Below are 52,933 nucleotides of genomic sequence, written 5' to 3'. Positions count from 1 at the left end.
GCCGCGGCCGCGCGTTCGTCCAGGGTGGTCATGCGGTCGCCTCCGGCACGGGGGCCCAGGTGGGAGTGGTCCAGTGGCCGGGGACCCGGGCCTCCGGGGGCTGTGCGAAGGGGACCTCGCCGTCGGGGCGGGCGGAGCCCCGGGCGAGCAGGCGCAGGTAGACCTCCTGGAAGGCGGCGACGTTCTGCTCGACGGTGAACAGTTCCAGGGCCCGCGCGCGGGCCGCCGAGCCGAGCCGCTGGGCCCGCTCGGGGTCCCGCAGCAGGGAGAGGCAGGCGTCGGCGAGGGCCCGCGGGTTGCGGGGCGGGACGACGAGGCCGGTGCCGCCGATGACCTCCTGGACCGCGCCGACGTCGGTGGAGACGGTGGCCCGGGCGCAGAACATCGCCTCGGCCAGGGTGATCGGGAAGCCCTCGATCACGGAGGACAGCACGACGACGCGGCCGGAGCCGTACGCCTCGGCCGTCGAGGGGGTGTCGGGGCCGCCGATCTCCTCGAAGGTGACGGGGTTCTCGCCCGCGGTCACGGCGTCGACGGCCTCGTCGGGGAAGAGCTGTGCGGCCAGCGACCGGCAGTCGGCGAGGTACTGGGGGGCCACGGCCGTCGCGAAGATCCGCAGCCGCGCCCGGGGTTCGGCCCGGCGCACCTCGGCGAAGGCGTGCAGCAGGGCGACGAGGTCCTTGGCGGGCTCGATCCGGCCCACCCACACCAGCGTGTCGGGGTCCCCGCAGTCCGCGGTCTCCCCGACGGCGGCGAATCGGTCCGCCTCCATGCCCGGGTAGACCGTCCGCAGCTTGTCGCGCGCCGCCCCGCAGCGCTCCTGCCAGCGCCGGGCGTGCGCGTTCCCCGGGGTGAGCAGGTCGGCCCGGTCGTAGATCTCGGCGGCCAGCCGGACGTGGAAGGCGGCGAGCAGCGCCCGGACGGCGGGCCGGGCGTCGGGGCCCTGGCCGAGGTAGTGGGCCCGCAGCTGCACCCCGTACTCGGTGACCAGCAGCGGGACTCCGAAGAAGCGTTTGGCCAGCAGTCCGGGGAGCGCGGCCACTCCGCCCGCCGCCGCGTGGCTGACGTCGACCTCGCCGAGCCCGGACTCCCCGTACCAGTCGAGGGACAACGGGCGCAGCACGCGCTCCAGTTCGTCCACGAACTCCAGCAGGTCGGGCACCTGGGCGGCCTGCACGGCACGGTGGGCGCCCGTCGCCCGGCAGGCGGACTCCACGGCCCGCACCGCGGACTCGGAGCGCAGGGCCGCGTACAGCCCGCCCTGCTCGCGGGCGAGTTCGGCCAGCCCGTACAGCCCGGACGCGAAGGGTCCGGCCTCCCCGGCGCAGGTTCCGTGGACCAGCTCGCGGAAGGCTCCGGTGAACCGGCGCCGCTCGCGCCGGGAGTACGTCCGGCCGTCGTCCGCCGGGGCCCAGAGGGGGGCCGTGCGGACCCGGGTGACGTGGTCGGGCAGCGGGACCCGGGTGCGCTCCTGCTCGGCGCTGCGGCTCAGCGCGTACAGCTCGAACTCGTGCTGCGGGAGGCCGCGCACGAGCCGGTCGCACCACAGCCTGGCCTCTCCGGTGGCATACGGATAACCACCTTCCGTGAGCAGTCCGATCCGCACGAGTGGCACCCCCGATCTCCCGTTCAGGCGGTCGCCGTCGGTCCGGTGACCCGCCGCGGATGAACTCAAGCGGATATGCCGAAGGCGCGACGGACGGTTGTCCGTCGCGCCACCGGAAGGGGTGAAGAGTCGTAACTTTCCCGTACGGTTCGCGTTCGAGCACGCTAGAAATGAGTGCGCCTACGCGAAGACCTCCCGCCGCACGGTGCGGCGCTCGGCGGCCAGACCCGGGTCCAGCGCCGGTACGGCGGCCAGCAGCCGGCGGGTGTAGGCGTGGGCGGGACGGTCGTAGACCTCGTCCACCGGGCCCTCCTCCACGACCTCGCCGCCGCGCATGACGGCGACCCGGTCGCTGACCTGCCGGACCACCGCCAGGTCGTGCGCGATGAACACCAGGGCGATGCCCGACTCCCGCTGGAGCTCCGCCAGCAGGGCGGTGACCTGCGCCTGCGTGGTCACGTCGAGCGCGGACACCGGCTCGTCGCAGACGATCAGCCGGGGCGCCGGGGCGAGTGCGCGGGCGATGCCCACGCGCTGGCGCTGGCCGCCGCTGAACTCGTGCGGGTAGCGGTCGTAGTGGCCGGGCTCCAGCCCGACGCGGCGCAGCAGCTCCCCGACCCGGGTGCGGATCGCGGCCGTGTCGCGTTCTCCGGCGGCGCGCAGCGGGTCGGCGATGGACTCCCCGACGCAACGGCGCGGGTTGAGGGAGGAGACGGGGTCCTGGAAGACCATCTGCGCGCCCGGAGCGAGCCCCGTCGTCTCCCGGCCGGCGTGCCGGACCTGGCCGGAGCTGGGCTCCAGCAGACCGACGAGCATCCGGCCCAGGGTGCTCTTGCCGCTGCCGCTCTCGCCGACGATCCCCAGGGTCTCCCCGGCGCGCACGGCGAGCGACACTCCCCCGACGGCCGTGACGGCCCGCTTCCCGCGCCCGAACTCCCGCCGCAGGGCGAGGGCCTCGACGACGGGCGGGCCGGCCTTCCCGGGCGCCGGTCGCCGCCCGGCCGCGGCCGGGGTGCCGGCCGGGGTCCGGGGCTCGCGCGGCGCGTCCAGCCGCGGTACCGCCGACAGCAGGGCCCGGGTGTACGGGTCACCGGGGGCGGACAGGACCTCGGACACCGGGCCCCGCTCCACGGCGGCGCCGTCCCGCATCACGAGCAGCTCGTCCACGTTCTCGGCGGCGACCCCCACGTCGTGCGTGACCAGCAGCAGTCCGAGGCCGCGTTCCTCGCGCAGCCCGTGCAGCAGGTCGAGTATCTGCGCCTGGACGGTGACGTCGAGGGCGGTGGTGGGCTCGTCCGCGATCAGCAGCCGCGGCTCGCAGGCGAGCGCCATCGCGATGAGGGCGCGCTGGCGCATGCCGCCGCTGAACTCGTGCGGCCGGGCGCGGGAGCGGCGCGCGGCGTCGGGGATGCCGACCCGGTCCAGCACCTCGACGGCCCGTGCCCGCGCCGCCCGCCGGGAGACGTCCGCGTGGACGCGGTGGACCTCGGCGATCTGGTCGCCGATGGCGTAGTACGGGTCCAGTGAGCTGAGCGGGTCCTGGAAGACCATGGCGGCGGTCCCGCCGCGCAGCCGGCGCAGCTCGGCGGCCGTCGCCGTCGCCACGTCCGTGCCGCCCACCCGCACGGTTCCGGCCAGCCGCGCGCCGGTGCCGCGGTGCAGCCCCAGCAGGGCGGCCGCGACGGTGGACTTGCCGCTTCCCGACTCGCCCACGATGCCCAGGGCGCGTCCCGCGCCGAGGGTGAAGGAGATGCCGTCCACCGCCCGTACGTACCCGCCCGGTCCGCCGACCGGGAAGTCGGCCACGAGGTCGCGCACCTCCACCAACGGCTCGGTCATGCGAGGGCCACCCTCCGGTCGGCTACGGCGTACAGCAGGTCGGCGAGCGCGCCGGCGACGACCACGGCGGTGCCGATGGCCATGACGACGCCGACGACGACGGGCAGGTCCACGACCCGGACGCCCTCGATCAGGGTCTTGCCGAGGCCGGGGATCCCGAACAGCGACTCCGTCAGCACGGCGCCGCCGATCATCGTGCCGAAGTCCACGGCGCTGAGCGCGATCACGGGGGCGACGGCACCGCGCACCGCGTGCCGGGTGACGACGGCCCGCTCCGCGACGCCGTAGGCGCGGAAGGTCCGGATGTGGTCCTCGGCGAGCGTCTCCAGGGTGGAACTGCGGGTGAGCCGGGCGTACTTGGCACTCTCGAAGACGCCGAGCGTGACCCAGGGCAGCAACATGTTCCAGGCCCACTGCTCGGGGTCCTCGCCCAGCGGCACGTAGGTGGGGAAGGGCAGCCACTGGAGGTACGCGCAGACCGCCATGAGCAGCAGCAGGCCCAGGATGAAGACGGGAGTGCCGGTTCCGGCGAGGGTGAGGACGGTCAGGACCCGCTCGGTGAGGCCCCCGCGGCGCAGTGCGGACAGCAGTCCGGTGCCGACGCCGACGACGAGCCAGATCACCAGCGCGCCGGAGGCCAGTGACAGGGTGGCGGGCAGCCGGTCGAGGATCAGCTCGGTGACCTGCCGGTCGTTCTGGTACGAGAAGCCGAGGCAGGGCGCGTCGCAGCGCAGGACCAGCCCGGCGCCGCCGGAGTAGTCGCGGCCCGTCAGCACCCCCTGGAGGAAGTGCAGGTACTGGGTGGGTACCGAGTGGTTCAGCCCGAGCTGTTCGCGCACCTGGGCGATCTGCGCCGGGTTGCAGCGCTCTCCGCAGGCGAGGCGGGCGGGGTCGCCGGGGGCGACGTAGAAGAGGAGGTAGACGATCACGGAGAGGGCGAGGAGCACGAACAGCGCGCCGCCGGTCCGTTTGAGCACGAACCGGGTCACGCCGTGCGCTCCTTCCTGGTGCCGACCCGCAGGCGCGAGCCCTCGCGCGGGTCGAGGGCGGTGCGGACCGCGTCGCCGAGCACGGTGAACGCGAGCACGGTGACGAAGAGCAGCCCGGCGGGGAGCAGGACGTAGGCGGGGTCGGCGCGGAACCAGGTCTGGGCGCTGGACAGCATCTGCCCCCAGGACGGGGTGGGTGGCTTGACACCGACGCCGAGGAAGGAGAGGGATGCCTCGGCGACGATGTTGGCCGGCACCTGGATCGCGGCGTAGGTGATGACGGGCGCTGCCAGGGAGGGCAGCAGTTCGCGGCGGGCGATCCGCAGCGTGCTGTTGCCGGACAGCCGGGCGGCCGAGACGAAGTCCAGGTCGCGCAGGGCGAGCGTCTGGGCCCTTACCATCCGGGCGGTGCCGCCCCAGCCCAGCAGGCCGATGACGAGGATCAGCAGCAGCGGCCGGGGGAAGTCGGGCGGGACGACGGCGGTGAGCGCGATGCCGAGCACGAGCATGGGCAGGGCGATCATCACGTCGGTGAGCCGGCCGATGAGCTGCCCGGCGAAGCGGCTGCCGAGGGCGGCGGCGAGTCCGGCGGCCAGCCCGAAGAGGATCTGCACGGTGGTCGCGCCGAGGGCGACGAGCAGCGAGATCCGCGCCCCGTACAGCAGCCGGGTGAGCAGGTCGCGGCCGGTGCCCGGTTCGACGCCGAGCCAGTGCTCGGAGGAGACGCCGCCGAAGGAGCCGAGCGGGACCCCGCCGCGGGCGGAGTCGACGAGGTCGTCGTGGTACGCGTGGGGGTCCTGGCCGGTGATCGCGGCGACCAGCGGTGCGGCGAGGGCGAGGAGGACGAGCAGCGCCAGGACGGCGGCGGCCGCGAGGGCCGCGGGGCGGCGGCGCAGCCGCCTCCCGGCCTGGCGCGCGGCGCCCGCGCCCGGGGGGACGGCCCCGGGCGCGGTCACCGACTGCGGTGCGGTGAGGGTCACTTGACGGAGACCTGCGAGATGTCGAGGACGCCGGTCCAGTCGCTGATGACGACGTTCTTGACGTCCTTGCCGACGAGCCGCTTGTAGACCGGGTGGAACAGCGGTACGGCCAGGGCCTGTTCGCCGATCTTCTTGTCGAGGGCGCCCCAGCGCCTGCCCGCGGCGGCGAGGTCGGTGAGCTTGGCGATCTCGTCGATCTCGGTGTTCACGGCCGGGTCGTCGAGCTGCGCGTGGTTGTAGTTGGAGCCGTTCGCCACGATCTGCCGGCCGTCGAAGATGGGGGCGAGGAAGGGGCCGCCGGACGGCCAGTCGGCGCCCCAGCGGGAGAGGAAGAAGCCGGGGGTGTTCTTGACGTCCCAGCGCTTCTCGTTGAAGGCGTTGTTCTCCAGCCCCTCCAGCTTGACCGTGATCCCGGCGGCGGCGAGGGCCTGCTGGACGGCGGTCGCGACCTCGGGGCTGGTCTGCCGGTTCTGGGCGGTGGAGTGGGTGAGGGTGACGGTGACGCCGTCGGGGAAGCCCGCCTCCTTCAGCAGCTCCTTCGCCTTGGCCGGGTCGCCCGTCTTGCCGGCGGGGAAGTGGTCGTAGGGCGCGTGGCCGAAAGCCTCGCGCTCGGGCAGGAAGGTGGTGGCCGCCTCGGCCAGGGCGGAGCCGCCCGCCGCGTTGACGACGCTGGTGCGGTTGATCGCGTAGGAGATCGCCTGGCGGACCTTCGGGTTGTCGAAGGGGGCCACCTTCGGGTTGAAGGCGAGGTAGTTGACGTAGCCGAAGTGGCCGGTGCCGACGCGTCCCTCCAGCTCCTTGTCGGTGCCGATCTGCGCGAGTTCGGCCGGGCCCAGGTTGGTGTCGGTGGTGATGGCGGCCGCGTCGGGACCGGAGCTGGTCGTCAGGCGCTGATTGATGACCGCGGCGTCCAGGCCGGAGCGGACGTCGATCTTGTCCGGGTAGGCCCTGCGCTCCTCGTCGGTCTTCTCGTCCCAGTGCTCGTTGCGCTCCAGGGTGAGGCGTTCGCCGTCGTTCTCGTTCTTGACGACCTTGTACGGGCCGGAGGAGACGGGGTGCTCCTCGTACGTGACGCCGTTGTCCTTGGCCTTGGGGACGGGGGCGAACTGCGTCTGGGTGGCGACGAAGGGGAACTCGCCCTCGGGTTTGCGGAGCGTGAAGACGATGGTCTTGGCGTCGGGCACGGCGATCGAGGCGAGGCCCTTGCCGCCGTCCTTGTACGGGCCCTCGTAGGTGTCGCCGCCGACGAGCCAGTCCCGCAGGTAGGGGGCGCCGCCCGACAGCTCGGCGGCGAAGGACCGCTCGATGCCGTACTTGATGTCGGCGCTGGTGATCGGGGAGCCGTCCTCGTACTTCAGCCCGTCCTTGAGGGTGTACGTCCACTCGGTGGCGTCGGCGTTGGGCCGGCCCGTGTCGGTGGCCAGGTCCGGCACGACCTTGGTGCCGGGGGCGCCGTCCTCGCGGTTGCGGGTGGTCAGCGTACGGAAGACCAGCGAGGGGACGTTGCCGCCGCCCGAGGTGTAGAGGCGGGCCGGGTCGAAGTCGCTCTGCGGCTCGGCGTTCAGGACGGTCAGGGTGCCGCCCTTCTGGGGCGCGCCCCCGGCGGCGCCGGGCTTGTCGCCCGCGGCTCCGGCGTTGTCCGCACCGTCCTTGGGGCCGCAGGCCGCGGCGCCCCCGGCCAGTACGAGGCTGACGGCGACCGCGGCCACGCGGCGCGATATGTGGGACTGACGGAACATCGGAAGAGGACCTCTCGGCGTGAAGGAAGGACGGAAGGGCCACGCGAGGGGCAGCGGTCAGCGGTCGGTCGGTACCGGAAGAACCGGAAGAACCGGAAGAAGGGCACCGTGACAGGAGAGGGCCGCGCCTGCGGGCATGAACGCACCCGGGCGCGGCGAAGATCGTGAAAGGGTCGCGGCGCTTACGGGTCGGCGTCAGCGACAGAGGATGTCGGCCACGCTGTGCGCGGCCACACCAAGCAGCGCCAGCTCAATGGCGGCGCTCGCGTTCATGGTGTGGAGGTGCGACATGCGGAGAACCATGACCGATGATCGGACAGGTTGTCAACGCGGCGGGTGCGCCCCCACCGGCACACATCCGCTTCCTACCTCTCAACCCCCGGGAAACACCCAGGGGTTGGGCTTGCACTGGATTCCGTCGATGTCGAGGGACTTCGTCTGCTGCTGCATGATCGGCGCGAGCGATCCCGGCGTGCGGCAGCTCACGTGCCCGTTCCCGAGCCGGTGCCCGACCTCGTGGTTGATGAGCATCTGGCGGTAGGTGAACATCTGGTCCGGCCCGTACGTCGCCGAGCCCTGCGCCCACCGGAACGCGTTGATCATCACGCGGTCGGTGGAGGCGGAGTCGCAGGAGACGTTGTCGACGGTGGTGTCCAGACTGGACTTGGCGCACCAGACGCCGGTGGTCCCGGGGCTGGCGAGGGTGATCACGAAGTCGGCCTCGCCGCCCGGCACCCGCTCGAAGGTCCGGGCGCCGCCGTGGCTCCAGCTGCGCGGGTCGTTGAGGGTGCGGTGGACGGCCTCGGCGAACAGCTGCGGGTCCAGCCCCAGCGCCTGTTCCACGTCGACCCGGTAGCGCACGAGCCTGCCCTTGCCCGGCGCCTTGGCCACGCCGGGCACGGTGTCGAAGGTCCCGGGCCCGGCCAGCTTCGGGTCGATGGGCAGCTGCTGGGCCATCTTCTGCTCGTACGTCAGCTCGGGCGCGGGGGCGGGCGCGGCGGGCGCCTGTGGCGTCACGCGCTCCTCGGAGCGGGATCCGGCGACGTGGCTGTCGGAGCCGCGCGCGGGCGCTCCGCCGGGGGCGGCCACCGGGCCGGGCTTGAGGATGTCCTCCTCGGAGACCACCTGGCCCGCGATCACGACCGCGAGGACGGTGGTGACGGCCACGGCCGCCAGACCGGTGTACGTACGGACCTTCAGGCCGCGGCCGGAGCCCTGGCGTTCGAGGGCCGGCTCGTCCACGCCCACGGCCACGGCCTCGGCGGGTTCGGCGAACGCGGCGGGCTTGCGCGGCCGGGGAACCTGGCCGCGCGGGCCGGTGGAGGTCACGGGGTCGAAGCCGGGCTCCGGCGGGCGCGGGACCGACGGGGTCAGGCTGACCTGCGGGAAGCCCACCGCGGGGGTGCCGAAGGCGGGGGTGTCGGAGTCCAGGACGGCGGAGCGGGCCGGGCCCGGGGCGGCGTGGACCGAGGCCGGCGCCCCGGTGCGGACGGTGGCGCGCGGCACGCCCTGCCAGTCCCCGTAGACGGAGCCGGAGCCGGGTCCGGAACCGTAGCCCCAGGCGCCGCCGGGCTCGTGCTGCTCGGGGTGGCCGCCGGTGCGGGCCCCGGGCGCGGGCCGCTCCCGGGGGGCGAACCCCTGGTGGGCGACGGTGGGTTCGGGCCGCCGCCGGGCGAACGGATCGCCGTACCGGTCCTCGTACGGGTCCTCGAACCGGTCCTCGTACGGATCCGGGTACGGGCCGTCGTACGGGCCCGCGTACGGGCTGGGCTCCGCAGGGGCTGCCGGAGCCGGCGCCACCCTTGCGGGGGCGGGGTCCTTGCGACTATGTCGTCCCACGGTCCTCAGCCTCTGCCGTCTTCGGTCGCTCGGTCGGTGTCGCCCGCACCGCTGTCGGTGTCGCGCAGCAGCTCCCCGAAGGCGGCGGCCACCACCTCGGGGTACTCCATCATCGCCACGTGCCCGGCCTCGGGAAGGCACAGCAGCCGCGATCCCCGGAAGGCCGCGGCGGCCTTGCGCGCCATACGGTACGAGACCAGTTGGTCCCGGCCACCGTAGACCAGCAGCGCCGGTGCGAGAACCCGCTGGGCCTGCCGCCACAGCCCGTGCTGGCCGCCGAGGGTGTAGGCGTCGACGATCCCGCGGGAGGTACGGGTCATCGCGTCCCAGAAGTACGGCAGGGCCATCCGCCGCTCCATCTCCTCCACGGCGGCCCGGAATCCGTCCGCTGTCACCCGGGAGGGGTCCCCGTAACAGAGGTCCGTCACCCCCCGGGTGCGCTGCTCGGCGGTGAACCCGCGAGTGAGGCGGCCGAAGAGCGCGGCCGTCCCCGGTACGGCGAGCAGCGCGGTCGGCACGGCCGATCTCTGCACGCGCAGCTCGGGCAGGGCCGGTGAGACCAGCGTCAGGGTGCGTACGAGGTCGGGCCGGACGGCGGCGACCCGGGTGGAGACGGCGCCGCCGAGGGAGTTACCGAAGAGGTGCACCGGACCGCGTCCCGCGGCGTCGAGGTGGCGGATGACCGCGCGGGCGAGTCCGGTGACGGAGTAGTCCCGGTCGGCCGGCGGCGGGGACCAGCCGAAGCCGGGCAGGTCGACGGCCTCGCCGTCGACGGTGCCGGCCAGCCGCTCCATGAGCGCCGACCAGTTCTGCGAGGAACCGCCGAGTCCGTGCACGAACAGCGCCGGCGGCAGGCCGGTGCGCAGGGGCGGCCGGACCCGGACGGCCAGTTCCAGCCCGGGGAGCGCGGCGGTGCGCATCCGCTCCCCGTCGGCCAGCCGGACCGCTCCCACCAGCGGGGAGGGCTCGGCGGTGGGCCGTACACCCGGCAGCTCGGTCGAAGACATGCGGCAATGTTACGAGACGATCACGCCGCACCTCTTGTGTTCGCGGTCACAGGGGCCGTCCGGGTCTGCCTGGCGGGGCCCGCGCGATCCTCCTAGGCTCGAAGGAGAAGAGGAGAAGGAAGCGAGGGGAGCGCTATGACTGTCGACCCTGCGGAGCCGGAGACCTTCCGCGAGCGGGATCCCGGGACGCTCGACGCGGAGGCGCCCGAGGCGGACGTCGCGGAACAGCTGGCGGACCTGCTGCCCGGCGAGGACGAGCCGGTCACCGGCGTGGACGCGGGCGAGGCCGCGGACGCGGACGCCGCCGAGCAGGCGCGGGTGGTGCCGCTGGACGAGGACGACTACCGCTGACCAGCGCCTCCGGGCGGTCCGTACCGCGAGAAAACTCGGCTTGAACCCTCCAGATTCGGTTACCGAAAAGTACGATGGCCGCGCGGCGCAGAGCGCACTGTGTTCTAACAGAAAGTGGGAGGCGGCGTGACAGCCATCGAGCAGACCGAAGCAGCGCGTCCGCGGGGCACGCGACTGCCGCGCCGAGCCCGACGCAACCAGCTGCTGGGCGCGGCCCAGGAGGTCTTCGTCGCGCAGGGCTACCACGCGGCGGCGATGGACGACATCGCCGAGCGCGCCGGCGTGAGCAAGCCGGTGCTGTACCAGCACTTCCCCGGCAAGCTCGACCTCTACCTGGCGCTGCTGGACCAGCACTGCGAGTCGCTGCTGCTGGCCGTGCGCACCGCGCTCGCGTCGACGACGGACAACAAGCTGCGCGTCGCCGCAACGATGGACGCCTACTTCGCGTACGTGCAGGACGAGGGCGGCGCCTTCCGCCTGGTCTTCGAGTCGGACCTGACGAACGAGCCCGCCGTGCGCGAGCGCGTCGACCGGGTCTCGCTCCAGTGCGCCGAGGCGATCTCGGACGTCATCGCCGAGGACACCGGCCTGTCGAAGGACGAGTCGATGCTGCTGGCCGTGGGCCTCGGCGGGGTCTCGCAGGTGGTGGCCCGCTACTGGCTGTCCAGTGAGAGCCCGGTCGCCCGGGACACGGCGGTGGGCCTGCTGACCTCGCTGGCCTGGCGCGGCATCGCCGGCTTCCCGCTGCACGGCGCCGAGCCGGGCGCCGAGGGCTGACCGGCCCGGCCGGGGCCGCTGTTCGCTGCGAGCGTGTCCGCTCCGCGCGATTCCGCTCCGCTCTCCGGGCTAATGTGGACCGCGTACGGCGCGGCTGATCGCGCGCAACGGACCGTCGGAGGGACAAAGCCGTGGAGGTCAAGATCGGCGTGCAGCACGCACCCCGGGAGATCGTGCTGGAGAGCGGCCTGAGCGCCGAGGAGCTGGAGGGCATCGTCGCCGCCGCACTGTCCGGCACGACGCCGCTGCTCAGCCTCACCGACGTCAAGGGCCGCAAGGTCCTGGTGCCGTCCGACCGCCTGTCCTACGTGGAACTGGGCGAGCCGAGCAGCCGCAAGGTCGGTTTCGGCGCGCTCTGACGCGACGGGTGCCCGGAGGGCGAGAACTGAGGGGAACGGCCCGGTGGTTGATACCACCGGGCCGTTTCCCTTTGTTCCGCTTCGGGTAGGAGGCCAGTGACCGGTTTGCCCCGACGTATGGGAGGGACCCCCATGCCGCTGATGGAAGCGCTCGGCTCTGCTCTGCTGGGACTCCTCTTGTCCGGAGCGGCCGCGCGAGTGCTCGCACGGCGGCTGCCCTCACAGAGAGTGGTGCTGGTCAGCGGGGTGCTGGGCGCGCTCTTCGGGGCGTACCTGACGCACTTCGCGCTGGGCCCCGGGCACATCAGCCTGACCGCGGCCCTGATCGGCGCCGGCCTGGTGTCGGCGGTGGTGCTGTCGCTGCTGCTGCGGCCGGCCCCGGGATCCCGCGGCCGCTCGCACCGGCCTCCGTTTTCGCTCCCCTCGGGGGGCTGAGCGGGACGACTGAACGGGACGCCGGACGACTGAACGGGACACGGAACGTACGCCGGCCTCCGGCGCGGAACCATCCGCGCCGGAGGCCGGCGTGTGGAGCGGGCCGGAAGCAGTGCCCGGCGGTCACGGAGTCAGGCGGCGAGGCCGAGGGCCGCCATCCGCTTGGTGTGGGCCTTGGTGATCCGCGTGAACATCTCGCCGACGGCCGCCAGGTCGAAGCCGGCCGCCATCCCGTCGACGCCGCCGACCAGCATGGTGGACAGCGCGTCGCGCTCGGCGACCACGCGCTGGGCCTGCGAGAGGGCCTCGCCCATCAGCCGCCGCGCCCAGAGGGCGAGCCGGCCGCCGCAGCGCGGGTCGGCCTCGATCGCGGCGCGCACCTTCTCGACGGCGAAGCCGCCGTGGCCGGTGTCGTCGAGCACGCCGACGACGAGGGCGCGGGTGTCGGTGTCCAGGTGGGTGGCGACCTCGCGGTAGAAGTCGCTGGCGATCGAGTCGCCGACGTACGCCTTGACCAGGCCCTCCAGCCAGTCCGACGGCGCGGTCTGGCGGTGGAAGTCGTCGACGCCCTTGGCGAAGGGCTGCATGGCGGAGGTGGGCTCGACGTCGATGGCGGAGAGCCGGTCGCGCAGCCGCTCGAAGTGGTGGAACTCGGCGGAGGCCATGGCCGCGAGCTCGGCCTTGTCGTCGAGGGTGGGCGCGAGCTTCGCGTCCTCGGCGAGACGCTCGAAGGCCGCGAGCTCCCCGTACGCGAGAGCGCCGAGCAGGTCCACGACGGCGGCCCGGTACTGCGGCGAGGCAGAGGCGGTCGCCCAGTCCTGAGCGGCGATGCCCACGGCTTCCGCGGCGGTGCTGTCGTCGGCGGGCGAGGCGTTTTCTACGGTCGGCATGCTCCGCACAATAGCCCGCCCAAAGGCGCCCCAAGGCACCACATCCGCTCACTGCCGACCTGGGTAAACGCGCCTACCCGGTGAATTCGCCCGACACAGCTGCGCGATTCCGGGGTACAGTGGTAATGCGCCTGCCGGAAACTCGGCGGGCCATCCGAATGAGGATGCCCGGTCGGTGGCCCGATCGGCTCCAACCGACCCGCCCTCGGTGTGGTGCGTGCGCGACTGCGCACAGCCTCCGCACGAGGGGCCCCCTCAGCGGCACAAGCGCTTGAGCGAAGGCTTAGTGGTCCCGCGCAGCTTCGTACGTACGTCGCAGTACTGCAAGCCAGGCACGGTACGACCCCCCTCGCCGCCTCGCGCCGCGTCTCACAGAAGAGGCAGCACCCTGACTACGTTCCGAGACCTCGGGATCCTTTCCGAGACCGCCGAAGCCCTTGAAGCCGTCGGCATCGTGTCCCCCTTCCCGATCCAGGAGATGACCCTCCCCGTCGCCCTTTCCGGCACGGACGTCATCGGCCAGGCCAAGACCGGTACCGGCAAGACGCTCGGTTTCGGCCTTCCCCTGCTGGAGCGGGTCACCGTCCCCGCGGACGTCGAGGCGGGCCGGGCCCGTCCCGACCAGCTCACCGACGCCCCGCAGGCCCTCGTCGTGGTTCCGACCCGCGAGCTCTGCACCCAGGTGACCAACGACCTGCTGACCGCGGGCAAGGTCCGCAACGTCCGCGTCCTCGCCATATACGGCGGCCGCGCGTACGAGCCACAGGTCGAGGCGCTCAAGAAGGGCGTCGACATCATCGTCGGCACCCCGGGCCGCCTGCTCGACCTGGCCGGGCAGAAGAAGCTCGACCTGTCGCACGTCCGGGCCCTGGTCCTGGACGAGGCCGACGAGATGCTCGACCTGGGCTTCCTGCCCGACGTCGAGCGGATCATGAGCTACCTGCCGCCGAAGCGTCAGACCATGCTGTTCTCGGCGACCATGCCGGGCGCGGTCATCGGCCTGGCCCGCCGGTACATGACGCAGCCGACGCACATCCGCGCCGTCTCCGAGGACGGTGAGGGCGCGACCGTCGCCAACACCACGCAGCACGTCTTCCGTGCGCACAACATGGACAAGCCGGAGCTCGTCTCCCGCATCCTGCAGGCCGAGGGCCGCGGCCTGGCCATGATCTTCTGCCGCACCAAGCGCACGGCCGCCGACATCGCCGAGCAGCTGGAGAAGCGCGGCTTCGCCTCGGGCGCCGTCCACGGCGACCTGGGCCAGGGCGCCCGCGAGCAGGCGCTGCGCGCGTTCCGCAACGGCAAGGTCGACGTGCTGGTGTGCACCGACGTCGCCGCGCGCGGCATCGACGTCGAGGGTGTGACCCACGTCATCAACTACCAGACGCCGGAGGACGAGAAGACCTTCCTGCACCGTGTGGGCCGCACCGGCCGCGCGGGCAAGAAGGGCATCGCCGTCACCCTGGTCGACTGGGACGACATCCCGCGCTGGCAGCTGATCAACAAGGCGCTGGAGCTGGACTTCCACGACCCGGTCGAGACGTACTCCACGTCTCCGCACCTGTTCGAGGAGATGAACATCCCGGCCGGCACCAAGGGCACCCTGCCGCGCTCCGAGCGCACGCGGGCCGGCCTGAAGGCCGAGAACCTCGAGGACCTGGGCGAGACCGGCGGCCGCGGTGGCCGTGGCGGTCGCGGAGCGGCCCCCGCCGCCGCCCCGGTCGCCGAGGAGCGTCCGGCCCGTACCCGTACGCCGCGCCAGCGCCGTCGGACGCGCGGTGGTTCCGAGTCCGGCGTCGAGGCCGTGGCCGTGGCCGCGCCGGTGACCCCGGTGGCGGACGCCCCCGAGGTCGCGGCCGCCGACGAGCCGCGCAGGCCGCGCCGCCGCCGCACCCGTGGCTCGGTTCCGGCCGCCGCGCCGGCTCCGGCCGTCGAGGTCGCCGTGGCCGCCCCGGTCGCGGTCGCCGCTCCGGTCGCCGTGGTGGAGGCCCCCGTGGCCGTCGCCGCGGTCGTGGCGGAGGAGGCTCCGGTCAAGCCGAAGCGCACCCGGACCCGCAAGGCCGTCGCCGCGGTCGCCGAGGCCGCCGTGGTCGAGGCTCCCGTCGCGGTGGAGGTCGCCGAGGACGCTCCGGTCAAGCCGAAGCGCACCCGGACCCGCAAGGCCGTCGCCCCGGCCGCGGACGCCGTCGTCGCCGAGGCCCCCGAGGCCCCGGCCGATGAGGCCCCCGCGAAGCCGAAGCGCACCCGGACCCGCAAGGTCGCGGCCGTCCCGGTCGCCGAGGCCGCCGCCCCGGCCGAGGCCGCCGAGGAGGCTCCGGTCAAGCCGAAGCGCACCCGGACCCGCAAGGCCGCCGCCGCCCCCGAGGCGTAAGCACCGTCCGACGGCCCGGTTCCCCGCTCAGGGGGGCCGGGCCGTCGGCGTGTCCGCGGGTCGACCGGCCAGTAACGTGAGCCGCATGAGCAAGCCCCCGCGCCTGACCCTGCCGTCCGCCGCCCGTGCGCACCGCCTCGTCACCGACCGCGGTGCCTTCGCCGTGCACGAGGCCGGCGAACCCGTCCGAGGCACCGCCCTGCTGGTCCCGGGCTTCACGGGCAGCAAGGAGGATTTCGTCGCCCTGCTGGAGCCGCTGTCCGCGGCCGGGTACCGGGTGGTCGCCGTCGACGGACGCGGGCAGTACGAGACCCCGGGGCCGCGCGAGGAGGAGGCGTACGCGCTGGAGGAGCTGGCGCGGGACGTCCTGGCGCAGGTACGGGCCCTGGGAGCGGGCCGCGTGCACCTGGTCGGCCACTCGCTCGGCGGGCTCGTCTCACGCGCCGCGGTCCTGCGCGATCCGGCCCCGTTCGCCTCGCTGACCCTGATGAGCAGCGGGCCCGCCGCGATCGACGAGGTCCAGCGGGGCCGGACGAAGCTGCTGGTGGCGGCGCTGGAGGCGCTGCGCGAGGACATGGACGCGGTGTGGGCGGCGATGCGCGCCCAGGACCCGCGGGACGCCGAGGCGGACGCGCCCGAGCTGGCGTCCTTCCTGCGCGAGCGGTGGCTGGCGACCGTGCCGGAGCAGCTGATCGCCACCGGGCGGGCGCTGATCTCCGAGCCCGACCGGGTGGACGAGCTGGCAGGGGTCGCGCTGCCGAAGCTGGTGCTGTCCGGTGTGGTCGACTACGCCTGGCCGGTGCCGCTGATGGATGACATGGCGCGTCGGCTGGGAGCGTCCCGGGTCGTCGTGGAGGGCGCCGAGCACTCCCCCAACGCGGAGAATCCGGCGGTCACAGCCGGTGCGCTGGTCACGTTCTGGGACTCTTGCCCCCACTAATATTTAGCGAGTGAAAAAATTTCCTTAGCGTAGGGAATGTTTGCCACCTACACTTCGTTGGAACCTGTGCAAGGAGAAACACCGACGAAGGGAGAAGCCCCATGCGCTTCGAGATTCTGCGCCTGAACGACGTCGACGGATCCGCCGTGGACAGCACCGTCGTGGACGCGGCCTCCGTCAACCGGATCGTGCAGCACGCCGCCTCTGTCGGCCAGCGCATTCTGATCCGACCGGCAGGCACGGCGTCCTGACGCCTCGCACACCGCACACCGCACACACGTCTGCGCCCCCGCCACCGATACCGGTGCGGGGGCGTTCGCATGCGTACGGGACGCACGGGCGGCCCGGGACGGGCCGGACCCGTCAGGCGCCGCGCACGACCTGGAGCACGCCGTTGATGATCTGCTGGACGGCGATGGCGGAGAGCATCATGCCGGCGAGGCGCGTCACGAGCACGACGCCGCCGTCCTTGATCACCCTGATGATCACCAGCGAGTAGCGCATCGTGATCCACAGCACCACGTGCATGGCCACGATCGCGCACCACACGGAGACCTGCCCGCTGACCCCGTCGGCCTTCTGCACGGCCAGGATGACGGAGACGATCGCGCCGGGCCCCGCCAGCAGCGGCATGCCCAGCGGCACGAGGGCGACGTTGACGTCCTTGGTCTGCTTGGGCTCGTCGGTCTTGCCGGTGAGCAGGTCCAGCGCGATCAGCAGGAGCAGCAGGCCGCCCGCGATCATCAGCGCCGGGACCGATACGTGCAGGTAGTCCAGGATCTGCTGGCCGCAGAGACCGAACACGGCGATGACGCCGAAGGCCACGCAGACGGCCTGCCAGGCCATCCGGCGCTGCACCTTCGCGGGGCGCCCGGAGGTCAGGGCGAGGAAGATCGGCGTGATCCCCGGGGGGTCCATAATCACGAAAAGGGTGAGAAAGAGGGATCCGAAGACGGCGAAATCAAACACAGTGATGCCTTGCAGGAGAGAGGGGTGAATCGAAGAGGAGGAGGCGCGCGACGGCGCGACGGGTGGAGCGGACGGCCGGGGCCGGTCCTACCGGATGCCTCCGCCGGCGCCGGGCACGGGGAAGGCGCCGGTCGCGCGGCGCGTGATCTCGCCGTAGATCTCGGGGTCGGTCGTGTACTCGCCGAGGCGGCAGGTCTTGCGGCTGCCGTGGTAGTCGCTGGACCCGGTGGTGAGCAGGCCCAGCTCCCCCGCCAGGGCGCCCAGGCGGGCGCGCGTGGCGGTGTCGTGGTCCATGTGGTCCACCTCGATGCCGTCCAGCCCCGCGGCCGCCAGCTCCGCGATCACGGCCTCGGGCACGCACCGGCCGCGCTTGACGGCGGCGGGGTGCGCGAAGACGGTGACCCCGCCGGCCGCCTTGACCAGGCGGATCGCGTCGAAGGGGTCGAGCTCGTGCTTCCCGGCGTACGCGCGGCCGCCGTCGGCGAGCCAGTCGGGCGTGAAGGCGTCCGACACGGTCGGTACGACGCCCAGCTCCACGAGCGCGCTCGCCAGGTGCGGCCGTCCCACGGAGCCCTCACCGGCGATCCGCGCGACCTGCTCCCAGGTGATGCCGACGCCGAGCGCCCGGAGCTTTCCGACCATGGCCTGCGCGCGGGGGGTCCGGTCGTCCCGGACGAGCTCGCGCTCGCGGGAGAGCTCGGGCTCCTCGGGGTCGAAGAGGTAGGCCAGCAGGTGCATCCCGACGCCGTCGAGGCGGCAGGACAGCTCGGCCCCGGTCACCAGGGTCAGGCCGGCGGGCAGGGCCGCGAGGGCCTCGGCGTGGCCGCCGACGGTGTCGTGGTCGGTCAGCGCGACCACGTCCAGACCGGCACGGGCGGCATTGCGCACCAGCTCGGCGGGGGTGTCCGTACCGTCGGAGGCCGTGGAGTGGGTGTGCAGGTCGATGCGCACAGCCGGGCTCCATGGGTCGTACGGACGGGGGACACTCCAGGATAACCGCGCCCGGGGGCCCTCCCGGCCGCCCCGGACCGTGGGGTGGACGGGGTCCGGCGGCCGGCCCCGGGGCGGCACGGGAGCCCGGACGGGCCCGGGGCCGGGCACCGTACAGCGGTCAGGACGGCCCGAGGACGCGCGGGCTCAGGGCGCCGCAGGGCAGCAGTTCCACCTCGGCGCCCGCGTCCCGCAGGTCGGTGAGGACCAGTTCGTCGTACATCAGCAGCCCGGACTGCTCGGGCCAGACGATCGCCCAGAGCCACAGCCCGCGCGCCTCGCCCGCGAAGACGGCGCGGTCGTCGGGGGTCCCCTTCACGTGCCACAGCGGGGACGGGCGGCCCGCCGCGACCACCTTGGCGTGCGGCGGCGCCGACATGTCGATGTGCCCGCCGGGGTCGGGGCCGTCGATCCCCGCGTACCGCGCGCCGAGGCCCACGCCCAGCTCCTCGGCGACCAGCAGCAGCTCGCCGAGGCCGCCGAGCGGCCCGGGGCCGGTGCAGGCCACCGCCGTGGCCCGGCCCCCGCTGCGGTCGTCACCGGCGGACGCGACCCCGGTGAACAGCCAGCCCACCGGCAGCGGCCACGGCATCCACACGGGCACGCGCGCCCGGTGCACCACCACGCCCAGGCCCTCGACGCTGGGCGGGATCACCGGCTGCAGGGGGTGGACGGTGCCGTGCACGGCGCACTGCCAGGAGTCGGAGAAGAGACCGGGCGCCCTGACCCGGCCACCGCACTTCGGGCAACTCGGTTCGCCCCTCATAGAAGGCCACGCTCCTCCCCGCCCGGCGCGCCGTCAAGACGCGATCACCCGTCCGGGCGCCGGGTCTGCCGTCTCAGTCCAGTGCGACCGCCGTACGCAGAGGGTCCCGCAGATCCGTGCCGCGCGCGAGCCACCGCTCCTGAAGTGCCGCCGCGCCGTGCACCCGCTTCCAGGCCGCCTCGTTCGCCGTCATCGGCAGCAGCGGCAGGAAGTGCACCGGGTCCATGGGCTCGTCCAGCTCCAGGTCCTCCACCAGCCCGCCCGGCTCGGCCACCAGGACGGAGCTGAACGGCGCTCCCTCCCAGAGCGGTTCGCCCACGTCCAGCGAGGCCCCGGGGGCCACGATCAGCCCCTCCACCTGGGGGGAGGCGCCCAGCACGGCGAGCGGCCGGAGCAGCTTGTCGGTGGGCGCGAGGCCCGCCCGTACGGTCAGCACCAGCTCGGCGCGCGGCCCCCGTACGGGATCGGCGACCACGGCGGTCGGGTCGGTCATCGGGTGCGCGGACATCCCGAGGGTCGCGTACCGCACGAGGTCGCCCTCGGCGAAACGGAGTACCTCGATGCGGTCGGTGCCCAGGAAGGTGACGGCGGCGCGTGCGTCGGGTTCCCCGAACGCGGTGCGCAGCCGGGCTTCCACGAGGGCCAGAATTTCTGCCATGGATCGAGCATAGAACTCGCATGAGCCGGGTAAAGGGCGGGTCTTGACCATCCGTCGGCTGATAGTGTTGACAGCTGTTCGGGGCCGCACGCTGAAGCGTTGTTTCGGTGCCCCGGCGAGGACGTCCCCCACGGGGGACCGGCCGGAGGAGGTGGGGCTGCGGTGCATCGAAGTCGATCGTGCAGTAGTACCAATCGCTCTTCCGCTGCGGTGACGGGCACCTCCCGCCCCCTGTGATCTTCCGATCGGCAGAAGAGCGACGGCAGAACTCCGTCCTCCCGTCCTGCTGACGTCCCCCCGGCCCGGCCTGCCCGCCCGCAGCGGTCGCGCCGCCCCGGAGGGGGCCTCCCACCCGTACGGTCCGCGGCCGTGCGCGCGAAGGAGCCACCATGTCGATGCTGCCCTACCTGCGTGCGGCCGTCCGTCCGTCACTCCGCAAGAACGCCCCGGCCCAGTCCGGCTACGACACCACCCGCGACCCGTCCACGAGCAGCGCGGTGGTCGACTGCGCCGTGTACCGCGACGGCCGGCGCGCTTCGCCCGGACTGGGGGCGGCCCGCCTGACGCCCCGTGAGGCGATCCGCCGGGTCCGCGAGGACGGCGGTTTCGCCTGGATCGGCCTGCACGAGCCGACCGAGGACGAGTTCGCGGGGATCGCCGCCACGTTCGGGCTGCACCCGCTGGCGGTGGAGGACGCGGTGCACGCCCACCAGCGGCCGAAGCTGGAGCGGTACGACGACACCCTCTTCACCGTCTTCAAGACGATCCACTACGTCGACCACGCCCAACTCACCGCCACCAGCGAGGTCGTGGAGACCGGCGAGGTGATGTGCTTCACCGGCCCCGACTTCGTGATCACCGTCCGGCACGGCGGCCAGGGTTCCCTGAAGGGCCTGCGCCACCGCCTCCAGGGCGACCCGGACCTCCTGTCGAAGGGCCCCTCCTCCGTCCTGCACTCCATCGCGGACCATGTCGTCGACGGGTACGTGGCGGTCGCGGCGGCCGTCCAGGACGACATCGACGAGGTGGAGAGCTCGGTGTTCGCCGCCCCCGCCAAGGGCGCCGCGCGCGGCGGCGACGCGGGCCGCATCTACCAGCTCAAGCGCGAGGTGCTGGAGTTCAAGCGGGCGGTCGCCCCGCTGCTGCGCCCGATGGAGCTGCTGAGCGAGCGCCCCATGCGGCTGGTGGACCCGGACATCCAGAAGTACTTCCGGGACGTCGCCGACCACCTGGCGCGGGTGCACGAGCAGGTCGTGGGCTTCGACGAGCTGCTGAACTCGATCCTCCAGGCCAACCTCGCGCAGGCGACGGTCGCCCAGAACGAGGACATGCGCAAGATCACCTCCTGGGCGGCGATCATCGCCGTGCCCACCATGATCTGCGGGGTCTACGGGATGAACTTCGAGCACATGCCCGAACTCCAGTGGAAGTACGGCTATCCGATGGTGATGGCCTCGATCGTCGGGATCTGCTTCACCATCCACCGCGCGCTCCGCCGCCACGGCTGGCTCTAGCGCCGTGGCCGGAAAGGTCCACCGGATCGCGCCTCGGGCCGCGCCGGGCCACCCCCTACTCTGGGGCGCATGACTCTCAGCGCACTCGACCTGGCCCTCGTCGAGGAGGCCACCAAGAAGTCCGGCCTCGTCTGGGTCCGCGGCGCCGGCGCCGACCGTGCCCTGTGGCACGCCTGGGTGGACGGGGCGGCGCACGTGCTGGGCGACGGTCCCGGCGAGCAGCCGTTCCCCGGGCTGGCGGACGGCGCGAGCGCCGAGGTGACCGTACGCAGCAAGGACAAGGGCGGCCGGCTGGTGGCCTGGACGGCGACGGTGCGCGAGCTCCCGCCGCGCGGTGAGGAGTGGACGGCCGCGGTCGCCGAGCTCAAGGGCAAGCGGCTGAACGCGCCCGACTCCGAGGACATGACCGAGCGGTGGGCCCGCGAGTGCCGGCTGCTGCGCCTGGAGCCGGAGTCGGTACGGGCCGAGCTGCCGACCGGTTCCCTGGCCGCGGCGCCGACGGGCTCCCCGGCGACGACCCGCGAGCCCGTCCCGGCGGCCCTGCCGAAGCTGCTGCTGAAGCGGAAGCGGGCGGCGCGCCGCGACACCCGCTAGGGGGGCGGTTTCAGGGGCTCGTGGGGTTCGACCCCTGGCCCGTGCCCTGTCCGGGGCTCTGGCCCGCGCCCGTGCTCTTCGACGGGGCCGGAGCCGTACCGCCACCGCTCTGGTCCTTGGTCGTCGGCAGCTGCGACCCGTAGTCCACCGTCTGGTCCTGCGCGGGCGGGTCGAGCGGGAACACCTTGCCCCACTCGGCGAGCTCCACCCGGCCGGCGCCGCCCGCGCGCTCCAGGAGCAGCGGGTACGGGGTCCCCTCCAGGGACACCGCGAGCTTGCCGCCCTTGCCCTTGTCCCCCGTCACCTGGACGACCCGCGTGTGCCCGACCGTGCTGTAGGAGCCCTTGGCCAGCTTGCCCTGGAGGCCGAGCAGCCCGTCCAGCAGCACGTCCATGTCGGTGAAACCGCGGAACTGCTTGTACGTGGGGTCGCTCTCCGGCACCTTCACGTACTTGTCGCCGAGCTTGCCGGCCGAGTCGGACTGGCCCCAGAAGGCCGCGCTCGCCTTCAGGTAGAGCTGCTCCCCCACCCGCAGCACCTGGAAGGTGTCCTCCTGCGACTTCACCTCGCCGGAGCCGCCGTCGGACTTCAGCCGCATGTCGAGGGTGAAGGACTTGCCGCCGCTCACCAGCGTGCCGGACAGGTGCACCGAGTCGGCTTCCGTCGCCGCGGCCCTCGCCTTCGCCTCGATCTTGTCGGCGGAGAGCTTGCCCACGCCGTTCGTGCCCTTGTCCGGGTCCGGGTCCTCCCCGCAGCCCGTACCGGTGACGGCGAGGCCCGTGCACAGCGCACCGATGAGGGCGGCCCGGCGCAGCCGCGCGGCGGGGAGGTAGGCGGTCACGGGCACGTGCCTCTCGTCGGTCGTCTGCGGGCAGCAGGCAGCGTACCCGGCCGTGGCCCGCCCCCCTCCGGCCCCCCGGCGGACCCCGGCCGGACCGCCCCACCAGGACGCTTTCCCGGGGCACGGGCTAGCCTGAGGGGCGGCAGGACTGTTGATTGACGCTCTAGGAGGCGCTCGGATGGCTGCAGGCGCCCCGCGGATCTTCGTCTCGCATCTGTCGGGTGTGCCCGTCTTCGACCCCAACGGCGACCAGGTCGGCCGCGTCCGCGACCTGGTCGCGATGCTGCGCGTCGGCGGCCGGCCGCCCCGGCTGCTGGGCCTGGTGGTCGAGGTGGTCAGCCGGCGCCGGATCTTCCTGCCGATGACCCGGGTCACGGGCGTGGAGTCCGGACAGGTGATCACCACGGGTGTCGTGAACATGCGGCGCTTCGAGCAGCGGCCCACCGAGCGGCTGATCCTCGGCGAACTCCTGGACCGGCGGGTGCGCCTGGTCGCGGACGAGGAGGAGGTCACCGTCCTGGACGTGGCCATCCAGCAGCTCCCGGCCCGCCGGGACTGGGAGATCGACAAGATCTTCGTACGGAAGGGCAAGGCGGGCGCGCTGCGCCGGCGCGGCGAGACCCTGACGGTGGAGTGGTCGGCGGTGACGGGCTTCTCCCTGGAGGAGCACGGGCAGGGCGCCGAGAACCTCGTCGCCACCTTCGAGCAGATGCGCCCGGCCGACGTGGCGAACGTCCTGCACCACCTGTCGCCCAAGCGGCGTGCCGAGGTGGCCAGCGCCCTGGATGACGACCGGCTCGCGGACGTCATGGAGGAGCTGCCCGAGGACGAGCAGGTGGAGATCCTCGGCAAGCTGAAGGAGGAGCGGGCGGCCGACGTCCTGGAGGCGATGGACCCGGACGACGCGGCCGACCTGCTCTCCGAGCTGCCCGAGGACGACAAGGAACGGCTGCTGACGCTGATGCGGCCCGACGACGCGGCCGACGTGCGGCGCCTGATGTCGTACGAGGAGCGCACGGCGGGCGGTCTGATGACGACCGAGCCGATCGTGCTGCGGCCGGACGCGACGGTCGCCGACGCGCTGGCCCGGGTGCGCCAGGCGGACCTGTCGCCGGCGCTGGCGGCCCAGGTGTACGTGTGCCGGCCGCCCGACGAGACCCCGACGGGCAAGTACCTGGGCACGGTGCACTTCCAGCGGCTGCTGCGGGACCCCCCGTTCACCCTGGTCAGCTCGATCGTCGACACGGGCCTGCCGCCGCTGCGCCCGGACGCCTCGCTGCCGGTGGTGACCAGCTACCTGGCCGCGTACAACATGGTGGCCGTCCCGGTCGTCGACGAGAGCGGCTCGCTGCTCGGCGCGGTGACGGTGGACGACGTACTGGACCACCTGCTGCCGGACGACTGGCGGGAGACGGACTTCCAAGCCGAGGAGGCCGTCGGTGGCCACTGAGCGGGGACGCGGCGAGCAGGGGCGCGAGCGCCGCCGGGAGCTGAGCCGGGAGCGGCGCGAGCAGGCGAAGGCGCGCGGGCGCGACCACGGGCTGTCGGACCGGCTCGAGGACGCCGCCGACCGGGTGCGGGAGCGCGGCGAACGGGCCGAGCGGGCCGAGCGCGCGGAACGGGCCGAGCAGCGGGCCGAGCGGGCGAAGGCGGCCGCGGCGACGGGGTCGAGCGCGCTGACGCGCCAGCGGGTCCGGCTGGACCAGCCGCGGGCGCCGCGCCGGTCGCTGCTGCCCGAGTACGACCCGGAGGCGTTCGGGCGGCTGTCGGAGCGGGTGGCGCGCTTCCTCGGCACGGGCCGGTTCATCGTCTGGATGACCCTGGTCGTCGTCGTCTGGGTGCTGTGGAACATCTTCGCGCCGGACGACCTCCGGTTCGACGAGTACCCCTTCATCTTCCTGACGCTGATGCTGTCGCTCCAGGCGTCGTACGCCGCTCCGCTGATCCTGCTAGCCCAGAACCGGCAGGACGACCGCGACCGGGTCAACCTGGAGCAGGACCGCAAGCAGAACGAGCGCTCCATCGCCGACACGGAGTACCTGACGAGGGAGATCGCGGCCCTGCGGATGGGTCTGGGCGAGGTCGCCACGCGCGACTGGATCCGCTCGGAATTCCAGGACCTGATCAAGGAGATGGACGAGCGCAGGCTGTTCCCCGACGAACGTGACGAAGCCGACCGCTAGCGGGCTTTCCCGCGCCGTGCTACCGAGCCGTACCATCGGGGCATGGCTACCGACACAAGCTCCGCCGACGCCGCCGTTCCGGAGCAGGACGCGATCCTGGACGCGCTGGCGACGGTGAACGACCCCGAGATCCACCGGCCGATCACCGAACTCGGCATGGTCAAATCGGTGGAGATCGGCGAGGGCGGCGCGGTCGCGGTCACCGTGTACCTGACGGTCTCGGGCTGTCCCATGCGCGAGACCATCACGAAGAACGTCACCGAGGCCGTGGAGCGGGTCGCCGGGGTCACCTCCGTCGCCGTCACCCTCGACGTGATGAGCGACGAGCAGCGCAAGGACCTGGCGACGAACCTGCGCGGCGGCACCGCCGAGCGCGAGGTCCCGTTCGCCAAGCCGGGCTCGCTGACCCGCGTGTACGCGGTGGCGTCCGGCAAGGGCGGCGTCGGCAAGTCCTCGGTCACCGTCAACCTGGCCGCCGCGATGGCGGCCGACGGCCTGAAGGTCGGCGTGGTCGACGCGGACATCTACGGGCACAGCGTGCCGCGGATGCTCGGTGTGGAGGGCCGCCCGACCCAGGTCGAGAACATGATCATGCCGCCGTCGGCGCACGGCGTGAAGGTCATCTCCATCGGCATGTTCACCCCGGGCAACGCGCCGGTGGTGTGGCGCGGACCGATGCTGCACCGGGCCCTCCAGCAGTTCCTGGCCGACGTGTACTGGGGCGACCTGGACGTGCTGCTGCTGGACCTGCCCCCGGGCACCGGCGACATCGCGATCTCGGTGGCCCAGCTGGTCCCGAACGCCGAGATCCTCGTGGTCACCACCCCCCAGCAGGCCGCGGCCGAGGTCGCGGAGCGCGCCGGGTCGATCGCCGTGCAGACCCATCAGAAGATCGTCGGTGTCGTCGAGAACATGTCGGGCCTGCCGTGCCCGCACTGCGACGAGATGGTGGACGTGTTCGGCTCGGGCGGCGGCCAGAAGGTCGCCGACGGGCTGACCAAGACCGTCGGCGCGTCGGTGCCCGTGCTGGGTTCGATCCCGATCGACGTCCGGCTGCGCGAGGGCGGCGACGACGGCACCCCCGTGGTCCTGTCCGCCCCGGACTCCCCGGCCGGCGCGGCCCTGCGGGCCATCGCGGGCAAGCTGGGCGGCCGCGCGCGCGGCCTGTCGGGCATGTCCCTGGGCATCACCCCGCGCAACAAGTTCTGAGGCGGGCGGGCCGCGGCCCGTACCGGACGTGCGAAAGGCACCGCGGGGACCGGTTCCCGCGGTGCCTTTCGCGTGGTGCCTTTCGCGTGGTGTCCCCGCCCCTTCCGGGGCCGGGGGCTATTCGTAGGTGCCGAGGTCCTCGATCGCGGCGAAGCCGATCCCGTACGCGCTCATGCCGCGCCCGTAGGCGCCGAGGTGCACTCCGCTGCCGGTGGAGCCGGCCAGCACCCACCCGAACTCCGACTCGCGGTAGTGGAAGGGCGTCGGCTCCCCGTCCACGGGCAGGGACAGCGTCGACCAGTCCTCGCCGCCGAGGTCGTCCGCGAGCTCCCACGCGGCCTCGGTCTGCTGGTCGAGCCAGTCGCTGCGCAGGGAGTGGTCCATCTGTCCGGGCCAGCTGTACGCCAGCAGCCCGGAGCCGGCCAGCCAGGCCGCCGAGGAGACCGAGGTGGCCTCCAGGACGCCGGTGCCGTCGCCGCTGCGGCGCAGCGGGTTGCTCGCGACGGTGACGACCACCGCGAAGCGCTCCTTCTCGCCGGTGGCGAGCTCGCCCCGGGCGGACGGCTCGTCGCCGTGGCCCGTCGAGCCGTGTTCCACCGTGCCGTCGGCGGCGACGGCGGCCTGCATGAGCCAGCGGCGGCCCGCGAAGGCCCCGTCCAGCCCGTACCAGGGGAAGTCGGCGGCCAGGAAGCCCTCCGGCGTCCGGCGGGCCGCCGGGACGGGAGTGGCCTCGTCCAGCGGCTGTGCGGGCGGATCCTGCGTGTCCTGCGGGTCCTGTGGGTCCTGCTGTGCGGCGGCGGGGGCTTCGGCGGGCTGCGCCCCTACCCGGCTACTGCTCGTCGTCTCCATCTGCGCGGCCTCTCGTTCCGTCGGGTCCGTCGGCGGCCCGCCCCCCTCGGGCGTCCTGCGTCCGGACAGATGGAGGATAGCCACCGGACTCCGGATCGCCGGGCAGGGCGCGGCTCAGGTGGCGTCGGCGTCGAAACGGGCGGGCTGCTCGGCGGCCGGGGCGGCGGGCTTCTTCAGCAGGTCCGGGCCGGTGCCGGCGGGCGCGGCGGCCGGGGTCGCGGAGGCCGGGGCGGCGTCGGTCTCGCGGCTGTTCACGGCGTCGGTGACGTCGTTCAGCTCCTTGCGGAGATCGAAGCTGCTGCGGATGTCCTTGAGGTCCTCGTTCTCGCCCAGCTGCTTGCGGATGAAGGTCTTCGGGTTCAGGTCCTCGAACTCGAAGTCCTTGAATTCCGGGCCGAGTTCGGAGCGGATGTCCTGCTTCGCACTGTCCGAGAAGGAGCGGATCTTCCGGATGATGCCCGAGACGTCCTGGATGACCTTGGGCAGCTTGTCGGGACCGAAGATGAGGATGGCGAGCACCACGATCGTGACAAGTTCGAGTGCGCCTATGTCGTTGAACACCTTGCCGCTCCTCGGCTCTCTTCACTTCGGGCCTGGACACACGGTACCCGGCGTTCTCCGCGGGCCCATACCCGCGTACGGCGGAGATCGCGGTTTCACCCGGACGTCACGGACCGCTCACGAACCGTTCGCCGATCCGAGGACCACTTCCAGGGTGCGCTCCCGTCCCTCGCGGAGCACGGTGAGGGTCAGCGGATCGCCCGGGCGGTGGGCCCGGATCTTGATGATCAGCTCGTCACCGCCGCGTACGCGCTGCCCGTCCACCTTGGTGATCACGTCCCCGGCCCGGATCCCGGCGCCGGCGCCGGGCCCGTCGGCGACGACGGACGGCTTGCCGTCGGCGCCCTTGTCCGCGACCCGGGCTCCGTCGCCCTTGTACTGGAGGTCGAGCGTGACCCCGATGACCGGGTGGGTGGCGCGGCCGGTGCGGATCAGTTCCTCGGCGACGCGCTTGCCCTGGTTGATGGGGATGGCGAAGCCCAGTCCGATGGAGCCGCCCTGCCGGTCGGGATCGTCCTTGTCGGCTCCGCGGATGGCGCTGTTGATGCCGACCACGTGGGCCTTGGCGTCGAGGAGGGGGCCGCCGGAGTTCCCGGGGTTGATGGGGGCGTCGGTCTGAAGCGCGTCGACGTAGCTGACGTCGCTGCCGTCGCCCTTGTCGCCGCCCGCGGTGACGGGCCGGCCGGTGGCGCTGATGATGCCGGCGGTGACGGTGTTGGAGAGGTCGAACGGGGCCCCGATGGCCACCACCGGGTCTCCGACCCGCACGTTCTCGGAGTTGCCGAGGCTCAGCGGGCGCAGCCCGCGCACCCCGCTGACCTTGACCACCGCCAGGTCGTAGCCGGTGTCCCGGCCCACCAGCTCGGCGCTGACGCTCTCGCCGGTGCTGAAGGTGACGCCTATCTCCTTGGCGTCGCCGACGACGTGGTTGTTGGTCAGGATGTGGCCCTGGGCGTCGAGGACGAAACCCGTGCCGGTGCCGCTCCCGTCGGTGGAGCGCACGTGCAGGGTCACCACGCCGGGCAGTGCGGTGGCCGCGATACCGGCCACGCTCCCGGGCGCCCGGCCCGTGTCCTGGGCGCCCGCCTGCGGAAGCTCCAGCCGGGTGCCGCTCTGACGCTCGGCGAGCACGCCGAGGTATCCGCCGATGCCTCCGGCGAGCAGGGCGACCCCCACGCCGAAGGCCACCAGCTGCCACAGGCCGACTCCGCGGCGCGGTCTGCCCCGGTCCACGACCTGGAGGGGCTGGTCGCCCCAGGGGTCGTACCGCACCACGTGGGCGGACGCCTCCTGGCCGCCGGGGGCGGTGTCCGCGTACGAGGCCGCGTCCGCCGGGGCGTTCGCGTACGGGGGCGGTGCGGCGTCGGCGTGCGCGGCCCGCGCCGGGACCTGGCCGGGGCCTGACTCAGGGCCTGGGCCTGACTCAGGGCCTGGGCCTGACTCAGGGCCGGGGCTGGGCTCAGGGCCCGGGCCCTGCTCCGCCGCGGGGTCCGCTCCGGCCTCGGGGCGCGGTGCGGGCACCCCCTCGCGGTGGCCATCCGCCGTGCCCTCGGGCCGGCTCCACCACCTCGGAGCCGGATCGGTCTGCTGCCTGTCGGCCATGGGCGCTCCCCGCGTACCTGTGCACATGTGCCGCAGATTCAACCAGGTTCGGCGTCAGCGCAGCAGGGAGACCGGTCGAGCCGTCGCCTGCGGGGAGGGATGCAGCGGCGGGAGCGGCGTCGGCAGCGACGCCGGCGGGCTGGGAGCGGGTACGGCGACGGGCGTGGGACGGCGGTCGCGGACGACCGCGTCGGCCACGGACACGGCCGGTCCCGGTCTGGTGGCGGGCACGGGGGACTCGCCCCGGACGTTCGGCTCCACGGCCTCCAGCGGCAGCGAACCACCCAGCGCGAGGGCGGCCAGCGACACGGCTCCGGCGGCGACGAAGGCCAGGCGGCGGCGCGGGCGGCCCACCTCGTGGATGCGGAACCCCTGCTGCTGCGGCCGGGGGGCCGTCGGCAGGGCGTACGCGAAGGAGGCGAACGGGTCGGCGCCCGGCGGAGCTCCGGGGCCCGCGGGACCGGAGGGACCCTCGGGTCCGCCGCCCGGCAGTCCCTGGAGCCGCGCGAGCAGCCCCGCGGACAGCGGCGGCGGTGCGCTCTCGACGAACATGGTCTTCAGGCGGCGCTGGGCGTCGGCCTCGGCCTTGCACTTGGCACAGGTGGCCAGGTGGGCCAGGACCCGCTCGCGCGCGTCGTGATTCAGTTCCCCGTCCACGAGGGCGGCGAGCCGGTCGCCCAGGTGCTGTTCGGCGGGGGACGGACTGGCCGCGCTCACTCGGCTCCGCCCTCTCCCCCGGTGCCCGGAGCGCCCACCGCCACGCCCGCCAGCGCGCGCTGTTCGGCACGGGCTTCGGGCGAACGGTGCTTGAGCGCCTTGCGCAGGTGGGAGCGGCCGCGGTGGATACGGCTGCGGACGGTGCCGAGCTTCACGCCGAGGGTGGCGGCGATCTCCTCGTACGACAGGCCCTCGATGTCGCACAGCACGACGGCCGCGCGGAACTCCGGCGCGAGGGTGTCCAGCGCCTGCTGCACGTCCGCGTCGAAGTGGGTGTCGTGGAGCACCTGCTGCGGGGACGGCTCGCGGCTCGGGAGCCGCTCGGCGGCGTCGTCTCCGAGCGCGTCGAAGCGGATCCGCTGCTTGCGGCGGACCATGTCCAGGAAGAGGTTGGTGGTGATGCGGTGCAGCCAGCCCTCGAAGGTGCCGGGCGTGTAGGTGGACAGCGAGCGGAAGACGCGGACGAAGACCTCTTGTGTCAGGTCCTCGGCGTCGTGCTGGTTGCCGGTCAGACGGTAGGCGAGGCGGTAGACCCGCGCGCTGTGCGTGCTGACGATCTCCTCCCACGAGGGAGGGGTCCACGCCTGGGAGCCCGCATCGGCGGCAAAGGTCGCGGTGGTTGCGGTGTCGGCGGTGTGGATGCGGTCAGCAATGTCGGTCACGGATTTCGGCTCACCCGCCGACCAGAAGAGACGTCTGAGGACGCCGCCACGATCCACAGGCTCAGCCGCACCTCCCCTGTCGGCTCTGGTGGTGTCCAGTGGATTCCCTACCATAGCCACCCCCTCCGTCAGCTTGGGATAAGTGTTTTTGCAGTAACTTTGCCCGGGGCCCGGTCCCCAGAAGGGCCCCGGCCGCCGATCTGCCCGGCGCCGTCCCTTCTGATCCCGTCTCCACCTTCACAACGCCCGGTCCCATCTGCGGGTTCCCGACCTCAGCGGATACAGTCACCGTTGCGCCAACTATGGGGACAGGAGAGGGTCATTACCGGCAACCGGCAGACGAGCTGGGCGTTCGCCGACGCGTTTGTCGCCGAGGACGACGCTCTGCGATGGGCCCGTGACCGGTCCAGGGAAGCGGGCCTGCGCTCCGTTTCACCCGGAACCGGGGCTGCGCTGCGCCTGCTCGCCGCCACGGCGGACGCCAAGTCGGTCGCCGAGATCGGTACCGGGACCGGTGTTTCGGGCATCCACCTGCTGCACGGGATGCGTGCCGACGGAGTACTGACCACGGTCGATCCCGAGGCGGACCGGCAGGCGTTCGCCCGCCAGGCGTTCCGCGCCGCCGGTTTCGCGGGCAACCGCGCCCGCTTCATCCCGGGCCGCGCGCTGGACGTGCTCCCCCGCCTCGCCGACGGCGGGTACGACCTCGTCTTCTGCGACGGGGACCCGGCCGAGTCCCTCGACTACCTCGCCGAATCGTTGCGCCTGCTGCGCCCCGGCGGGCTGGTCTGCTTCGAGGGGGTCTTCTCCGACGGCCGTACGGTCGACTCCGCGGCCCAGCCGGTGGAGGTGCTCCGCGTGCGCGAGCTGCTGCGCAGCGTCCGGGAGAGCCCCGCGCTGGAGGCCGCGCTGCTCCCGGTGGGCGACGGCCTGCTGTGCGCCGTACGGCGCTGAGCCGGGGCGCGCGTCAGTCGGGCCCCGGACCGGCCGGGCCGCCCCCGGACACGACACTGCCCCGGACACCGCCCCGGACACGACACTGCCCCGGCCGCTCGTCGGGACGAGTGGCCGGGGCAGTGCGGAGAACGCAGAGGGTGCCGACGTATCAGCCGACGACCTTCTTCAGGGCGTCACCCAGGGCGTCCGCTTCGTCGGGGGTCAGCTCGACGACAAGCCGACCACCGCCCTCGAGCGGTACGCGCATGACGATGCCCCGCCCCTCCTTGGTGACCTCGAGCGGGCCGTCGCCCGTCCGCGGCTTCATGGCCGCCATGCTCGTTCCCCTTCCTGAAACCACATCGTCAGCCGACGGCACCGTTCAGGCGCCTAGTACCCGGCATCGAACACATTGCTTCCTGGCCATTATCCCGCATGTCAGGACCCGATGACCAACATCGGCTGTGAACGGTTGGGCAACGCGCTCGGCCAAAACCACTCATTTCGGGGACCTGCCTGCGATACTTCGCCGCTGCCCCCAGGTAACGGCTTCCGCTTTCTTTGACGCACATCACATGTGCGCGCCCGGCCCGGTCCGCCATGCTGGCCCTTGCACCCGCCGATACCGGCCGGTAGCCAAGCCCGCGACGAAGGGGGACCCCCTGCCATGGCCGACAGCGTGCTCTACGAAGTGACCGACGGACTCGCGACCATCACGATCAACCGTCCGGACGCGATGAACGCCATGAACACCGAGGCCAAGGTCGCCCTGCGCGACACGGTCCGGGCGGCGGCCGCGGACACCGCGGTGCGCGCCGTGCTGCTCACGGCGGCGGGGAACCGGGCCTTCTGCGTCGGCCAGGACCTCAAGGAGCACATCGGCGCTCTCGCGGCGGACCGCGAGAGCGGCTCCTCGGACACCATGAGCACGGTCGCCGAGCACTACAACCCGATCGTCCGGGCGCTCACCGAGATGCCCAAGCCGGTGGTCGCCGGAGTCAACGGCGTGGCGGCCGGAGCCGGCTTCGGATTCGCCCTGGCCGCGGACTTCCGCGTCGTCGCCGACACCGCCTCCTTCACGACCTCCTTCGCCGGGGTGGCCCTGACCGCCGACTCCGGGGTGTCCTGGACGCTCCCCCGCCTGATCGGCGCGTCCCGCGCGAGCGATCTGCTGCTGTTCCCGCGGCCGGTCCGCGCCCAGGAGGCGTACGAGCTGGGCATCGCCAACCGTCTCGTGCCCTCGGAGTCCCTGCACGCCGAGGCGGAGGCACTGGCGCGCACGCTGGCCGCGGGCCCGACGGTGGCGTACGCCGCGCTGAAGGAGTCCCTCGCGTACGGGGCCTCCCGCTCCCTCCCGGAGGCGCTGGAGCGCGAGGAGGCCCTCCAGGCCCGCGCGGGATCCTCCGAGGACCACGCGATCGCGGTCCGGGCCTTCCTGGCGAAGGAGCAGCCGACGTACCTGGGCCGCTGATCCCGTCTCCGGCGGGGCTCAGGCCCCGCGGGAGACGCAGTCGGCGAGGTGGTCGTCGACCAGCCCGCAGGCCTGCATGAGGGCGTAGGCCGTGGTCGGGCCGACGAAGCGGATGTCCGCCTTCTTCAGTGCCTTCGCCAAAGCCGTCGACGCGGGCGTCACCGCCGGGACGTCGGCCGTCGACCGCGGGGCCGGGCCCGGCTTCTCGGGGGCGTACGACCAGATGAGGGTGTCGAGCTCGCCCGGCTCCCATCCGGCCAGGACCTTCGCGTTGGCCAGGGTGGCCTCGATCTTGGCCCGGTTGCGGATGATGCCCTCGTCGGCGAGCAGGCGCGCCGCGTCCGCCGGGCCGAACTCCGCGACCTTCGCGATCTCGAACGAGGCGAAGGCCGCACGGAAGCCCTCCCGCCTGCGCAGGATCGTCAGCCAGGACAGCCCGGACTGGAAGGCTTCCAGGCACAGCCGCTCGTACAGCGCGTCGTCGCCGTGGACCGGGCGGCCCCACTCCGTGTCGTGGTACGCCACGTAGTCCGGGGTGGACAGCCCCCACGGGCAGCGCGGGCCACCGTCCGGACCGGCCACGACGCCGGTCATCGCCCGGCGCCCTTGGTGAGGTCGACGTCCTTGGTGAGGCCGGCGTCCTCGGTGAGGCCGGCCCGTCCGCCCGCGGCGGCCGGGCCCGCGGCGTCGGCGGGCCCGTCACCGGGCTGGTCACCCGGCTCGCCGGGCGGCGCGCCGCCGTCCCGGCCGGCGGTCAGCCGGGCGATCCGCGCGTCGCGCTCCGCCAGCTCCGCCGCCAGCCGCTCCAGTACGTCGTCCACCTCCGCCATCCGGTAGCCGCGCGGCGCGACGGGCAGCCGCAGCGCGTCGATGTCCGCCCGTACGACGGGCCGGGTCTCCGGCAGCCCGTCGGCCACCCGGTCCGGCTCCGCTTCCGGCAGGACGGCCTCCGAGCCGCCGCCGACCACCGCGAGGGTGACCGCTGCCACGACCACGACCAGCGCGATCATCAAGAAGAAGAACACGATCAACTCCCCTGAGAGACTCCGGCCACCAGGTTAAGGTCGCAGGCGAGGCGCGAGGGCCGCCGAAGGAGGAAAGAGCAGGATGCTGCGACTGGGCAGGCACGAGTTCGACACCCACGAGCCGGTGATCATGGCCATCGTGAACCGGACTCCTGACTCCTTCTACGACCAGGGCGCGACGTTCCGCGACGAGCCGGCGCTCGCGCGGGTCGAGCGGGCGGTGGCCGAGGGCGCCGCCATCATCGACATCGGCGGCGTCAAGGCGGGGCCCGGCGAGCACGTGGACGCGGACGAGGAGGCCCGGCGCACGGTCGGCTTCGTGGCCGAGGTCCGGCGCCGCCACCCGGACGTGGTGATCAGCGTGGACACCTGGCGGCACGAGGTCGGCGAGGCCGTGTGCGAGGCCGGGGCGGACGTCCTGAACGACGCGTGGGGCGGGGTCGACCCCAAGCTGGCCGAGGTCGCCGCCCGCTACGGCGCGGGCCTCGTCTGCACCCACGCGGGCGGGGTCGAGCCGCGTACGCGGCCGCACCGGATCGCGTACGAGGACGTGATGGCGGACATCCTGCGCGTCACGGTGGGCCTGGCGGAACGCGCCGCGGCCCTCGGCGTGCCGCGGGAGTCGATCATGATCGACCCGGGCCACGACTTCGGCAAGAACACCCGGCACTCCCTGGAGGCCACCCGCCGGCTCGCGGAGATGGCCGACACGGGCTGGCCGGTGCTGGTCTCCCTGTCGAACAAGGACTTCGTCGGCGAGACCCTGGACAAGCCGGTCAAGGAACGCCTCCTGGGCACCCTGGCCACGACGGCCGTCTCGGCCTGGCTCGGCGCGCAGGTCTACCGCGTCCACGAGGTCGCGGAGACCCGGCAGGTCCTGGACATGGTGGCCTCGATCCAGGGCCACCGGCCCCCGGCTGTCGCCCGCCGGGGCCTGGCCTGAGCCGACGGAGCCCGGCCTGAGCCCACCGGAGCCCGGCCTGAGCCCGGAGCGGGGGCCCGCCCCGGGCGGCGGGTCCTACTTCCCGACTTCCTTCGTCACCAGCGCGATGGCCTCGTCCACGTCGTCCGTGACGTGGAACAGGTAGAGGTCCTTCTCCGAGGCCTTGCCCTGGGCGATCACCGTGTTCTTCAGCCAGTCGATCAGACCGCTCCAGTACTCCGTGCCGAACAGCACGATCGGGAAGCGGGTGATCTTCTGCGTCTGCACCAGGGTGAGGGCCTCGAACATCTCGTCCAGCGTGCCGAGACCGCCCGGCAGGACCACGAAGCCCTGGCTGTACTTCACGAACATCGTCTTGCGGACGAAGAAGTACCGGAAGTTCAGGCCCAGATCGACGTGCTCGTTGAGCCCCTGCTCGAAGGGCAGCTCGATGCCGAGGCCGACGGAGATGCCGTTGCCTTCGCGGGCGCCCTTGTTGGCCGCCTCCATCGCGCCCGGGCCGCCGCCGGTGATGACGGCGAAGCCGGCGTCGACGAGCGCGCGCCCGATCCGTACACCCGCCTCGTACTCGGGCGAGTCGACCGGGGTCCGTGCCGAGCCGAACACGCTGATCGCGGGCGGCAGCTCGGCGAGCGTGCCGAAGCCCTCGATGAACTCCGACTGGATGCGCAGGACCCGCCAGGGATCGGTGTGCACCCACTCGGAGGGCCCGGCCGAATCCAGCAGCCGCTGGTCCGTCGTACTGCCCGCCTGCACCTGGCTGCGCCTCCTCAGCACCGGTCCGAGCTGCTGCTCCTCGGGCCGGTGACGAGCGGACGCGTCGGGATTGCCCTGGTTGCCCATGATGTGCTCCCTCCTGCTGATCGTTGGATCAGGGTAGGCGCACGAAGGTGACGAGAAGCGGAATTCAGGCGGTCAGCCAGGTCCGGAGTCGTTCTTCGCAGTGCAGGATCGCCTTCGTCTCCACGCGCTCGTCCACCTTGTGGGCCAGCAGGGCGTCGCCCGGGCCGTAGTTCACCGCCGGGACGCCCAGCGCGCTGAAGCGCGAGACGTCCGTCCAGCCGAACTTCGGCATGGCGCGGCCGCCGACCGCCTCCATGAAGGCCGCCGCGGCCGGGTGGCCGAGGCCGGGCAGGGCGCCGCCCGAGGAGTCGTCGACCTCGAAGGCGGCGATGTCGCAGTCCGCGAAGACCTCCCGCACGTGGGCCAGCGCGTCGGCCTCGCTCCGGTCGGGGGCATAGCGGAAGTTGACCGTCACCGTGCAGGCGTCGGGGATGACGTTGTTGGCGACGCCGCCCTCGATGCGGACCGCGTTGAGGCCCTCGTGGTACTCCAGGCCGTCGATGACCGGCCTGCGCGGCTCGTACGCCGCCAGCTTCGCCAGGATCGGGCCCGCGGTGTGGATGGCGTTGGAGCCCATCCAGCTGCGCGCGGAGTGGGCGCGCTCGCCGGCCGTGCGGAGCAGGACGCGCAGGGTGCCCTGGCATCCGCCCTCCACCTCGGCGTTCGAGGGCTCCAGCAGGACGGCGAAGTCTCCGGTGAGCCAGTCGGGGTGGGCCTCGGCGACCTTGCCCAGGCCGTTGAGGTCGGAGGCGACCTCCTCCTGGTCGTAGAAGACGAAGGTGAGGTCCCGGTTCGGCTCGGGAACGGTCGCGGCGATGCGCAGCTGCACGGCGACGCCGGACTTCATGTCGGTCGTGCCACAGCCCCACAGGACGTCGTTCTCGTCGAGGCGGGAGGGGACGTTGCCGGCGATCGGCACGGTGTCGAGGTGACCCGCGAGGACGACGCGCTCGCCGCGGCCCAGGTCGGTGCGGGCGACGACGTTGTTCCCGAAGCGGTCCACGGTCAGGTGCGGCAGGGCGCGCAGCGCGTGTTCCACGAGGTCGGCGAGTACCTTCTCGTCGCCGCTCACGGACGGAATGTCGACGAGCCGGGCGGTCAGCTCGGCGGCGTCCAGGGTGAGGTCCAGCTCGGATTCGGCCATGGAAGCGACCCTAGCGCCCGGTGCCGCGCGGACCGCGCGTCGTCCGGCCGGTGGACGCGTCATATGCCTCAAGTACGGTGGGCGGCGTGTCCGAGAACCGTCCTCCCCGCCCCCGCCGCCGCAGACCGCTGCGCGTGGCCGTCGGTCTCCTCGTCCTGTTCGCGGTGATCGGGTACTTCGCCGCGCAGCGGAACTCCAACGGCGGCGGCGCGCCGTACTGCACCGCCGCCGCGGCCGGGGCGGATCCGGAGGAGTACGAGCTGTCCCCGGAGCAGGCCGCGAACGCGGCGACGATAGCGGCCGTCGGGATCTCCAAGGGCCTGCCGGACCGGGCGGTGACCATCGCGCTGGCGACGGCGATGCAGGAGTCCGCGCTGCGCAACCTCGACCACGGGGACCGGGATTCGCTGGGCCTGTTCCAGCAGCGGCCCTCCATGGGCTGGGGCACCCCGGAGGAGATCACGGACCCGGTCTACTCGGCCGCGGTCTTCTACGACCACCTCGTCGAGGTTCCGGGGTACTCGCGGCTGCCGCTGACGGTGGCCGCGCAGAAGGTGCAGCGCAGCGGCTTCCCGCAGGCGTACGCGAAGCACGAGCCGGACGCGACGGTCCTGACGGCCGCCTTCGGCGGGGCCGGCACTCTGGTCTGCTCGGGTCCGGTCCCGGCGGCGGGTGATCCGGAGCGCGTACGGGCGGAGCTGGTACGGGCCTTCGGCAAGGAGGCGCTGGGCGAGGGTCCCGCCCCGGCGGCGGACGCTCCGGGCGCGGCGGCGGGCGCGGCGGCGGAGGGCCGGGTCGACGTCCGGCTGAAGCGGGACGGCGGCGCGGCCGAGGAGCGGCGCGGCCGGGCCGTGGCGCACTGGGCGGTGGCCCGGTCCCAGGAGCTGGGGATCGCGCGGGTCTCGTACGGCGGCGGCGACTGGACCGGCGGCCGGGCGGGCCGCGCGTGGCAGCCCCGGGCCGCGGACGGCGCGTCGGGGGGCGGCGGCCGGCCGGACGCCCCCGGCGGCGAGGTACGGATCTTCACCGCGCGCTGAGCCCGCCAGCCCGGTGAGCCCGCCAGCCCGGTGAGCCCGCGGAGGCCGCCAAGCGCGCCGAGTCCGCCGAGCGCGCTGCCGGAAGCGGCCGGGAAGCGGCCCGGAACCCCGCGGAAGGCACCCGGCCGCGCGTGCGAGGCATCACCCGCGCGGGGGAGGACCGGGTGGCGGCCTCCGGGGGCCCCGGAGGGACGGAAGACCTGGTGGGAGCGTGCTGAATGCATTTGTCACGCAGGCCGATTAAACGATGCGTTACCGATCCTTTACCCGGGGCATCCGCAACTCCACCCGCCCCGCGAGCGGTTGTACACGGCGTACTCAGCCGCTACCGCTTAGGAGCAACATGTCCCTCCCCCTGACCCGCCGGATCGCCCGTGCCGCGCTGCTCCTCGCAGCCGGGGCAGCGCCCGTGGTCGGTGCGGCCGGCGCGGCCAGCGCCGCGGGCCTGGAGTCCGTGCCGCAGCTGGACGCGCTCACCGCACCCCTCACCGCCCCCGACACCGCCGGCGCCACGGCGGCGAAGGACACCGCCACCGAGGCGGTGCCGGCCGCCGCCTCCCCCGCCGCCGACCTGGTGGGCACCGCGGCGCCGATGCTCGGCGGGCTGCCGGCCGCGAAGGACCTGCCCGTGGGCTCCCTGCCGACCGGCGAGCTCCCGACCGGCTCGCTGCCGACGGGCTCCCTGACCGGGGCCCTGCCGCTGGGCGGGCTGCCGCTGGGCGGCTGACCGCCGCTGGACACCGAAGGGGCCGGGAGCACGAACTCCCGGCCCCTTCGGGCTGCCGCGGTACGGCGGGTGCGGGGCCGGCTCAGCCGAGGCGCTTGACGGCCGCCGCGACGCGTTCGTCGGTGGCGGTGAAGGCGACGCGCACGAACCGCGCGCCCGCCTCGCCGTAGGTGTCCCCCGGCGCGACCAGGATGCCCAGCTCCGCGAGGTGGGCGACGGTGTCCCAGCAGGGCTCGTCCCGGGTCACCCACAGGTAGAGGCTGGCCTCGCTGTGCTCGACGCGGAAGCCGTGCGCCTCCAGGGCGGTGCGCAGCGCGGCGCGGCGGGCCGCGTAGCGGGCGCGCTGCTCGGTCACGTGCGCGTCGTCACCCAGGGCCGCCACGGTGGCCGCCTGGACGGGCGCGGGGGTCATCATCCCGCCGTGCTTGCGGATCTGGAGCAGCTCGCCGAGCACGGCGGCGTCACCGGCGGCGAACGCCGCCCGGTAGCCGGCCAGGTTGGACCGCTTGGAGAGGGAGTGCACGGCGACGAGGCCCTCGTAGGAGCCGCCGCAGACGTCGTCGTGGAGGACGGAGACCGGCTCGGCCTCCCAGCCCAGTTCGAGGTAGCACTCGTCGCTGAAGATCAGGATGCCGTGCTCGCGGGCCCAGGCCACGATCCGGATCAGCTCCTCCTTGGGGAGGACCTTCCCGGTGGGGTTGGACGGGGAGTTCAGCCACAGCAGCCGGACGCCGGCCGGGTCCAGCTCCGTCGGGTCGTCGTACACGACGGGCTCCGCGCCGCACAGCCGCGCGCCGACCTCGTACGTGGGGTAGGCGAGCCGGGGGTAGGCGACCTTGTCGCCGGCGCCGAGGCCCAGCTGCGTCGGCAGCCACGCCACGAGTTCCTTCGAGCCGATGACGGGCAGGACGTTGGCGTGTCCGGCGGCGCTCGCGCCGAGCCGTCCGCGCACCCAGCCCGTGATCGCGTCGCGCAGGGCGGCCGTGCCCCACACCGTCGGGTAGCCCGGCGAGTCGGCGGCGTCGGTGAGCGCCCGCCGGATCAGCGGGGGCACCGGGTCGACCGGCGTGCCGATCGACAGGTCGACAATGCCGTCCGCGTGGGCCGCCGCCGTGGCCTTGTACGGCTCCAGCTTGTCCCAGGGGAAGACGGGCAGACGGTCGGATACTGCGGCCACGGGGGTCTCTGCTCTCTCTGAGTGGGGGCGGGAAACGCCTCGGTCCCGTGCGGCGGGCAGGCCGTACGGGACCGAGGGGCGCTTCTGCCGTGAAAGGTCAGTGTTCGCCGTTGATACCGGCGGGAAGCGCCGCGACGAAGGGGTGGTCGCGCTCGATCAGGCCGAGCTTGGAGGCACCACCGGGCGAACCGAGCTCGTCGAAGAACTCGACGTTCGCCTTGTAGTAGTCCTTCCACTCCTCCGGAGTGTCGTCCTCGTAGAAGATGGCCTCGACCGGGCAGACCGGCTCACACGCACCACAGTCGACGCACTCGTCCGGGTGGATGTACAAGGACCGCTGGCCCTCGTAGATGCAGTCGACGGGGCACTCTTCGATGCATGCCTTGTCCTTGACGTCGACACAAGGCTCCGCGATGACGTAGGTCACGCTCTCGTTCCTCCTCGGTAGGGCTTCCATATCGCGCGGGAGCGCGGCGTCGTCGATGCCCGCACCTAGTATCTCCGTTCCCGGGCACGATCCGAACAGGAGGGGCGGACAGAGCTGTGGAAATCGCTGCTGGCGGACTGCTGGAGGTCCGTATCACCCCGGCTGACGTGGGTAAACGAGTCTCTGTACGACGGGTGGAGCCGGGGGCGGGCGGATCACCCGAGTTCGCCGACACCGTAGGAGTTCTCACATCCTGGTACGAGGGTGTGCTGCTGATCACAAAGAAGAACGGCCAGGCGGTCCGCATCGCGGAATCGTCGCTGGTGGCGGGCAAGGTCGTCCCTGCCGCGCCGGCCCGGCGGCGGGGTCCGGCGGCCTCCTTCGAGGAGCTCGCGCGGATCACCGCGCGGTCCTGGCAGCCGCTGGAGAGCGAGCCCCTGGGCGAGTGGACGCTGCGGGCGGCCGCCGGATTCACCCGGCGGGCCAACTCGGTCCTGCCGCTCGGCGATCCGGGGATGCCGCTGGGAGACGCGCTCGGGCGGGTGGGCGACTGGTACGCGCGCCGCGGGCTCCCGGCCTACGTACAGGCCGCCACGGGCGCCGTCGGCACCCAGGAACTGCTCTGCGCGGAGCTGGAGCGGCGCGGCTGGACGGCCGAGGTCTCGGCGGAGGTCCGGATCGGCGCGCTGGCCGCGGTGGGCGACGTGGACGCGCCGGCGGCCGACGGCGTACGGCTGACGCGCACCCCGGACGAGGAGTGGCTCGGGCGCTACGGGAAGGCCGACGATCCGGAGCTGGCCCGGCGGCTGCTGGTGGAGGGGCCGTCGGTGTGGTTCGCGGCGCTGCCCGGCGGCCGCGCGGTCGGGCGGTGCGTGGTGGACGGCCGGTGGGCCGGCTTCGCGGCCGTGACGGTCGACCCGGCGCACCGGCGGGAGGGCCTGGCGACGGCGGTGATGGCGGCCCTGGCGCGGCGGGCGCTGGAGGAGGGCGCGTCGGCGGCCTGGCTCCAGGTGGAGACGGACAACCCGGCGGCGCGGGCGCTGTACGACGGCCTGGGCTTCGCCACGCACCACAGCTACCACCACTTCCGGCACTTCCGGGCGGCGGCGTGACGTCCGCCTGGCGGGAGCGGTTCGCGGTGGAGGCCCGGTCGGAGCGCCCCGATCTGGCGCTGCTGTGCCTGCTGCTGGCGGCGGAGGCCGATCCGGACCTGGACGAACGCGCCATGGACTGGGCGCAGATCGAGCTGGACCGGCTCGCCGGGATGCTGCCGTACGGGCTGCGGGGCGGACGGGCGTGGGCTTCGGCGGTCACGGAACTGCTGGGCGGGCGGCTCGGCTTCCACGGCACCCCGGCGGACTACGACCGGCTGCCGTCCTCGCTGCTGCACGAGGTGCTGAGGCGGCGGCGCGGGTTGCCGATCCTGTTGTCGGTGGTGTGGATGGAGGTCGCGCGGCGCGCCGGCGCGCCGGTGTACGGACTGGGGCTGCCGGGGCACTTCGTGGTGGGCTTCGGGGACCCCGGGGAGGGCGTGGTGGTGGATCCGTTCGCCGGCGGCGCGTCGCTGGGGACGGGGGCGGCCGAACTGGCCGACGGGCCGCGGACCCCGGCGCGGACCCGGGACATCGTGCTGCGGATCCTGAACAACATCCGGGCGTGGGCCTCGACCCGGCCCGAGCACTCCGGGGTGGCGCTGTGGGCGCTGGACCTGTCGCTGCTGCTGCCGTCGCACCCGGCGTCGCTCCGGTACGAGCGGGCGCGGCTCCTCGTGGAGCGGGGCGCCTTCCAGGAGGGGGCCGCCGAGATGGAGTCGTACGCGACGGTGGTGGACGCGATCGACGCCTCCGCGGCGGGCCGCATCCGCGCGGAGGCCGCGTCGGCCCGCGCCCTGCTGAACTGACGGGCCCGGGGCCCGGGCGGTGCCCCGGCCCCGGGTGGTCAGGACGGGTTGGTGTCGACGACCACGGTGCGCTCGGCGGTGGTCTTGCCGCGCAGGGCCTGGCCGAGGGCGCCGGCCACGTCCTGCGGGGTGACCGCCGTCTTGGCGCCGGAGCCCCGGGCGATCAGGATGCCGTCGAAGGTGTTCCCGTAGACGTCCTTGAGGGCTTCCAGGTCGAACTTCGGGGCGAGGTGGCCCTCCACCGGCTGCATGCTGAGGATCTTCGGCAGGGACTTGGCGCCGAAGGCGAGGGGCCTGCCCCCGATCTTGACCACGGCGTTGGCCGACATCGCGGGCTCGGCGAACTCCTTCATGGCACGGTCCAGTTCGGCCTGGTCAATGGTCGGGGCCTTGGCGGTGACCGGCAGTTCGACGGGGGCGGCCTTGCCGGTGGCCACCATGTCGCGGAACGCCCTGGTGACCTGGGCGGCCGAGGCGTCGGCGTCGAGGGTGGTGCCGGGGGTGCCGGGGACGGCGACGGCCTTGCCCGTGTCGAACGTGATGGTGCCCTCGGTGCCCGAGCCGGACGTGCCCGCGAGTTCCTGGAGCGCGACCTGGAGCTTCTCCTCGTCGACCGGCAGCACGGGGGTCGCCTCGCGCTCCTGGCCGAGGAGGGAGCCGATGACGGTGACCGGGTTGTAGTCGCTGCCGGCGGCGTTGCGGACGGTGGTCTGGCTGTCCAGCGTCAGTCCGGCCTTCTCCGGCTTCAGCTCGACCTGCTTGCCGTCGACGGTGAGCTGGAGCGGGGCGGCGGCGCGGGCGCCGAAGGCCGTCTGGAGCTTGGCCACGGCCTCGTCGCGGCTGCCGCTGATGTCGACGTCGAGGACGGTGGTGCCCTTGGGCACGTCGGAGTGGTTCAGCAGCAGCCCGGCGCCGTAGGCGACGCCGAGGACGCCGAGGAGACCGATGCACAGGAGCAGGAGCTTGGAGCGGGCCTTCTTCACGGGCTTGGCCGGGGCCTTCTGCTTCGGGGGCACGGGGGCGGGGACCGCCGCGGGGGCGGGGACCGGTACCGGAGCCGGCATCGGTACGGGGGCGGGGCCGTCCGTCTCGGGGCCGGGCCAGCGGGGAGCAGCGTCGGCGCGGGGGGCGCCCGCGGGGGCGCCGGAGCCGAAGCCGTGGCCGCCCGTGGGTCCGGCGGGGGCGCCGGCGGCCGGGCCGCCGTAGGCGGGGAACGCCTCGGTGACGGGTCCCGCGTCGCCCTGGTCGCCCGGGTACCCGGGGTAGCCCTGGGGGGCACCGGTACCGGGACCGCCGGGCAGCGGGCCCGCCGGGGCGGGCGGCTGCGCGGCGTAGTCCGGGCTGTAGCCCGAGGCGGGCGCGCCCGCGGAGCGCTGCGGGGCGAAACCGCCCTGGGCCGCCGGAGGCTGCGGGGTGCGTCCCGGGAGCGGCGCCGCGGGCGGCGGGGCCTGGAACGGGCCCTGGCCCTGCCCTTGGCCCAGGCCCTGCCCCAGGCCCTGGCCCTGCGGGGGCCCGGCCGGGAGCCCGGGCGCCTGGCCCTGTGTCCGGCCCGGCGCCGGCGCCGGCGGCGGGGTCTGCGGGGCCGACTTGCGCGGGGCGAACCAGTTGCTGGGCACCTCCCCGCCCTCGGCCGGACCGCCCTGCGGGCCGGCCGGCTCCGGCGCGGCCTCGATCCGCGTCGGCTGCGGCTGCTTGGGCCGCGGCGCGGACTGCGGGGACGGCGCGGCGCCCGGCGCACGGGTCTGCTGCGGGGCCGGCTCGGCGGCCGCCGCGTCGGCGGGGGCTCCCATCGGCTTGCGCACGACCACCGGCGGGATCGGCCGCGAACCCGGGATGTTGATCCGGATCCGGGTCGTCAGGGTGGTCTCGGTCTTGGGCCCGTCGGATTCGGGCGTGGACGGCTTCGAGGTCACAGGGGTCTCCTCCGGGGCGGTCGCCGCAGCGTCCGTGGACGGATACTGGCCGGTTCCATACGGCGGGGTACCCGAAGGGTAGGCGGCTCCGCCGCGCCCCTGGGGCCCGGAGGACGAACTGTCAGTTTCACGACTCAAGGCAGGTTCTCCCGGTTGGCTCCGCCGCCCGTCATACCGTGCGCGGGCAGCTCGGCGGCCCGTCCACCATACTGGCCGTCGCCCGTACACAACTGACCCCCGGGAATCAGCGGTTCCTCACGGGCCCCGCAAATCCCCCCTCAAGCACCCTTCGCGGTCCGTTCCGTACCCGGTGGACCGGCCCCCCGGTGAAGTCCAACGCCACGTCACTTGGCGGACGGTGCGGCTGAAACCGGCCGATCCGGGGCGACGCGCATCGTGGCACACATCACAGCGAACACGGTTCCGCCCAAAAGGTAGGCGTACATACCGATTCCGGACGAACTCAACAGGAAGTCGCCCTCGGGGCGCGGGATGCCGAGCATCACGTACGCGAGGAACCAGCCGCCCGCGGCGCCGCCGACGCCGAGCCCCGGCCCGAGGAGGATCCGCCCGCCGAGGAACAGTCCGAAGACGGCGAGCAGGGCGAGCAGCAGACCGCCGGGGAACCACAGGTCCACCGCCAGCCAGCCGGCCGTTGCGGTCACGACGCCCGCCAGCAGCAGGCCCAGGCAGCCGGCGATCCGGCCCGGTCCGAGGTTCCCGTTCACGCCTCCACCCCCGCGAAGAGATCGTGCTCGCGCTCGCCGGCCGGTACGCCGGGCCGCCCGGCGACGAGTTCGTAGTACTCGCGGGTGAACAGCGGCTGCCCGAGGTCGTTGGAGAGGGCGAAGAACGGCCCGTCCACGGCGATCTGGGTGGCATGGGCCCGCATGGCGGCCGTCTTGGCGGCCACGAAGGTCTCGTCCCCGCCGATCTCGGCGGTGATCAGCCCGTCGGCGACGACCCCCGGCACGTCCTGCGGGGTGGCCGTCCCGGGGAACGGGACCGTACGGTCCGCGCGCAGCCGGGCGAAGCCCGCCTCGGCCACGGACAGCGGGACGCGGTTCCAGTAGACCTTCCCGATCCGGTGCGGCTCGCCGAGGGCGGTCCGGTACCCGGCCTCCGCGGCGAGTTCGGCGGCGCGCGTGGCGACGCGGTGGGCCTGGATGTGGTCGGGGTGACCGTACCCGCCGTCCGGGTCGTAGGTGACGAGGACCTGCGGGCGTACCTCGCGGATCACCTCGACGAGGTGGTCGGCGGCCTCGTCCACGTCGGCGGACCAGAAGGCGCCGGGGCGGGTGTTCTGCGGCGCGCCCATCATCCCGGAGTCCCGGAAGCGTCCGGGGCCGCCGAGGAACCGGTGGTCGGTGACGCCCAGTTCGGCCATGGCCGCGGCGAGTTCGCCGACGCGGTGGGGGCCGAGGGTGTCGTCGCGGTCGGCCGCCAGGTGCGCGAGCCCGGGCGGGATGACCTCGCCCTCCTCACCGAGGGTGCAGGTCACCAGGGTGACGTGCGCGCCCTCGGCCGCGTACTTCGCCATGGTGACGCCGTTGTTGATCGACTCGTCGTCCGGGTGCGCGTGCACCAACAGCAGACGGCGGGCGGGAAGACCGTTCATGGGCCAAGCCTAGGGGGTGCCGGCTACGTCGCTCCGTACGCCCGCGGGGCGGGCGCGGCAGCGGCGGGTGCGACGGCACCCTCCGGGGCGGGGGCCTAGAACTTGAGCCCACTGATCATGCTCGCCACGTTCGAAGTGAGCTGGCTGAGGGTGGGGGCGATGGTGGAGCTCGCCAGGTAGAAACCGAGGAGTACGCAGACCACCGCGTGTCCCGCCTTCAGGCCCGACCTGCGGACCAGCAGGAAGACGACGATCGCCAGCAGCACCACGGCCGAGATCGAGAGTGCCACGGCGTTTCACCTCCACGTCGAGCGGACATCGGTTCGCGTATTCGCGCAATCGTGCTCGGCGAGATGCATACCCACCATGCGCTACGAATCATAACTATCCGTGCCAGCCGACCGATCGAATTCCGGCAGCGCGAGGGGCGTACGAGGTGCACGGTCGGGGTCACGGGGGAGGCCGGCCGGGGAGGCTGTGCGCCTCCCCGGCCGGTTGTGGGCACCCGCACGGCCGCACCCCGCCCAGGCTGCCCGGCTGATATCTCGGGGCAGATACGGTCAAGTTGCCCCGGTGTAAACGGAGTGAGGGGGGCGGCCCGCGCGGTGGGGGCGGTCGCGCGCGGGTGGCGAGAAATGATCCCCCGCGGACGCCTCCCGTCCGCTCCGTGGACCGGCGGACTACCGGCCGGCGTCCTCCGGCGGGGGCGGGACCACCTGCTTCTCCGCCGCGAAGTGACAGGCCGACGGGTGGGCCGCCGGTCCCGTGGGGAAGACGGCCGGGACGGCCAGCAGCGGCACCTCCGAGGCGCAGCGGGATTCGGCCTTCCAGCAGCGGGTGCGGAAGCGGCAGCCGGACGGCGGGTTGGCCGGGGACGGCACGTCACCGGTGAGGATGATCCGGTCGCGGTGGGCGCGCGCGCCGGGGTCCGGCACGGGGACGGCGGAGAGCAGGGCCTGGGTGTACGGGTGGGTCGGGTGCTCGTAGATCTGCGTGTCGGTGCCGGTCTCGACGATCCGGCCCAGGTACATGACGCCGACCCGGTCGGAGATGTGGCGGACGATCGAGAGGTCGTGCGCGATGAAGACGTAGGACAGGGCGAAGTCGTTCTGGAGGCGTTCCAGCAGGTTGATGACCTGGGCCTGCACCGATACGTCGAGGGCGGAGACCGGCTCGTCGGCGACGATGACCTCGGGCCGCAGGGCCAGGCCGCGGGCGATGCCGATGCGCTGGCGCTGGCCGCCGGAGAACTGGTGCGGGTAGCGGTTGATGTACTCCGGGTTCAGGCCGACCACGTCCAGCAGGTCCTGCACCTTGCGCCGCCGGTCGCCCCTGGGGGCGACCTCGGGGTGGATCTCGTACGGCTCGCCGATGATGTCGCCGACCGTCATGCGCGGGTTCAGCGAGGTGTACGGGTCCTGGAACACCATCTGGATGTTGCGGCGGACGGCCTTCAGGGCGCGTCCGGACAGCTTGGTGATGTCCTCGCCCTTGTACGAGATCACGCCCGAGGTCGGCCGCTCCAGGTTGACCAGCATCTTGGCCACGGTCGACTTGCCGCAGCCGGACTCGCCGACGATGCCCAGGGTCTCGCCGGCCTTCAGGGAGAAGGAGACCCCGTCCACGGCCTTGACCGAGCCGATCAGTTTGCGCAGGACGACGCCCTGGGTCAGCGGGTAGTGCTTGACCAGGTCCTTCACTTCGAGAAGGGACTCAGCCATGGAGGCACTCCTTCCAGAAGAAGCAGGCGCTGGTCCGCTCCTCGGCGACCCGCGCCAGCGGCGGGACCTCGGCGCGGCAGGCGTCCCGCGCCATCGGGCAGCGGGGGTTGAAGGCGCAGCCGGGCGGGATGGCCAGCAGGTTGGGCGGCAGGCCCTTGATGGCGTACAGCTCCTGGCCCTTCTGGTCCAGGCGCGGGATGGAGTCCAGCAGGCCGCGGGTGTAGGGGTGGGCGGGCGCCCGGTAGATCGCGTGGACGGGGGCCGCCTCGACGATCCGGCCCGCGTACATGACGGCGATCTTGTCGGCGACGTCGGCGACGACGCCGAGGTCGTGGGTGATGAGGATCAGGCCCATGTTCAGCTCGCGCTGCAGTTCGGCGAGGAGGTCCATGACCTGGGCCTGGACGGTGACGTCCAGGGCGGTGGTCGGCTCGTCGGCGATGATCAGCGAGGGCTCCAGGGCCAGCGCCATGGCGATCATGATGCGCTGGCGCATGCCGCCGGAGAACTGGTGCGGGTAGTCCCCCACGCGCTCCTTGGCCGCCGGGATCTTCACCCGGTCCATCAGCTCGACGGCCTTGGCCCGGGAGTCCTTGCGGGACATCCCGCGGTGGACCTCGTACATCTCGCCGAGCTGGGCGCCCACGCTGAGGACGGGGTTGAGGGAGGACAGCGCGTCCTGGAAGATCATCGCCATCTCGGCGCCGCGGATCTTCCGGCGCCGCTCCTCCTTCATCTTCAGCAGGTCCTCGCCCTTGAAGAGGATCTCGCCGCCCGCGATGCGGCCGGGCGGCGAGTCCAGGATGCCCATCACGGCCTGGGCGGTGACGGACTTGCCCGAACCGGACTCGCCGAGCACGGCGAGGGTCTCGCCCTCGTCCACCGAGTAGTCGACGCCGTTGACCGCCTTCGCGACTCCGTCGCGCGTGGTGAATTCCACGTGCAGGTCGCGGACTTCGAGCAGCATGTGCGGGGCTCCTCAGCGCAGCTTGGGGTCGAGGGCGTCGCGCACCGCGTCGCCGAGCATGATGAAGGCGAGCACGGTCAGGCTGAGCGCGCCCGCGGGGTAGAGCAGCATGTGCGGGGCGTTGCGGATCTGCGGGGCCGCGTTGGAGATGTCGATGCCCCAGGAGACCGTCGGCGGGCGCAGGCCGACGCCGAGGAAGGACAGGGTGGCCTCCAGGGCGATGTACGTGCCCAGGGCGATGGTCGCGACGACGATGACGGGCGCGACGGCGTTCGGTGCCACGTGCCGCAGCAGCATCCGGCCGTTGCCGGCGCCGAGCGCCCGGGCGGCCTGGACGTAGTCGTTCTGCTTGGCGGTGATCACCGAGCCGCGGGCGATGCGGGCGATCTGCGGCCAGCCCAGCAGCACGATGAAGCCGACCACGGGCCAGACGGTGTTGCTGGTGACCACGGACAGGAAGACCAGGCCGCCGAGGACGACGGGGATGCCGAAGAAGATGTCGGCGACCCGGGAGAGCAGCGAGTCCGACCAGCCGCCGAAGAATCCGGCGAGTCCGCCGAGCACGGATCCGAGCAGGGCGGCGCCGAGGGTGGCGCAGATGCCGACGGTGATGGAGGCGCGGGCTCCGTAGACGGTGCGGGTGTAGACGTCGCAGCCCTGGGTGTCGTAGCCGAAGGGGTGTCCGGGGGACGCGCCTTGCTGGGACTTGGACAGGTCGCACTGGAGCGGGTCGCCGCTCGCGATCAGCTGGGGCCAGACCGAGATGACGATCAGGAAGAGGATCAGCAGGGAGGAGATGACGAAGACGGGGTTGCGGCGCAGCTGGTGCCAGGCGTCGGACCACAGGGAGCGGGCCTTCTCCTGGGCGCCGGAGCCGCCGGCCGGTCCCGGTCCCGGGCCCTTCTCCAGGCTTTCGGCCTCTTCCAGGGCCAGATCCATGGCGCCTCCCTGGCCGGTGGGTGAGATCGCCTCGTGCCGGCGGGGGCCGACGGGATCGTAGCCACCGGGTCCTTCCGCGCGTTCGGGACCCTCGGGACGCTCGGGCTCAGGCATAACGGATCCTCGGGTCCAGGACCGCGTAGAGCAGGTCGACGAGCAGGTTCGCCACCAGGAAGACGATGACGAGGATGGTCACGAAGCCGACGACGGTGGGGGCGTTGTTGCGCAGGATGCCCTGGTAGAGCTGGTAGCCGACGCCGTGGATGTTGAAGATCCGCTCGGTGACGATGGCGCCGCCCATGAGGGCGCCGATGTCGGTGCCGATGAAGGTGACGACGGGGATGAGGGAGTTGCGCAGCAGGTGCCGGGTGACGACCCTGCGGCGCGGCAGCCCCTTGGCCACGGCCGTCCGTACGTAGTCGGCCTTGGCGTTCTCGGCGATGGAGGTGCGCGAGAGGCGGGTGACGTAGGCGAGGGAGACGAGGGCGAGCACGATGCCGGGCAGGATCAGTTCGCCGAACGTGGCGTCCGGGGAGACGGTGGGCCGCACCCAGCCCCATTTGACGCCGAAGAGGTACTGGAGCAGGTAGCCGGTGACGAAGGTCGGCACGGAGATGACGACCAGGGTCAGCACCAGCACGCTGGTGTCGACGGCCCGGCCGCGGCGCAGCCCGCTGATGACGCCGAGGGTGATGCCGACGATGACCTCGATGACGATGGCGACGATCGTCAGGCGCAGGGTGACGGGGAAGGCGGTGGCCATCAGGGAGGTGACGCTCTGCCCGTTGAAGGCCGTGCCGAAGTCGCCCTTGAAGATCTGGTTCATGTAGTGGAGGTACTGCTTCCACAAGGGCTGGTCGAGGTAGAGGTCCTTGCGGATGCGCGCGGCGGTGGCCGGGTCGGGGGCCTTGTCGCCGAAGAGGGCGGCCACGGGGTCACCGAGCGCGTACACCATGAAGAAGATCAGGAACGTGCTGCCGATGAACACCGGGATCATCTGGAGCAGCCGCCGGATCACATAACGTCCCATGGACTGCTCCAGGATCGATCCGTCGGGGGGTCAGCTGACCTTGATCTGGTCGTAGACCGGGACGCTGAACTGGTTCAGGGTCACGTCCGCGAGCCGCTCGGAGTAGCCGGCGCTGCCGTTCTGGTACCAGAGCGGGATGGACGGCATCTGCTCGGCGAGGATCTTCTCGGCGTCGCGGAACGTGGCCGTGGCCTTCGCCGTGTCGCTCTCCTGGTTGGCCTGGTCGACGAGCTTGTCGAACTCCGGGTTGCTGAACTTGCCGTAGTTCGAGGAGGCGCCCGTGTAGTACAGCGGCTCCAGGAAGTTCTGGATCAGCGGGTAGTCGGCCTGCCAGCCGGAGCGGAAGGGGCCGGTCAGCTTGAAGCCGCTCTGCTGGTTGCGGAAGTCGGCGAAGGTGCCGATGGGGTTGACCGTGCAGACCGGGCCCTCGCCGAGGGCGTTGTTGATGCTGTTGCAGACGGCGTCCATCCACTCGCGGTGGGAGCCGGTGTCCACGTTGGAGGTCAGTGTGACCTTTCCGCCGGGCAGGCCACCGCCCTCCTGGATGAGCTTCTTGGCCTCGGCGGGGTCGTAGACGCAGGCGTCGCCGCAGGCGGTCGCGGAGAAGCCGCCCTGCTCGCCGAGGGCCGGCGAGGTCCAGTCCTTGGCGGGGGTGCGGGTGTCGCGGAAAATCTGCCGGGTGATCTCGTCGCGGTTGATCGCCCGCGAGATGCCCCGGCGGACCTTCTCCATGCCCTCCTTGCCCCACTGGGGGTCGTACAGCGGGAAGGTGAGGGTCTGGATGATCAGTGCCGGCTGGTTGATGTAGCGGTCGCCGAGGTCGTTCTGGACGCTCTTGAGCTGCTGCGCCGGGACGTCGTCGACGAGGTCGAGGTTTCCGGAGATGAGGTCCGTGTACGCGGTGTTGTTGTCGGTGTAGACCTTCAGGTCCACGCCGCCGTTCTGCGCCTTGTCGGCGCCGGGGTAGCCGTCCCACGCGCGCAGCTTCATGCCGGTGCCCTTGGTGTAGGAGTCCACCGTGTACGGGCCGTTGCCGACGGGCTTGTTCAGCCAGCCCGCGTGGTCGGTGAAGAAGGCCTTGGGCAGCGGGGAGAACGCCTGGTAGCCGAGGGTCTCGGGCCAGGTGGAGAACTTCTCCTTCAGGGCCACCGTGAAGGTCTTGGGGTCCTTGACCACCAGCCCGGACATCGTCTTGGTCCTGGGGTCCCCGGACTTCGGGTGCAGGTCGTCGTAGCCGACGATGTCCGAGAAGAACGGCGCGTTGTTCTGCTTGTTGCGGACGTCCGCCCCGTAGTTCCAGGCGTCCACGAAGGACTGCGCGGTGACGGGCTCGTCGTTGCTGAACGTCCAGCCGTCCTTCAGCGTGACCGTGAAGTTCTGGCTGTCCGTCGTCTCGATCTTCTCGGCGACCATGTCCTTGGCCTCGCCGGTCTTCGGGTCGTACCGCTTCAGCCCCCGGAAGAGCATGTCGAGGACCTTGCCGCCCTGCACCTCGTTGGTGTTGGCCGGCTCCAGCGGATTCTGCGGATCACCCCACGAGGAGCTGACGATCCCGGCGCCGCCGTCTCCCCCGCTGTCGCTTCCGCCGCCGCAGGCCGTCGCCGCGAGGGCGACGGCCATCGCGCATGCGGCCCACTTGGCGTGGGTGGCTCCGCGCATGGAGTGCCTCCTCTGGGATCCCAAGATTCACGTAGGGGCCAATGTCACCCGTTATGGGGTCCCGCACACTCCTGGTTGGACCGATTGCACCCCCGCGTCACCCGCCTGTCACCCCTGCGGGTGCAACGGCAGCTCCCAGGTGTCCACCGCGTAGTGCAGTCCCATGCCGTGCGCCTCGTAGAGCGCCAGCGCGCCGGTTTCGTTGTGGGTGTCCACGCCGAGGCCGACGGTGTTGCGGCCCCGGGCCGCGTACGCGGCGAATCCGTGGCGCAGCAGGTGTCCGCCGAGGCCGCGGCCGCGCAGGTCCTTCCGTACGCCGATGTGGCTGATCCAGCCCATGCTGGTGCGGTCGTCCCGGGTGAGGAGCACGGCCGCGTCGCCCGCGCCGGGCAGGCTCGCGATCCACACCAGCGACCAGTCGAGCTGCCGGGCGTCGAGGTGGTCCAGCCAGGGCTCGTACGCGCGCTCCACGTGCCCGAAGTGCGCCGCGAAGGTCTCCTCGACCAGGGCGTGGGCGCGGCGGCGGTCGGCCTCGTCGGCGCCGCAGTGGCGCAGGGACAGCCCGGCGGGCGGGACGGGGGCCGGGTCGGCGGCCGGGGACAGGGACTTGGTCATGACCTGGTAGCGGCGGATGGTGCGGTAGCCGCGGCCGGTCAGGAGGGAGAGGTCCAGGGTGGGTTCCACGTTGAGCTGGATCCGCAGGCCGCCGGGGCCGGCCCCGGCGGCCAGTTCGCGGGCCCGGGCCTCCATCCGGTCCAGCAGCAGGGCGGCGGCCTCCGGATGGCCGGGCAGGACGTAGTGGTCGCCGTCGACGCGGCCGGGGCCGGCGTCGGTCCAGACGAGGGCGTACGCGAGGAGCCGGCCGCCCTCGAAGGCGAGCCAGGAGTCGGTGGCGAGGTCGATGCCGGGGTGGTTGAGGTCGGCCTCGACGGCGGCGAGATCGGTCTCCGGGCGGCCGATCTCGATGACGTCGACGGCGTTGAGCAGGGCGCAGATGTCGGACGCGTCCCCGGGCCCGGCGGGCCGGACGGTCAGCATGGCGGTCATCGGCCCACTCTCGGCCCGGTCGGCCGCCCGGTGCAACCGCCTTTCCCGTACGGGGAACGCCGGAGCGCCCGGGGCCCGGGGGGTGCGGGGGCCGGCGGGGGGGGGGGGGGGACCCCCGCCGAACCGGAGAGCGGGGGGGGGGGGAAGAGTGTGGGGATTGTTGTGTAGATGT

The 52,933-nt window shown here is 73.0% G+C and carries 55 protein-coding genes; 19 read left to right on the top strand and 36 right to left on the bottom strand.

Annotated elements, in window-relative coordinates; all coding sequences use genetic code 11:
• Nucleotides 1-28: 28 nt before the first annotated feature.
• The 8 genes from ABT106_RS12090 to ABT106_RS12055 form a co-directional block, all read right to left on the bottom strand.
• A complete protein-coding gene (locus ABT106_RS12090) occupies nt 29-1,606 on the bottom strand; it encodes a DUF3492 domain-containing protein (RefSeq protein ID WP_351275643.1) in 1,578 nt (525 codons plus the stop codon).
• 180 nt (nt 1,607-1,786) lie between these two features.
• Nucleotides 1,787-3,445, bottom strand: coding sequence for a dipeptide ABC transporter ATP-binding protein (locus ABT106_RS12085; protein WP_351275641.1), 1,659 nt, complete (start codon nt 3,443-3,445; stop codon nt 1,787-1,789).
• Nucleotides 3,442-4,434, bottom strand: a complete 993-nt coding sequence (locus tag ABT106_RS12080; RefSeq protein ID WP_351275639.1) for an ABC transporter permease — start codon at nt 4,432-4,434, stop codon at nt 3,442-3,444. The genes ABT106_RS12085 and ABT106_RS12080 overlap by 4 nt, the downstream gene beginning before the upstream one ends.
• Nucleotides 4,431-5,414 (bottom strand): ABC transporter permease, encoded by a 984-nt coding sequence (locus ABT106_RS12075; protein WP_502979322.1) that lies wholly within the window; start codon nt 5,412-5,414, stop codon nt 4,431-4,433. Before ABT106_RS12075 ends, ABT106_RS12080 begins: the two co-directional genes overlap by 4 nt.
• On the bottom strand, nt 5,411-7,153 hold the full coding sequence (locus ABT106_RS12070; RefSeq protein ID WP_351275637.1) for an ABC transporter substrate-binding protein: 1,743 nt from the start codon (nt 7,151-7,153) through the stop codon (nt 5,411-5,413). Before ABT106_RS12070 ends, ABT106_RS12075 begins: the two co-directional genes overlap by 4 nt.
• A 195-nt stretch (nt 7,154-7,348) precedes the next feature.
• Entirely contained in the window at nt 7,349-7,444 is a 96-nt protein-coding gene (locus ABT106_RS12065; RefSeq protein ID WP_351275635.1) for an Ms4533A family Cys-rich leader peptide, read from the bottom strand.
• 81 nt (nt 7,445-7,525) lie between these two features.
• Nucleotides 7,526-8,992: a DUF3152 domain-containing protein gene (locus ABT106_RS12060; RefSeq protein WP_351275633.1), complete on the bottom strand. Its 1,467-nt coding sequence runs from the start codon at nt 8,990-8,992 to the stop codon at nt 7,526-7,528.
• A gap of 5 nt (nt 8,993-8,997) precedes the next feature.
• Nucleotides 8,998-9,999, bottom strand: coding sequence for an alpha/beta fold hydrolase (locus tag ABT106_RS12055; RefSeq protein WP_351275631.1), 1,002 nt, complete (start codon nt 9,997-9,999; stop codon nt 8,998-9,000).
• Between the two features lie 135 nt (nt 10,000-10,134).
• Between ABT106_RS12055 and ABT106_RS12050 the strand changes: the two genes are divergently transcribed.
• The 4 genes from ABT106_RS12050 to ABT106_RS12035 all read left to right on the top strand — a co-directional run bounded on the left by ABT106_RS12050 (nt 10,135) and on the right by ABT106_RS12035 (nt 11,921).
• Nucleotides 10,135-10,350, top strand: a complete 216-nt coding sequence (locus ABT106_RS12050) for an Rv3202a family protein (protein ID WP_351275629.1) — start codon at nt 10,135-10,137, stop codon at nt 10,348-10,350.
• A 126-nt stretch (nt 10,351-10,476) separates the two neighbouring features.
• The gene (locus tag ABT106_RS12045; RefSeq protein ID WP_351275628.1) at nt 10,477-11,127 is read left to right on the top strand and encodes a TetR/AcrR family transcriptional regulator; all 651 of its coding nucleotides are present in this window, start codon (nt 10,477-10,479) and stop codon (nt 11,125-11,127) included.
• Between the two features lie 131 nt (nt 11,128-11,258).
• The gene (locus tag ABT106_RS12040) at nt 11,259-11,486 is read left to right on the top strand and encodes a DUF3107 domain-containing protein (RefSeq protein ID WP_351275627.1); all 228 of its coding nucleotides are present in this window, start codon (nt 11,259-11,261) and stop codon (nt 11,484-11,486) included.
• Between the two features lie 132 nt (nt 11,487-11,618).
• Complete coding sequence (locus ABT106_RS12035) at nt 11,619-11,921, top strand: hypothetical protein (protein WP_351275626.1); 303 nt, start codon at nt 11,619-11,621, stop codon at nt 11,919-11,921.
• A 131-nt stretch (nt 11,922-12,052) separates the two neighbouring features.
• Here ABT106_RS12035 and ABT106_RS12030 read toward each other — a convergent pair whose 3' ends face one another.
• Nucleotides 12,053-12,811, bottom strand: coding sequence for a ferritin-like fold-containing protein (locus ABT106_RS12030; RefSeq protein ID WP_351275624.1), 759 nt, complete (start codon nt 12,809-12,811; stop codon nt 12,053-12,055).
• Between the two features lie 454 nt (nt 12,812-13,265).
• Between ABT106_RS12030 and ABT106_RS12025 the strand changes: the two genes are divergently transcribed.
• The 3 genes from ABT106_RS12025 to ABT106_RS12015 all read left to right on the top strand — a co-directional run bounded on the left by ABT106_RS12025 (nt 13,266) and on the right by ABT106_RS12015 (nt 16,373).
• A complete protein-coding gene (locus ABT106_RS12025; protein WP_351275622.1) occupies nt 13,266-15,182 on the top strand; it encodes a DEAD/DEAH box helicase in 1,917 nt (638 codons plus the stop codon).
• A gap of 85 nt (nt 15,183-15,267) precedes the next feature.
• Nucleotides 15,268-16,122 (top strand): alpha/beta fold hydrolase, encoded by an 855-nt coding sequence (locus ABT106_RS12020; protein ID WP_351275620.1) that lies wholly within the window; start codon nt 15,268-15,270, stop codon nt 16,120-16,122.
• Between the two features lie 101 nt (nt 16,123-16,223).
• On the top strand, nt 16,224-16,373 hold the full coding sequence (locus ABT106_RS12015; protein ID WP_351275618.1) for a DUF8834 family protein: 150 nt from the start codon (nt 16,224-16,226) through the stop codon (nt 16,371-16,373).
• A gap of 112 nt (nt 16,374-16,485) precedes the next feature.
• On the opposite strand, the gene ABT106_RS12010 is transcribed toward ABT106_RS12015, so the two are convergent.
• The 4 genes from ABT106_RS12010 to ABT106_RS11995 all read right to left on the bottom strand — a co-directional run bounded on the left by ABT106_RS12010 (nt 16,486) and on the right by ABT106_RS11995 (nt 19,505).
• Entirely contained in the window at nt 16,486-17,091 is a 606-nt protein-coding gene (locus ABT106_RS12010) for a MarC family protein (RefSeq protein ID WP_267718116.1), read from the bottom strand.
• An 87-nt stretch (nt 17,092-17,178) separates the two neighbouring features.
• On the bottom strand, nt 17,179-18,042 hold the full coding sequence (locus tag ABT106_RS12005; protein WP_351275616.1) for a PHP domain-containing protein: 864 nt from the start codon (nt 18,040-18,042) through the stop codon (nt 17,179-17,181).
• Nucleotides 18,043-18,202: 160 nt separating this feature from the next.
• Entirely contained in the window at nt 18,203-18,847 is a 645-nt protein-coding gene (locus tag ABT106_RS12000; protein WP_351275614.1) for a DUF6758 family protein, read from the bottom strand.
• A 73-nt stretch (nt 18,848-18,920) separates the two neighbouring features.
• On the bottom strand, nt 18,921-19,505 hold the full coding sequence (locus ABT106_RS11995) for a suppressor of fused domain protein (protein WP_351275612.1): 585 nt from the start codon (nt 19,503-19,505) through the stop codon (nt 18,921-18,923).
• A 389-nt stretch (nt 19,506-19,894) separates the two neighbouring features.
• Here ABT106_RS11995 and ABT106_RS11990 point away from each other — a divergent pair, with 389 nt between their 5' ends.
• Nucleotides 19,895-21,019: a magnesium and cobalt transport protein CorA gene (locus ABT106_RS11990; RefSeq protein WP_351275610.1), complete on the top strand. Its 1,125-nt coding sequence runs from the start codon at nt 19,895-19,897 to the stop codon at nt 21,017-21,019.
• 69 nt (nt 21,020-21,088) lie between these two features.
• The gene (locus tag ABT106_RS11985) at nt 21,089-21,613 is read left to right on the top strand and encodes a hypothetical protein (RefSeq protein WP_351275608.1); all 525 of its coding nucleotides are present in this window, start codon (nt 21,089-21,091) and stop codon (nt 21,611-21,613) included.
• Between the two features lie 10 nt (nt 21,614-21,623).
• Here the strand turns inward: ABT106_RS11985 and ABT106_RS11980 are convergent, their stop codons facing one another.
• A complete protein-coding gene (locus ABT106_RS11980) occupies nt 21,624-22,454 on the bottom strand; it encodes a hypothetical protein (protein ID WP_351275606.1) in 831 nt (276 codons plus the stop codon).
• Nucleotides 22,455-22,632: 178 nt separating this feature from the next.
• On the opposite strand from ABT106_RS11980, the gene ABT106_RS11975 reads away from it, so the two are divergent.
• From ABT106_RS11975 to ABT106_RS11965, 3 genes are all read left to right on the top strand, one after another.
• Nucleotides 22,633-23,904 carry a magnesium transporter MgtE N-terminal domain-containing protein gene (locus ABT106_RS11975; RefSeq protein WP_351275604.1) on the top strand — a complete coding sequence of 424 codons (1,272 nt, stop codon included), beginning with the start codon at nt 22,633-22,635 and terminating at the stop codon, nt 23,902-23,904.
• A 226-nt stretch (nt 23,905-24,130) separates the two neighbouring features.
• Nucleotides 24,131-24,637, top strand: a complete 507-nt coding sequence (locus ABT106_RS11970; protein ID WP_351275647.1) for a DUF1003 domain-containing protein — start codon at nt 24,131-24,133, stop codon at nt 24,635-24,637.
• Nucleotides 24,638-24,679: 42 nt separating this feature from the next.
• Complete coding sequence (locus ABT106_RS11965; protein ID WP_351275602.1) at nt 24,680-25,846, top strand: Mrp/NBP35 family ATP-binding protein; 1,167 nt, start codon at nt 24,680-24,682, stop codon at nt 25,844-25,846.
• Between the two features lie 117 nt (nt 25,847-25,963).
• On the opposite strand, the gene ABT106_RS11960 is transcribed toward ABT106_RS11965, so the two are convergent.
• From ABT106_RS11960 to sigE, 5 genes are all read right to left on the bottom strand, one after another.
• A complete protein-coding gene (locus ABT106_RS11960; protein ID WP_351275600.1) occupies nt 25,964-26,695 on the bottom strand; it encodes a hypothetical protein in 732 nt (243 codons plus the stop codon).
• Between the two features lie 114 nt (nt 26,696-26,809).
• The gene (locus ABT106_RS11955; RefSeq protein WP_351275598.1) at nt 26,810-27,256 is read right to left on the bottom strand and encodes a sec-independent translocase; all 447 of its coding nucleotides are present in this window, start codon (nt 27,254-27,256) and stop codon (nt 26,810-26,812) included.
• Nucleotides 27,257-27,373: 117 nt separating this feature from the next.
• A complete protein-coding gene (locus tag ABT106_RS11950) occupies nt 27,374-28,531 on the bottom strand; it encodes a S1C family serine protease (RefSeq protein ID WP_351275596.1) in 1,158 nt (385 codons plus the stop codon).
• Between the two features lie 381 nt (nt 28,532-28,912).
• Complete coding sequence (locus tag ABT106_RS11945; protein ID WP_351275594.1) at nt 28,913-29,575, bottom strand: zf-HC2 domain-containing protein; 663 nt, start codon at nt 29,573-29,575, stop codon at nt 28,913-28,915.
• The gene (gene sigE, locus ABT106_RS11940; protein ID WP_351275592.1) at nt 29,572-30,351 is read right to left on the bottom strand and encodes an RNA polymerase sigma factor SigE; all 780 of its coding nucleotides are present in this window, start codon (nt 30,349-30,351) and stop codon (nt 29,572-29,574) included. Before sigE ends, ABT106_RS11945 begins: the two co-directional genes overlap by 4 nt.
• Before the next feature lie 177 nt (nt 30,352-30,528).
• On the opposite strand from sigE, the gene ABT106_RS11935 reads away from it, so the two are divergent.
• Nucleotides 30,529-31,191 carry an O-methyltransferase gene (locus ABT106_RS11935; protein ID WP_267718138.1) on the top strand — a complete coding sequence of 221 codons (663 nt, stop codon included), beginning with the start codon at nt 30,529-30,531 and terminating at the stop codon, nt 31,189-31,191.
• Between the two features lie 151 nt (nt 31,192-31,342).
• Here ABT106_RS11935 and ABT106_RS11930 read toward each other — a convergent pair whose 3' ends face one another.
• Entirely contained in the window at nt 31,343-31,510 is a 168-nt protein-coding gene (locus ABT106_RS11930; protein WP_003966491.1) for a DUF3117 domain-containing protein, read from the bottom strand.
• Between the two features lie 330 nt (nt 31,511-31,840).
• Between ABT106_RS11930 and chcB the strand changes: the two genes are divergently transcribed.
• Nucleotides 31,841-32,644, top strand: coding sequence for a 2-cyclohexenylcarbonyl CoA isomerase (chcB, locus tag ABT106_RS11925; RefSeq protein WP_351275589.1), 804 nt, complete (start codon nt 31,841-31,843; stop codon nt 32,642-32,644).
• Nucleotides 32,645-32,662: 18 nt separating this feature from the next.
• Here chcB and ABT106_RS11920 read toward each other — a convergent pair whose 3' ends face one another.
• Nucleotides 32,663-33,238 carry a DNA-3-methyladenine glycosylase I gene (locus tag ABT106_RS11920; RefSeq protein ID WP_351275587.1) on the bottom strand — a complete coding sequence of 192 codons (576 nt, stop codon included), beginning with the start codon at nt 33,236-33,238 and terminating at the stop codon, nt 32,663-32,665.
• On the bottom strand, nt 33,235-33,675 hold the full coding sequence (locus ABT106_RS11915; protein ID WP_351275585.1) for a DivIVA domain-containing protein: 441 nt from the start codon (nt 33,673-33,675) through the stop codon (nt 33,235-33,237). The genes ABT106_RS11920 and ABT106_RS11915 overlap by 4 nt, the downstream gene beginning before the upstream one ends.
• Nucleotides 33,676-33,751: 76 nt before the next feature.
• Between ABT106_RS11915 and folP the strand changes: the two genes are divergently transcribed.
• On the top strand, nt 33,752-34,612 hold the full coding sequence (folP, locus tag ABT106_RS11910; RefSeq protein ID WP_351275583.1) for a dihydropteroate synthase: 861 nt from the start codon (nt 33,752-33,754) through the stop codon (nt 34,610-34,612).
• 75 nt (nt 34,613-34,687) lie between these two features.
• On the opposite strand, the gene ABT106_RS11905 is transcribed toward folP, so the two are convergent.
• Complete coding sequence (locus ABT106_RS11905; protein WP_351275581.1) at nt 34,688-35,455, bottom strand: LOG family protein; 768 nt, start codon at nt 35,453-35,455, stop codon at nt 34,688-34,690.
• Between the two features lie 64 nt (nt 35,456-35,519).
• Nucleotides 35,520-36,599: a succinyl-diaminopimelate desuccinylase gene (gene dapE, locus ABT106_RS11900; RefSeq protein ID WP_351275579.1), complete on the bottom strand. Its 1,080-nt coding sequence runs from the start codon at nt 36,597-36,599 to the stop codon at nt 35,520-35,522.
• A 77-nt stretch (nt 36,600-36,676) separates the two neighbouring features.
• Here dapE and ABT106_RS11895 point away from each other — a divergent pair, with 77 nt between their 5' ends.
• Both ABT106_RS11895 and ABT106_RS11890 read left to right on the top strand, forming a co-directional pair.
• Nucleotides 36,677-37,636, top strand: coding sequence for a hypothetical protein (locus tag ABT106_RS11895; RefSeq protein WP_351275577.1), 960 nt, complete (start codon nt 36,677-36,679; stop codon nt 37,634-37,636).
• A gap of 343 nt (nt 37,637-37,979) precedes the next feature.
• Nucleotides 37,980-38,363 (top strand): ATP-binding protein, encoded by a 384-nt coding sequence (locus ABT106_RS11890; protein WP_351275575.1) that lies wholly within the window; start codon nt 37,980-37,982, stop codon nt 38,361-38,363.
• An 82-nt stretch (nt 38,364-38,445) separates the two neighbouring features.
• On the opposite strand, the gene dapC is transcribed toward ABT106_RS11890, so the two are convergent.
• Nucleotides 38,446-39,540 carry a succinyldiaminopimelate transaminase gene (gene dapC / locus ABT106_RS11885; protein WP_351275573.1) on the bottom strand — a complete coding sequence of 365 codons (1,095 nt, stop codon included), beginning with the start codon at nt 39,538-39,540 and terminating at the stop codon, nt 38,446-38,448.
• Nucleotides 39,541-39,637: 97 nt separating this feature from the next.
• The gene (fdxA, locus tag ABT106_RS11880; protein ID WP_030011906.1) at nt 39,638-39,967 is read right to left on the bottom strand and encodes a ferredoxin; all 330 of its coding nucleotides are present in this window, start codon (nt 39,965-39,967) and stop codon (nt 39,638-39,640) included.
• Nucleotides 39,968-40,083: 116 nt separating this feature from the next.
• Here fdxA and ABT106_RS11875 point away from each other — a divergent pair, with 116 nt between their 5' ends.
• Nucleotides 40,084-41,079 carry a GNAT family N-acetyltransferase gene (locus tag ABT106_RS11875; protein WP_351275571.1) on the top strand — a complete coding sequence of 332 codons (996 nt, stop codon included), beginning with the start codon at nt 40,084-40,086 and terminating at the stop codon, nt 41,077-41,079.
• A complete protein-coding gene (locus ABT106_RS11870) occupies nt 41,076-41,867 on the top strand; it encodes a transglutaminase family protein (RefSeq protein ID WP_351275569.1) in 792 nt (263 codons plus the stop codon). Before ABT106_RS11875 ends, ABT106_RS11870 begins: the two co-directional genes overlap by 4 nt.
• Before the next feature lie 38 nt (nt 41,868-41,905).
• Here ABT106_RS11870 and ABT106_RS11865 read toward each other — a convergent pair whose 3' ends face one another.
• The 10 genes from ABT106_RS11865 to ABT106_RS11820 form a co-directional block, all read right to left on the bottom strand.
• Complete coding sequence (locus tag ABT106_RS11865) at nt 41,906-43,780, bottom strand: hypothetical protein (RefSeq protein WP_351275567.1); 1,875 nt, start codon at nt 43,778-43,780, stop codon at nt 41,906-41,908.
• 344 nt (nt 43,781-44,124) lie between these two features.
• On the bottom strand, nt 44,125-44,508 hold the full coding sequence (locus ABT106_RS11860; RefSeq protein ID WP_351275565.1) for a DUF6113 family protein: 384 nt from the start codon (nt 44,506-44,508) through the stop codon (nt 44,125-44,127).
• Nucleotides 44,505-45,398 carry an N-acetyl-1-D-myo-inositol-2-amino-2-deoxy-alpha-D-glucopyranoside deacetylase gene (mshB, locus tag ABT106_RS11855; RefSeq protein WP_351275563.1) on the bottom strand — a complete coding sequence of 298 codons (894 nt, stop codon included), beginning with the start codon at nt 45,396-45,398 and terminating at the stop codon, nt 44,505-44,507. The genes ABT106_RS11860 and mshB overlap by 4 nt, the downstream gene beginning before the upstream one ends.
• A 95-nt stretch (nt 45,399-45,493) precedes the next feature.
• Nucleotides 45,494-45,688 (bottom strand): hypothetical protein, encoded by a 195-nt coding sequence (locus tag ABT106_RS11850; protein WP_053677094.1) that lies wholly within the window; start codon nt 45,686-45,688, stop codon nt 45,494-45,496.
• Between the two features lie 390 nt (nt 45,689-46,078).
• Nucleotides 46,079-47,119 (bottom strand): ABC transporter ATP-binding protein, encoded by a 1,041-nt coding sequence (locus ABT106_RS11845; RefSeq protein ID WP_351275561.1) that lies wholly within the window; start codon nt 47,117-47,119, stop codon nt 46,079-46,081.
• Nucleotides 47,112-48,086 carry an ABC transporter ATP-binding protein gene (locus ABT106_RS11840; RefSeq protein WP_351275559.1) on the bottom strand — a complete coding sequence of 325 codons (975 nt, stop codon included), beginning with the start codon at nt 48,084-48,086 and terminating at the stop codon, nt 47,112-47,114. Before ABT106_RS11840 ends, ABT106_RS11845 begins: the two co-directional genes overlap by 8 nt.
• 12 nt (nt 48,087-48,098) lie before the next feature.
• Nucleotides 48,099-49,139, bottom strand: a complete 1,041-nt coding sequence (locus ABT106_RS11835) for an ABC transporter permease (RefSeq protein WP_502979316.1) — start codon at nt 49,137-49,139, stop codon at nt 48,099-48,101.
• Nucleotides 49,132-50,055, bottom strand: a complete 924-nt coding sequence (locus ABT106_RS11830) for an ABC transporter permease (protein ID WP_351275557.1) — start codon at nt 50,053-50,055, stop codon at nt 49,132-49,134. Before ABT106_RS11830 ends, ABT106_RS11835 begins: the two co-directional genes overlap by 8 nt.
• A 30-nt stretch (nt 50,056-50,085) precedes the next feature.
• Nucleotides 50,086-51,714: a peptide ABC transporter substrate-binding protein gene (locus ABT106_RS11825; protein WP_351275555.1), complete on the bottom strand. Its 1,629-nt coding sequence runs from the start codon at nt 51,712-51,714 to the stop codon at nt 50,086-50,088.
• 108 nt (nt 51,715-51,822) lie between these two features.
• A complete protein-coding gene (locus ABT106_RS11820) occupies nt 51,823-52,761 on the bottom strand; it encodes a GNAT family N-acetyltransferase (protein WP_351275553.1) in 939 nt (312 codons plus the stop codon).
• Nucleotides 52,762-52,933: the final 172 nt, after the last annotated feature.

Source organism: Streptomyces sp. NPDC002044, assembly GCF_040296725.1.
GTDB classification, from domain to species: domain Bacteria; phylum Actinomycetota; class Actinomycetes; order Streptomycetales; family Streptomycetaceae; genus Streptomyces; species Streptomyces antarcticus.
Note: the sequence above shows the minus strand (reverse complement) of the source record. Positions and strands in the feature narration are given on the sequence as shown.

Excerpts from the sequence above, each read along its gene's own strand:
- ABT106_RS12085 (WP_351275641.1), bottom strand. The coding sequence starts at position 3,445 with ATGACCGAGCCGTTGGTGGAGGTGCGCGACCTCGTGGCCGACTTCCCG.
- ABT106_RS12070 (WP_351275637.1), bottom strand. The coding sequence starts at position 7,153 with ATGTTCCGTCAGTCCCACATATCGCGCCGCGTGGCCGCGGTCGCCGTC.
- ABT106_RS12065 (WP_351275635.1), bottom strand. The coding sequence starts at position 7,444 with ATGTCGCACCTCCACACCATGAACGCGAGCGCCGCCATTGAGCTGGCG.
- ABT106_RS12055 (WP_351275631.1), bottom strand. The coding sequence starts at position 9,999 with ATGTCTTCGACCGAGCTGCCGGGTGTACGGCCCACCGCCGAGCCCTCC.
- ABT106_RS12050 (WP_351275629.1), top strand. The coding sequence starts at position 10,135 with ATGACTGTCGACCCTGCGGAGCCGGAGACCTTCCGCGAGCGGGATCCC.
- ABT106_RS12035 (WP_351275626.1), top strand. The coding sequence starts at position 11,619 with ATGCCGCTGATGGAAGCGCTCGGCTCTGCTCTGCTGGGACTCCTCTTG.
- ABT106_RS12030 (WP_351275624.1), bottom strand. The coding sequence starts at position 12,811 with ATGCCGACCGTAGAAAACGCCTCGCCCGCCGACGACAGCACCGCCGCG.
- ABT106_RS12020 (WP_351275620.1), top strand. The coding sequence starts at position 15,268 with ATGAGCAAGCCCCCGCGCCTGACCCTGCCGTCCGCCGCCCGTGCGCAC.
- ABT106_RS12015 (WP_351275618.1), top strand. The coding sequence starts at position 16,224 with ATGCGCTTCGAGATTCTGCGCCTGAACGACGTCGACGGATCCGCCGTG.
- ABT106_RS12000 (WP_351275614.1), bottom strand. The coding sequence starts at position 18,847 with ATGAGGGGCGAACCGAGTTGCCCGAAGTGCGGTGGCCGGGTCAGGGCG.
- ABT106_RS11995 (WP_351275612.1), bottom strand. The coding sequence starts at position 19,505 with ATGGCAGAAATTCTGGCCCTCGTGGAAGCCCGGCTGCGCACCGCGTTC.
- ABT106_RS11990 (WP_351275610.1), top strand. The coding sequence starts at position 19,895 with ATGTCGATGCTGCCCTACCTGCGTGCGGCCGTCCGTCCGTCACTCCGC.
- ABT106_RS11985 (WP_351275608.1), top strand. The coding sequence starts at position 21,089 with ATGACTCTCAGCGCACTCGACCTGGCCCTCGTCGAGGAGGCCACCAAG.
- ABT106_RS11975 (WP_351275604.1), top strand. The coding sequence starts at position 22,633 with ATGGCTGCAGGCGCCCCGCGGATCTTCGTCTCGCATCTGTCGGGTGTG.
- ABT106_RS11965 (WP_351275602.1), top strand. The coding sequence starts at position 24,680 with ATGGCTACCGACACAAGCTCCGCCGACGCCGCCGTTCCGGAGCAGGAC.
- ABT106_RS11960 (WP_351275600.1), bottom strand. The coding sequence starts at position 26,695 with ATGGAGACGACGAGCAGTAGCCGGGTAGGGGCGCAGCCCGCCGAAGCC.
- sigE (WP_351275592.1), bottom strand. The coding sequence starts at position 30,351 with ATGGTAGGGAATCCACTGGACACCACCAGAGCCGACAGGGGAGGTGCG.
- ABT106_RS11930 (WP_003966491.1), bottom strand. The coding sequence starts at position 31,510 with ATGGCGGCCATGAAGCCGCGGACGGGCGACGGCCCGCTCGAGGTCACC.
- chcB (WP_351275589.1), top strand. The coding sequence starts at position 31,841 with ATGGCCGACAGCGTGCTCTACGAAGTGACCGACGGACTCGCGACCATC.
- ABT106_RS11920 (WP_351275587.1), bottom strand. The coding sequence starts at position 33,238 with ATGACCGGCGTCGTGGCCGGTCCGGACGGTGGCCCGCGCTGCCCGTGG.
- folP (WP_351275583.1), top strand. The coding sequence starts at position 33,752 with ATGCTGCGACTGGGCAGGCACGAGTTCGACACCCACGAGCCGGTGATC.
- ABT106_RS11905 (WP_351275581.1), bottom strand. The coding sequence starts at position 35,455 with ATGGGCAACCAGGGCAATCCCGACGCGTCCGCTCGTCACCGGCCCGAG.
- dapE (WP_351275579.1), bottom strand. The coding sequence starts at position 36,599 with ATGGCCGAATCCGAGCTGGACCTCACCCTGGACGCCGCCGAGCTGACC.
- ABT106_RS11890 (WP_351275575.1), top strand. The coding sequence starts at position 37,980 with ATGTCCCTCCCCCTGACCCGCCGGATCGCCCGTGCCGCGCTGCTCCTC.
- mshB (WP_351275563.1), bottom strand. The coding sequence starts at position 45,398 with ATGAACGGTCTTCCCGCCCGCCGTCTGCTGTTGGTGCACGCGCACCCG.
- ABT106_RS11845 (WP_351275561.1), bottom strand. The coding sequence starts at position 47,119 with ATGGCTGAGTCCCTTCTCGAAGTGAAGGACCTGGTCAAGCACTACCCG.
- ABT106_RS11840 (WP_351275559.1), bottom strand. The coding sequence starts at position 48,086 with ATGCTGCTCGAAGTCCGCGACCTGCACGTGGAATTCACCACGCGCGAC.
- ABT106_RS11835 (WP_502979316.1), bottom strand. The coding sequence starts at position 49,139 with ATGCCTGAGCCCGAGCGTCCCGAGGGTCCCGAACGCGCGGAAGGACCC.
- ABT106_RS11830 (WP_351275557.1), bottom strand. The coding sequence starts at position 50,055 with ATGGGACGTTATGTGATCCGGCGGCTGCTCCAGATGATCCCGGTGTTC.
- ABT106_RS11825 (WP_351275555.1), bottom strand. The coding sequence starts at position 51,714 with ATGCGCGGAGCCACCCACGCCAAGTGGGCCGCATGCGCGATGGCCGTC.
- ABT106_RS11820 (WP_351275553.1), bottom strand. The coding sequence starts at position 52,761 with ATGACCGCCATGCTGACCGTCCGGCCCGCCGGGCCCGGGGACGCGTCC.